At 43.3% G+C, this 57,671-nt stretch carries 49 protein-coding genes and 3 tRNA genes (2 of these 52 cut by a window edge); 41 read left to right on the top strand and 11 right to left on the bottom strand.

What is annotated here, in order from left to right:
• From HCZ91_RS06090 to modB, 10 genes are all read left to right on the top strand, one after another.
• Positions 1–1,260, top strand: partial view of a lytic murein transglycosylase gene (locus tag HCZ91_RS06090; protein WP_179798680.1) — the 3' portion only. The gene continues 39 nt to the left of window position 1, outside the view; only the last 1,260 of its 1,299 coding nucleotides appear in the window; its start codon lies beyond the left edge, outside the window; the stop codon is at positions 1,258–1,260.
• Between the two features lie 421 nt (positions 1,261–1,681).
• Complete coding sequence (gene glp / locus HCZ91_RS06095; RefSeq protein ID WP_179798681.1) at positions 1,682–2,977, top strand: gephyrin-like molybdotransferase Glp; 1,296 nt, start codon at positions 1,682–1,684, stop codon at positions 2,975–2,977.
• 122 nt (positions 2,978–3,099) lie between these two features.
• Complete coding sequence (gene moaA, locus HCZ91_RS06100; protein WP_179798682.1) at positions 3,100–4,212, top strand: GTP 3',8-cyclase MoaA; 1,113 nt, start codon at positions 3,100–3,102, stop codon at positions 4,210–4,212.
• A gap of 127 nt (positions 4,213–4,339) precedes the next feature.
• On the top strand, positions 4,340–4,870 hold the full coding sequence (gene moaB / locus HCZ91_RS06105) for a molybdenum cofactor biosynthesis protein B (protein ID WP_179798683.1): 531 nt from the start codon (positions 4,340–4,342) through the stop codon (positions 4,868–4,870).
• Between the two features lie 57 nt (positions 4,871–4,927).
• Positions 4,928–5,641 carry a molybdenum cofactor guanylyltransferase gene (locus HCZ91_RS06110; RefSeq protein WP_179798684.1) on the top strand — a complete coding sequence of 238 codons (714 nt, stop codon included), beginning with the start codon at positions 4,928–4,930 and terminating at the stop codon, positions 5,639–5,641.
• Positions 5,642–5,671: 30 nt separating this feature from the next.
• Positions 5,672–6,178, top strand: coding sequence for a cyclic pyranopterin monophosphate synthase MoaC (moaC, locus tag HCZ91_RS06115; protein ID WP_179798685.1), 507 nt, complete (start codon positions 5,672–5,674; stop codon positions 6,176–6,178).
• 97 nt (positions 6,179–6,275) lie between these two features.
• Positions 6,276–6,557, top strand: coding sequence for a MoaD/ThiS family protein (locus tag HCZ91_RS06120; protein WP_179798686.1), 282 nt, complete (start codon positions 6,276–6,278; stop codon positions 6,555–6,557).
• Positions 6,558–6,634: 77 nt separating this feature from the next.
• Positions 6,635–7,126: a molybdenum cofactor biosynthesis protein MoaE gene (locus HCZ91_RS06125; protein ID WP_179798687.1), complete on the top strand. Its 492-nt coding sequence runs from the start codon at positions 6,635–6,637 to the stop codon at positions 7,124–7,126.
• Entirely contained in the window at positions 7,119–7,988 is an 870-nt protein-coding gene (gene modA / locus HCZ91_RS06130) for a molybdate ABC transporter substrate-binding protein (RefSeq protein ID WP_179798688.1), read from the top strand. The genes HCZ91_RS06125 and modA overlap by 8 nt, the downstream gene beginning before the upstream one ends.
• A 46-nt stretch (positions 7,989–8,034) precedes the next feature.
• Positions 8,035–8,736, top strand: a complete 702-nt coding sequence (gene modB, locus HCZ91_RS06135) for a molybdate ABC transporter permease subunit (protein ID WP_179798689.1) — start codon at positions 8,035–8,037, stop codon at positions 8,734–8,736.
• A gap of 157 nt (positions 8,737–8,893) precedes the next feature.
• On the opposite strand, the gene HCZ91_RS06140 is transcribed toward modB, so the two are convergent.
• Both HCZ91_RS06140 and HCZ91_RS06145 read right to left on the bottom strand, forming a co-directional pair.
• A tRNA-Asp gene (locus tag HCZ91_RS06140) sits at positions 8,894–8,970 on the bottom strand.
• A gap of 37 nt (positions 8,971–9,007) precedes the next feature.
• Positions 9,008–9,083 (bottom strand) — tRNA-Val (locus HCZ91_RS06145).
• Between the two features lie 301 nt (positions 9,084–9,384).
• On the opposite strand from HCZ91_RS06145, the gene HCZ91_RS06150 reads away from it, so the two are divergent.
• The 7 genes from HCZ91_RS06150 (at position 9,385) to HCZ91_RS06180 (ending at position 19,692) form a co-directional block, all read left to right on the top strand.
• Complete coding sequence (locus HCZ91_RS06150) at positions 9,385–11,022, top strand: cardiolipin synthase (protein WP_179798690.1); 1,638 nt, start codon at positions 9,385–9,387, stop codon at positions 11,020–11,022.
• Between the two features lie 119 nt (positions 11,023–11,141).
• A complete protein-coding gene (locus HCZ91_RS06155) occupies positions 11,142–12,584 on the top strand; it encodes a tetratricopeptide repeat protein (protein ID WP_179798691.1) in 1,443 nt (480 codons plus the stop codon).
• A gap of 132 nt (positions 12,585–12,716) precedes the next feature.
• Positions 12,717–14,273 (top strand): 3-deoxy-D-manno-octulosonic acid transferase, encoded by a 1,557-nt coding sequence (locus HCZ91_RS06160; protein ID WP_179798692.1) that lies wholly within the window; start codon positions 12,717–12,719, stop codon positions 14,271–14,273.
• Complete coding sequence (locus HCZ91_RS06165; RefSeq protein WP_179798693.1) at positions 14,270–14,992, top strand: 16S rRNA (uracil(1498)-N(3))-methyltransferase; 723 nt, start codon at positions 14,270–14,272, stop codon at positions 14,990–14,992. The genes HCZ91_RS06160 and HCZ91_RS06165 overlap by 4 nt, the downstream gene beginning before the upstream one ends.
• A 264-nt stretch (positions 14,993–15,256) precedes the next feature.
• The gene (locus HCZ91_RS06170) at positions 15,257–16,381 is read left to right on the top strand and encodes an extracellular solute-binding protein (protein ID WP_179798694.1); all 1,125 of its coding nucleotides are present in this window, start codon (positions 15,257–15,259) and stop codon (positions 16,379–16,381) included.
• Positions 16,382–16,565: 184 nt separating this feature from the next.
• Entirely contained in the window at positions 16,566–18,242 is a 1,677-nt protein-coding gene (locus HCZ91_RS06175) for an iron ABC transporter permease (RefSeq protein WP_179798695.1), read from the top strand.
• Between the two features lie 124 nt (positions 18,243–18,366).
• On the top strand, positions 18,367–19,692 hold the full coding sequence (locus HCZ91_RS06180) for an ABC transporter ATP-binding protein (RefSeq protein ID WP_218870070.1): 1,326 nt from the start codon (positions 18,367–18,369) through the stop codon (positions 19,690–19,692).
• 33 nt (positions 19,693–19,725) lie between these two features.
• Here the strand turns inward: HCZ91_RS06180 and HCZ91_RS06185 are convergent, their stop codons facing one another.
• Both HCZ91_RS06185 and HCZ91_RS06190 read right to left on the bottom strand, forming a co-directional pair.
• Positions 19,726–20,577: a methyltransferase domain-containing protein gene (locus tag HCZ91_RS06185; protein WP_179798696.1), complete on the bottom strand. Its 852-nt coding sequence runs from the start codon at positions 20,575–20,577 to the stop codon at positions 19,726–19,728.
• 55 nt (positions 20,578–20,632) lie between these two features.
• Entirely contained in the window at positions 20,633–20,914 is a 282-nt protein-coding gene (locus tag HCZ91_RS06190) for a hypothetical protein (RefSeq protein WP_102092006.1), read from the bottom strand.
• 469 nt (positions 20,915–21,383) lie between these two features.
• Between HCZ91_RS06190 and HCZ91_RS06195 the strand changes: the two genes are divergently transcribed.
• The 7 genes from HCZ91_RS06195 to HCZ91_RS06225 all read left to right on the top strand — a co-directional run bounded on the left by HCZ91_RS06195 (position 21,384) and on the right by HCZ91_RS06225 (position 29,725).
• Positions 21,384–21,563, top strand: coding sequence for a hypothetical protein (locus HCZ91_RS06195; RefSeq protein ID WP_160021614.1), 180 nt, complete (start codon positions 21,384–21,386; stop codon positions 21,561–21,563).
• Positions 21,564–21,867: 304 nt separating this feature from the next.
• Positions 21,868–24,660, top strand: coding sequence for a DNA gyrase subunit A (gene gyrA, locus HCZ91_RS06200; protein WP_179798697.1), 2,793 nt, complete (start codon positions 21,868–21,870; stop codon positions 24,658–24,660).
• 176 nt (positions 24,661–24,836) lie between these two features.
• The gene (gene rarD / locus HCZ91_RS06205; RefSeq protein WP_179798698.1) at positions 24,837–25,907 is read left to right on the top strand and encodes an EamA family transporter RarD; all 1,071 of its coding nucleotides are present in this window, start codon (positions 24,837–24,839) and stop codon (positions 25,905–25,907) included.
• Positions 25,908–26,147: 240 nt separating this feature from the next.
• Positions 26,148–27,218, top strand: coding sequence for an EamA family transporter RarD (gene rarD, locus HCZ91_RS06210; protein WP_179798699.1), 1,071 nt, complete (start codon positions 26,148–26,150; stop codon positions 27,216–27,218).
• Positions 27,219–27,412: 194 nt separating this feature from the next.
• A complete protein-coding gene (locus HCZ91_RS06215) occupies positions 27,413–28,081 on the top strand; it encodes a glutathione S-transferase (protein WP_102094352.1) in 669 nt (222 codons plus the stop codon).
• Between the two features lie 94 nt (positions 28,082–28,175).
• The gene (locus HCZ91_RS06220; protein ID WP_179798700.1) at positions 28,176–28,487 is read left to right on the top strand and encodes a hypothetical protein; all 312 of its coding nucleotides are present in this window, start codon (positions 28,176–28,178) and stop codon (positions 28,485–28,487) included.
• 101 nt (positions 28,488–28,588) lie between these two features.
• On the top strand, positions 28,589–29,725 hold the full coding sequence (locus HCZ91_RS06225) for a ribonuclease Z (RefSeq protein ID WP_179798701.1): 1,137 nt from the start codon (positions 28,589–28,591) through the stop codon (positions 29,723–29,725).
• A gap of 40 nt (positions 29,726–29,765) precedes the next feature.
• Here the strand turns inward: HCZ91_RS06225 and HCZ91_RS06230 are convergent, their stop codons facing one another.
• Positions 29,766–30,713 carry an ATP-binding protein gene (locus HCZ91_RS06230; protein ID WP_179798739.1) on the bottom strand — a complete coding sequence of 316 codons (948 nt, stop codon included), beginning with the start codon at positions 30,711–30,713 and terminating at the stop codon, positions 29,766–29,768.
• 216 nt (positions 30,714–30,929) lie between these two features.
• Between HCZ91_RS06230 and HCZ91_RS06235 the strand changes: the two genes are divergently transcribed.
• The 3 genes from HCZ91_RS06235 (at position 30,930) to HCZ91_RS06245 (ending at position 33,144) form a co-directional block, all read left to right on the top strand.
• Complete coding sequence (locus HCZ91_RS06235; RefSeq protein ID WP_179798702.1) at positions 30,930–31,955, top strand: protein kinase; 1,026 nt, start codon at positions 30,930–30,932, stop codon at positions 31,953–31,955.
• A 167-nt stretch (positions 31,956–32,122) separates the two neighbouring features.
• Positions 32,123–32,683, top strand: coding sequence for a DJ-1/PfpI family protein (locus tag HCZ91_RS06240; RefSeq protein ID WP_277350412.1), 561 nt, complete (start codon positions 32,123–32,125; stop codon positions 32,681–32,683).
• A 62-nt stretch (positions 32,684–32,745) separates the two neighbouring features.
• Positions 32,746–33,144, top strand: coding sequence for a ribbon-helix-helix domain-containing protein (locus HCZ91_RS06245; RefSeq protein WP_179798703.1), 399 nt, complete (start codon positions 32,746–32,748; stop codon positions 33,142–33,144).
• Positions 33,145–33,357: 213 nt separating this feature from the next.
• Here HCZ91_RS06245 and HCZ91_RS06250 read toward each other — a convergent pair.
• The 3 genes from HCZ91_RS06250 to HCZ91_RS06260 form a co-directional block, all read right to left on the bottom strand.
• A tRNA-Leu gene (locus HCZ91_RS06250) sits at positions 33,358–33,442 on the bottom strand.
• A 217-nt stretch (positions 33,443–33,659) separates the two neighbouring features.
• A complete protein-coding gene (locus HCZ91_RS06255; RefSeq protein ID WP_179798704.1) occupies positions 33,660–35,441 on the bottom strand; it encodes a sigma 54-interacting transcriptional regulator in 1,782 nt (593 codons plus the stop codon).
• A 98-nt stretch (positions 35,442–35,539) separates the two neighbouring features.
• Complete coding sequence (locus tag HCZ91_RS06260) at positions 35,540–36,904, bottom strand: ATP-binding protein (RefSeq protein WP_179798705.1); 1,365 nt, start codon at positions 36,902–36,904, stop codon at positions 35,540–35,542.
• Positions 36,905–37,039: 135 nt separating this feature from the next.
• Between HCZ91_RS06260 and rimO the strand changes: the two genes are divergently transcribed.
• The 12 genes from rimO (at position 37,040) to HCZ91_RS06320 (ending at position 52,100) form a co-directional block, all read left to right on the top strand.
• Positions 37,040–38,626 carry a 30S ribosomal protein S12 methylthiotransferase RimO gene (gene rimO, locus HCZ91_RS06265; protein ID WP_179798706.1) on the top strand — a complete coding sequence of 529 codons (1,587 nt, stop codon included), beginning with the start codon at positions 37,040–37,042 and terminating at the stop codon, positions 38,624–38,626.
• Positions 38,627–38,798: 172 nt separating this feature from the next.
• Positions 38,799–39,524, top strand: a complete 726-nt coding sequence (gene pyrH, locus HCZ91_RS06270) for a UMP kinase (RefSeq protein WP_057759121.1) — start codon at positions 38,799–38,801, stop codon at positions 39,522–39,524.
• A gap of 112 nt (positions 39,525–39,636) precedes the next feature.
• The gene (gene frr, locus HCZ91_RS06275; RefSeq protein WP_057759123.1) at positions 39,637–40,191 is read left to right on the top strand and encodes a ribosome recycling factor; all 555 of its coding nucleotides are present in this window, start codon (positions 39,637–39,639) and stop codon (positions 40,189–40,191) included.
• 389 nt (positions 40,192–40,580) lie between these two features.
• On the top strand, positions 40,581–41,339 hold the full coding sequence (gene uppS, locus HCZ91_RS06280) for a polyprenyl diphosphate synthase (protein ID WP_179798707.1): 759 nt from the start codon (positions 40,581–40,583) through the stop codon (positions 41,337–41,339).
• Positions 41,340–41,528: 189 nt separating this feature from the next.
• Entirely contained in the window at positions 41,529–42,338 is an 810-nt protein-coding gene (locus tag HCZ91_RS06285; protein WP_179798708.1) for a phosphatidate cytidylyltransferase, read from the top strand.
• A gap of 58 nt (positions 42,339–42,396) precedes the next feature.
• Complete coding sequence (gene ispC / locus HCZ91_RS06290) at positions 42,397–43,605, top strand: 1-deoxy-D-xylulose-5-phosphate reductoisomerase (protein WP_179798709.1); 1,209 nt, start codon at positions 42,397–42,399, stop codon at positions 43,603–43,605.
• A 96-nt stretch (positions 43,606–43,701) separates the two neighbouring features.
• The gene (gene rseP, locus HCZ91_RS06295) at positions 43,702–45,078 is read left to right on the top strand and encodes an RIP metalloprotease RseP (RefSeq protein WP_057759128.1); all 1,377 of its coding nucleotides are present in this window, start codon (positions 43,702–43,704) and stop codon (positions 45,076–45,078) included.
• Positions 45,079–45,340: 262 nt separating this feature from the next.
• Positions 45,341–47,740 carry an outer membrane protein assembly factor BamA gene (bamA, locus tag HCZ91_RS06300; protein WP_101206173.1) on the top strand — a complete coding sequence of 800 codons (2,400 nt, stop codon included), beginning with the start codon at positions 45,341–45,343 and terminating at the stop codon, positions 47,738–47,740.
• A 146-nt stretch (positions 47,741–47,886) separates the two neighbouring features.
• Positions 47,887–48,903 carry a UDP-3-O-(3-hydroxymyristoyl)glucosamine N-acyltransferase gene (gene lpxD / locus HCZ91_RS06305; protein WP_179798710.1) on the top strand — a complete coding sequence of 339 codons (1,017 nt, stop codon included), beginning with the start codon at positions 47,887–47,889 and terminating at the stop codon, positions 48,901–48,903.
• A gap of 52 nt (positions 48,904–48,955) precedes the next feature.
• Positions 48,956–49,492: a 3-hydroxyacyl-ACP dehydratase FabZ gene (gene fabZ, locus HCZ91_RS06310; RefSeq protein ID WP_179798711.1), complete on the top strand. Its 537-nt coding sequence runs from the start codon at positions 48,956–48,958 to the stop codon at positions 49,490–49,492.
• Between the two features lie 173 nt (positions 49,493–49,665).
• Positions 49,666–50,445, top strand: a complete 780-nt coding sequence (gene lpxA, locus HCZ91_RS06315; RefSeq protein WP_101206170.1) for an acyl-ACP--UDP-N-acetylglucosamine O-acyltransferase — start codon at positions 49,666–49,668, stop codon at positions 50,443–50,445.
• A gap of 302 nt (positions 50,446–50,747) precedes the next feature.
• On the top strand, positions 50,748–52,100 hold the full coding sequence (locus HCZ91_RS06320; protein ID WP_102094408.1) for a sodium-dependent transporter: 1,353 nt from the start codon (positions 50,748–50,750) through the stop codon (positions 52,098–52,100).
• Between the two features lie 125 nt (positions 52,101–52,225).
• On the opposite strand, the gene tgt is transcribed toward HCZ91_RS06320, so the two are convergent.
• Positions 52,226–53,377 carry a tRNA guanosine(34) transglycosylase Tgt gene (tgt, locus tag HCZ91_RS06325; RefSeq protein ID WP_179798712.1) on the bottom strand — a complete coding sequence of 384 codons (1,152 nt, stop codon included), beginning with the start codon at positions 53,375–53,377 and terminating at the stop codon, positions 52,226–52,228.
• A gap of 321 nt (positions 53,378–53,698) precedes the next feature.
• Between tgt and HCZ91_RS06330 the strand changes: the two genes are divergently transcribed.
• Positions 53,699–54,292: a heme-binding protein gene (locus HCZ91_RS06330; RefSeq protein ID WP_257019989.1), complete on the top strand. Its 594-nt coding sequence runs from the start codon at positions 53,699–53,701 to the stop codon at positions 54,290–54,292.
• 64 nt (positions 54,293–54,356) lie between these two features.
• Here the strand turns inward: HCZ91_RS06330 and asd are convergent, their stop codons facing one another.
• Positions 54,357–55,490: an aspartate-semialdehyde dehydrogenase gene (gene asd / locus HCZ91_RS06335; RefSeq protein WP_179798714.1), complete on the bottom strand. Its 1,134-nt coding sequence runs from the start codon at positions 55,488–55,490 to the stop codon at positions 54,357–54,359.
• 439 nt (positions 55,491–55,929) lie between these two features.
• On the opposite strand from asd, the gene HCZ91_RS06340 reads away from it, so the two are divergent.
• Entirely contained in the window at positions 55,930–57,060 is a 1,131-nt protein-coding gene (locus HCZ91_RS06340; protein ID WP_179798715.1) for an endonuclease/exonuclease/phosphatase family protein, read from the top strand.
• A gap of 477 nt (positions 57,061–57,537) precedes the next feature.
• Here HCZ91_RS06340 and HCZ91_RS06345 read toward each other — a convergent pair whose 3' ends face one another.
• Positions 57,538–57,671, bottom strand: the 3' portion of a protein-coding gene (locus tag HCZ91_RS06345; protein ID WP_179798716.1) for a peptidylprolyl isomerase. 1,258 nt of this gene lie beyond the right edge of the window; only the last 134 of its 1,392 coding nucleotides appear in the window; the start codon falls outside the window, past its right edge; the stop codon is at positions 57,538–57,540.

The raw sequence follows: 57,671 nt of genomic DNA on the forward strand, positions 1-57,671 counted from the left end.
TTAGTGATGGTTGGGTGTACAAGCCAGCAGGCAATGCAAAGTAAGCCTGTTCGTCAAGGCGGCGTTGAGATTACTCAAACTCAAACCGTTCAGGTCAAACCAACACCTGCGCCAGTCGTAAAGCCGCAGCCTGCGCCCAAGCCTAGCTATAGTAGTTTTTCTGATTGGAAGTCAGACTTTTCTATGCGTGCTATCTCGTCAGGCTATGATGCCCAAGTGATTGGTCGATTGCTTGACTCTGCTTATCTAAATCAGCAAGTCATCTCATTAGATTCAGGTCAGCCTGAGTTTTCTAAGATGCCGTGGGAATACGTAGATTCTGCGGTATCAAGTGGACGCGTCAGTGTAGGTAAACGTAAATTTGCTGAGCAACGTGCTTATTTGTCTCAGCTAGAGTCTCAGTATGGGGTTAATGCAGAGATTATCGCTGCGATATGGGGTATGGAGTCATCGTATGGCGCTGTGACTGGCAATAGTGATTTGCCAAGTTCGCTTGCCAGCCTTGCCTATGATGGTCGTCGTCAAGAGTTTGCTGAAACACAGTTGCTATCGTTAGCGACACTGCTACAACGCGGTGACGTATCATGGTCACAACTCGATGGTTCTTGGGCAGGCGGCATGGGACAAACCCAGTTTATCCCTGAGACTTGGCTCAAACAAGGGGTCGATGGTGATGGCAATGGACATCGCAATCCTTGGGCGACTGGTGATGCACTAGCCTCGACGGCCAACTATCTTAGCAATTCAGGTTGGGTTCGTGGCTTAGCACCGTTTTATGAGGCAACGGTGCCAGCATCGTTTGATTACTCAGTGGTTGGTAGCAAACAACCTGCTGCTAGATGGGCTGCGATGGGTGTCGATACGATAGCGGACGTTTACCTAGATGCCAATACTCAGATGGAGCTATGGTTACCCGCTGGTAAGGATGGTCCAGTATTATTGCTAAGCCCAAACTTTGATGTGATTAAAGTCTATAACAACTCATCAAGTTATGCGTTGGGTGTCAGTCTGCTAGGCAACACGATTAATGGACAAAGCGGTTTGCAAAAGTCTTGGCCTCGTTATGAGCGTCCATTATCGACCACACAAGTGACTAACCTACAACGTCGTTTGACTAGCATGGGTTATGATACCAAAGGCGCTGATGGTATCGTGGGTACCAATACTCGTATGGCATTCCAGCGCTGGCAAGCAGATAATGGCCAAACGCCAGATGGATTCATTACTCAAAACAGTGCGTCTTCATTGGCTGGATGGTGAGGTAGGCTGAGGGTATTTATACATTGTATAAAAGCGGCTCTTTTTAATCGTATTTAGCCATTATTAATTAGCCACTAGTCATCAAATGATAATTTACTTTGTTCTACAAAAAGCACCTTGCCAAGGTGCTTTTTTTGTCTCAATCTATGTCTGATTTTGCTGACATCTTTAACACAATGGACAATGCAATAAATATCAAATATTAAGACCAGTGTAATCTGGCTTTATTCAAAACTTATCAGGACAAGGTTAATACAAGAAAGTTGATACTTTGAATGATAGACTCTAGATAATGTGTTTTTTAACGATGACTTTTACTCAGAGTTTTCAGTGACAGTCTTTAATGATCATCTTAAATAACAGTTTCGATTACGAATAATTAGAACGACAGTAATTAGAACGACAGAAAGAGCGTGACCTTATGATTACCATGGAAGAATTACAAGCTGCGATACAGCATCGGATAGATAATTATCATATTACTGACTTTCCGCTACAAAAAAGAGCCGTCTACACTCTAGAGTTGCTGGATAGCTTAAACCATATACTGGCTCAAGATATTGCTTCGCCTTTTGATGTGCCGCGACAAAATCTATCTGCTATGGATGGCTATGCGATTGCAAAGGGAAGTGAGTTATCAGAAAGCAGTACTATCGAAATCATTGGTGAGTCGCAAGCTGGCAGTGCTTATACTGGTGAGATAGCGGCAGGGCAAGGGGTACGTATTTTTACGGGTGCAGTCGTGCCAGATTGCTGTGATACGGTCATTATGCAAGAGAATACGAATTTTGCAGATATCAGAGCAACCATTGATAAATCTCGACCTTATAACATTACGCTCACGCAAACTGCCGAAGTTAACAATAATATCCGCTCACAAGGCGAAGAGATTGAGTCTGGCGAAGCCGTACTAAAAATTGGCAAACGCCTCAATTCTGCCGATATTAGCTTACTGGCTAACCTTGGTATTAGCCAAGTGTACGTGTTCCAGCCGCTTGTCGTAGGTGTGTTAGCAACAGGTGATGAGCTCGTAGCTATTGGCAATGAGCTGCAAAGCCTAGCCCAAATATATAACTCTAATACTCCGACGCTCAAAAGCTTGCTATCAGATCTGCCTATCACTATTCGTGATTATGGCATTATCCCTGATAACCTAGAGCAGACAACTATCGCAGTCAATGAGGCTATGCAGGACTGTGATGTACTGATATCGACTGCAGGTGTCTCTGTTGGTGACTATGATTTTTTGACCACTGTGATCGAAACATTAGGTCAGATTAACCATTATAAAGTGGCGATGAAGCCTGGTAAGCCTTTCGTATTTGGTGAATTGAATAAAAATCTCGATAAGCCGGTATTGTATTTTGGCCTACCGGGCAATCCGCTCTCTACGGTTGTAGGTACGCTACAGTTTGTGATACCTGCATTATGGCAAATGTCAGGTGCTAGCGTGTCAGAGCAGCCGATGCCGCTAACGATCAAAGCCAAACTCATCAGTGATATCAGAAAATCTCCCGGCCGCAAAGACTTTCAGCGTGGCGTACTGTCACGAGATGAGACAGGTCATTATCAAGTTGAGTGCTTTTCAAGACAGCAGTCACATAGAATCAAACAGCTGAGCCGCGCTAATTGCTTCATTGTGTTGGATAAAGATAGTGGGAACGTAGCAGCTGGTAATGACGTCGTTGTACAACCGTTTCCTTGGCTACATCGCTAATTCATCGTTTGCCAATTTATTGTAAGGTGGTCGCACAAAATCAGAGAGCAACCTTACACTGGTATGCTAAATACGAATAACAAAGTAGTGCTTATAGTAAGCAGTACTGATGGCAGTAACATATGATTGATGACAACATAGATGACAAACACAAAATAGACAGCCCGCAACTGTATTCACCGAGCTTGGCACCGGCATTATCTGATGGCTACATAGAGCCTTCCTTGGTCGTGCCCACTGAGCAGATGAGTGACTATCACCAACCGCTAACCGATGGGCTTGCACGGCGTCTGACTTACTTGCGTCTATCCATTACTGACTTTTGTAATTTTCGCTGTGAGTATTGCCTGCCAAATGGCTATCAAGGTAAGCGGCCTGATGATGAGCTGAGTATCTCTGAAATTGCAACTTTGGTGCGCGGCTTTGCTCAAGTAGGTACCAAAAAAGTTAGAATTACAGGTGGTGAGCCCTCTATTCGTCGTGATGTTGTCGAAATTATCGAAACGATTAAGCAAACTGACGGTATCGAGACGGTCGCGATGACCAGCAACGGTTATAAATTGGGTAAACATATAGCCAACTGGCAAGCTGCTGGACTTGATCAGCTCAATATCAGTATGGACAGTTTTGATGCCGCTACTTTTCATAAAATGACAGGCTTTGATACCTTGCCGCAGATATTGGCTGACATGGATACGTTGTTAGAAACGACTGATATCAAACTGAAAATAAATAGTGTCTTAATGGCAGAGACTGCTTTTGAGAACTTAGTCACGGCGATCGACTATGTCAAAGACAGACAAGTGACCTATCGCTTTATTGAATTTATGCAGACCAGTGACAATAGCGATTTGTTTTTTGCTCAGCATGCTCAGTCTGATATTATCACTGATTACTTGTTAGAAAATGGCTGGCAGCCGCACGAGCGCGGTAGTGCCGATGGTCCCGCAGTAGAGTATAGCCACCCTGAATATGTCGGTCGTATCGGTATGATTGCCCCATATGCGGCGCACTTCTGTGATACCTGTAACCGCTTGCGCGTAAGCAGCCAAGGCAAGGTGCATTTGTGTCTGTTTGACCAAGGCAACTACGATATCCGTCCATACCTACAGCAAGACGATATCCAAGGACTGGTGAACACTTTACATAGTTTTATGCCAATCAAGCCTGAGCATCATCATTTGCATGACTCTAACAGTGGCATCATGCACAATCTATCGATAATCGGCGGATAAAAAATCTTGAGTCTGCAATCATGACGCTGATAGAGACTGCTTTCCAATGCAATCATTTTTCAATATAGTTTTTTGATACAACCGTTTTTTAATACAATTATAAAATGACATCTATAAAGGATTATTTATGAGTAAGCCTGCTGCACAATTTACACCGCTTAATATTGCTGTATTGACCGTTTCTGATAGCCGTACGCTGGCAGAAGATACATCAGGTCAGTACTTAGTAGATAGCTTGACTGAAGCAGGGCATCATTTGGCAGATCGCCAACTAATCACCGACGATATTTACCAGATTCGCGCAGTCATCAGTGGTTGGATTGCTAGTCCAGACGTTCATGCGGTTATCACCACTGGCGGCACAGGGTTCTTCATCAGAGATAGCATGCCAGAAGCTGTGAGGGTGCTGTTTGATAAATCAATCGATGGTTTTGGTGAAATGTTCCGTTTAATCTCAAAAGATGAAATCGGTATGTCTACCGTACAATCGCGAGCAGTTGCTGGCATGGCCAATGGTACGGGTATATTCTGTCTACCAGGTTCTTCTGGTGCTTGCCGTACTGGTTGGGAAAATATCTTAAGAGATCAGTTTGATAGCCGTACTCGTCCGTGCAATTTTGTGCCGCATTTTTTGGCACAAAATCCTAGCCATGATTGAGTTGTAAATAATTGAGCCAAGATTGATATTAAATCAAAACTGATAGGTAATGGCACAATGACAGATCGCTCAAATAATCTGGATGGTTTGGCAGGTGTGGTTATCTTGGCAGGCGGAGCCTCTAGACGTATGGGAACGGCTAAGGCTATGCTGACACTACCGTCAGGTGAGCAGCTGTTAGATTATCATGTTCGCCATGCGAGTAAGTTACAAGTTCCTATATTGATTGCAGATAATGGTCGCGACTTTCAAACTGGTTTAGATGTCCATTTAGAAAGCCTCAATGTGCCTGTTATTCATATTGCTGATTATGGTGCTGATGTTGACTCTAGTGAGCATGATGAGCAGATTAAAACTGGCGGCGCTTTGGTCGCTATTGAATCAGCCTTACAAACATTGAACGGTTTGATCAGCTTGAATGATTCAGGCGTATCAAAAAACGTACAAGCTTCGTGGTTACTGGTTATTAGCTGTGATAGCTTAATACCAGCAACTGACTTGTGGCAGAAATTACAATGTGAAATAAGCCTTGCTGCTGATAAGAAAGTAATTTGCTTAAAAGATGACGGTCACTTATATCCACTATTAGGACTGTATCAGCTAAGTATCGAGCCTGATTTGAAAAACTATATAGATAGCGGACAGCGTAGGGTGATGCAGTTTATTCAGCCATTAGTGCAAGCTGTACCATTTAGCAAAGAGTGGCAAAATCTAACCAACTTTAATACGCCTAAAGATTTTAAGCAGGCATGTGCTGTTCTACCAAAATAATAAAAATATCACATAAGAAAGGTTATATAAATGAATGACAGCGTTCAGATAAATCAGCAATCTACTTTATCTCACTTGGATAGTGATGGTGATATTACCATGGTCGATGTCAGTGGCAAGACAGCAACGACGCGAGAAGCCAATGCCTCTGGGCAAGTTCGTTTTCCCAGTGAAATTTATACGCAGATTAAAGCGGCTGATGGGATGACCAAAAAAGGCAGCATCACACAAACGGCTCATATCGCTGGTATCATGGCGGCCAAACGTACTCATGATCTGATACCGCTTTGTCATCCACTACCGCTAGACAAGATAGGTTTGAGCTTTGAGTACAATGACGCGCTCAGCAGCCTCACGGTCAGTGCGGTGGTCAAGGTTACGCATAAGACAGGGGTGGAGATGGAGGCTCTAACAGCGGTTAGTGTTGCCTGCTTAACTATCTATGATATGACTAAAGCACTATCGCATGATATCGTTATAGACGATATTCATCTGGTCAAAAAGACAGGTGGTAAATCAGACTATAGTCATGCTTAAAGTGACAACATTGCAGAGTGTGTCGTCAATTAATTAATCAATCAATAAAAATATGCTAAGTGCCAAGCAAGGAAGCTTGCATAAGAGGGAGAGGTTTATGAGTGCTATCGATATGACAACTAATATCGAATCAACGATGAATATTAATGTCATGTATTTTGCCAGTTTGGCTGACGAGGCCAATTGTCAACAAGAGAGAGTAAGCTTACAGCAGGATACGTCATTGACTGAACTATACGAACAGCTTAGTCAAAAACATCGCTTTAGCCGTCCGCAGTCGGAGCTACGAGTCGCAGTGAATGACTACTTTGTTAAATGGACTGACCAGATAAATAATGGTGATAGCGTAGTTTTCATCACGCCAGTCGCTGGTGGTTAGACAAGCGTTTATTAGTGTCCATTTTGTCAGTAGCTATTCAGTGGTTACAAAGAGAAAATAATAAATAGAGAAGAAAAATGACCGACAACGTCCACGATCATTCAATGAGCATCAAACGTAGTGCTGACGAAGCTTACCTTATCGCTGAGCGTGATGGCTTTGCGCTACTAGATATTGCGATTGATGAAGATAGGCTAAAAAGTACGTTAGATAATGACAGCTGCGGCGCGTTTGTTTGTTTTGAAGGGCGAGTGCGCAACCATAATAATGCCGCGAGCGTTGATAGCCTTACCTATTATGGTTATGAGGATTTGGCTATCAATCAAGGCCGCACCATTATAGAAGAAGCCAAAAAGCGTTTTGAAATTACGCATGCTATTGCGATACATCGTATCGGTGCGTTAGAAATTGGCGATGTAGCTGTGTGGGTTGGGGTAGTGTCAGCGCATCGTTATCCAGCATTTGATGCTTGTCGCTGGATATTAGATACCATCAAAGCAGACATTCCTGTGTGGAAGCAAGAATACTACGAAGACGACTCGTCTAAATGGCTCAGCAATAATGGTTAAGTCATTAGTTACTGTCTGTGTATCTGCTTGTCTGCTATTATCACTAAATGCTTGTACGCAAGACAAAGACGCTAATACGACGCTTACTGATACTACTGAGCAATCTCATACATTGCGTATTGCTGCGGCTGCTAACTTATCTGATGTACTCCCTCATATCATTGATAGCTATCAGGCTGATAACAGCTCATCTGCCCAAAATATTTCAGGTATCTTAGATATTGAAGTTACTTATGCCTCTTCTGGTAAGTTATATGCGCAAATCAAAGCAGGGGCACCGTATGATATATTCTTGTCTGCCAATCAAGATTTTCCTGCTAAATTGGCTGATGAAAATTTAGTTAGTATTATTAACGAAGATAATAAGCTAACCAAGCCTTTTACGTATACCAGAGGTCAATTAGCACTCTATAGTGTCACCAAACCTTTAAGCGATTTTACGCCAACATCGCTGGGTGATGTGTTTACCAGTGCTGACTTTACTCAGGACAGCAAGGTAGCTATTGCGAACCCTGACCTTGCGCCTTATGGTGCGTCTGCCAAAGCCTATCTGCAATCACAAAATATGTACGATAAGTTAAATGCTCAAAAAAGCTTGATACAGTCAGAGAATATCGGTCAAGCGTTTCAATATGCGTATACGGGCAGTGTGGAGTATGGTTTTGTAGCACAGTCTCAGCTTGTTGCGATTAAAGCCAAGCCTGAGCAGTTTATTACCTTATTACCAACGTCTTATCCAACTATCTTACAAGATGGCATAATTATCAATAACACCGCCCCAGCAGCAGACTTCACCGACTACCTGCGCTCAAAAGCAGGACAGCAGCACTTCTTACAAGCAGGCTATCTGGCCGTCCAGTAATACGTTAGACTAACCCCTCTCATCATAGAACGAGCAGTGACATTATATGATCGACCAGTCTCTTATGTCAGATATGCTCAGTCCATTTTGGGTGAGCATCAAGCTCGCTTGTGTGACCACTTTATGTCTATTACTATTTGCAACGCCCATCGCTTATTGGTTGGCTAAGCCGAGCCGTATAAAAGCAATAGGACGTCTTAAGGTACTGCTCATGGGCATCATTGCGATGCCCCTAGTGCTACCACCTACCGTGATTGGTTTTTATCTACTGTTACTGCTCAGTCCTAGTGTGGGTATCGGTAAATGGTTGAGCGAACATAATATTAGCCCGCTGATTTTTACCTTTGAAGGTCTGGTCATTGGTTCTATTATTTACTCATTGCCTTTTTATATACAGCCTGTCTATGCACAGTTTTTGCGTATTCCGCAAAGTGTCACGGAAGTCGCTCATCTTTTAGAGCCCAATCGTATGCGACGGTTTATGAAAGTGGCTTTACCGCAAGCGCGGGTGGGTATTATTTTGGGTAGTTTAGTAAGCTTTGCTCATACCATTGGGGAGTTTGGGGTTGTACTGATGATAGGGGGTAGCATCTCAGGCGAAACTAAAGTGGTATCGATTGCTATATATGAGCAGGTAGAAGCGCTTAATTATGAGGCGGCGCATATGATGTCTGGTATTTTAATTATCATGGGTGTAGTGATGGTAGCGTTAATCGCTAGCGTAAGCCGAATAAGTCAACGTCCATAGCACTGGAACATTTGTATGCGGGTTAAGAAGTGTTAGGTAGCACAGTAGCTATATAAACAATGTCTAAGCAAAATACGCAGACACAAAAAAACCTCAAACAATCTAATGCTTGAGGCGAAACTTGCTTAAACTCGAAAGTTTAAATTCGTTTTAAATATGGCGCAGCGGACGGGACTCGAACCCGCGACCCCCGGCGTGACAGGCCGGTATTCTAACCAACTGAACTACCGCTGCTTAGGTCTCTTAGCTTGTTTAGCCACTTGCTAAGAAGTGGTGGGTGATGACGGATTCGAACCGCCGACATTCTGCGTGTAAGGCAGACGCTCTACCAACTGAGCTAATCACCCTTCGAACAATTGCTAGGCAATTTATTCAACATCAACTGAGCTCTTAAGTTTGTCACTAAGCTCCGTTGCTGTGGGTGTGTATTATATAGATTTACAGTTGGGTGTCAAATGTTATTTTAATATTTTTAGAAAATAATTATAAATCGCACTTGTAATCTATCAAAAATAGCACTCAAAGCCATGTATTATATAGCATTTCTAAAAGTACACTTATTATCATTACTTGTTGTTTAGAGGTGAAAAGCTACTATACTATGGATGCTTTGCTCGTTATGGATGCTTTATTCGTTGAACACGGTTGATGGAGGTCAATATAAACACTTTTGCTATTAAAGATACTTTTACTAGCTGGACCTGGGGAGACTTAGCGGGTCTAGGTCTGGTGCTGCATATTGTACTTATGATAGTAATGACGCTGCGAGTAGTTTCTGTGCAGCGCAATATTGGCGTGTCTATTGCGTGGGTTGCGGTGCTTTACACGTTGCCAGTATTTGGTTTTATTGCTTATATCCTGCTCGGTGAGCCGATGATTGGACGGCGCTATCGTGAACGCGTAGATCAAGCCAGCATCTTGATGAACGATATGGCAAGGCGTGAGCATCTGATTTTTGATAAAGGGCAAGACTTATTACCAACCAACTACCGCGGTGTTAGCCAAATAGGAACGCGTTGGACTGGGTTTGGTGTATTTCCCAATCATCAAATGCAGCTGTTGACGGATCCTGCTTCGATTTTTCAGCGTTTGATTGAAGATATCCATGCCGCCCAGCGTATTGTCCTCATGGAATTTTATATTGTCTATCCAAAAGGACAGGTGCTAGAAGTCATAGAGGCGCTGTCTGTAGCGGCTCAGCGCGGCGTAGAGTGTCATATATTGGCTGATAGTGTGGGCAGTTTTAGCTTTATTAATAGTAGCGTGCACCGCAAATTAGAAAAAGCAGGGGTTTATGTCCATCAGTCATTGCCAGTAGGGTTGTTTAAGACATTATTTAAACGTTCTGATTTGCGCAATCATCGTAAAATGGTGGTTATCGATGAACATATTGGCTATATCGGCAGCTTCAATCTGGTTGATCCAAGGTTTTTTAAGCAAAATAAAAACGTTGGTCAATGGATTGATGTGGCGCTACGAACGACTAGCCAGCACTCAATTAGTATCAATACAGCGATGGCCAAGGTAATTGTTACCGACATCGGTGCTGAAAGTAATGACAATCTTGCCGAGCTGCATCAACGGGTTAATAACTATACTCGTAAGTTATATGTGATGCATCCGACCATCAATGATCTAAATAGCCGCGTGAAGGTATTGGCGGATACGATTGATGATCATGAGCAGCCAGATATAGGCGCCACCTCGATTGTCGTACCAAAGATGCCTGTCGTGGACAAAGTCTTGGCGCAGCTAATACCTTCAGCACCGCAGCTAACGGCTCATGTGATTTACAATACGTTAGTTTCTGTGATTCATCGTGCCAATAAGCGCATTCGCATTACCACACCTTATTTTGTCCCTGATGAGTCCCTATCGGGTGCGCTGACGATAGCGGCTAAGCGCGGCGTTGATGTGACGATTATTGTTCCTGAAAAGGTGGATTCATTTTTGGTACAGCATGCTTCTCAGGCTTATTATCAAGAGTTGTTGGATGCTGGGGTAACGATTGCATTGTTTAGAGGTGGTTTGCTACACGCAAAAACAGTGGTTATCGATGATGATTACTGTTTATTTGGCACCGTCAATATTGATATGCGCAGCTTTTATCTAAATATGGAAGTCAGTTTGGCGATTTATACGCCAGAAATGGTTGCCCAAGTAGCGGACTGTCAGGAAGTCTATTTAGAAAACTGCCGAATCTTGGATAGTGATGAGTGGCAACAGCGTCATGGCTCAAAACGCTTGTTTGATAATGTCGTGCGCTTGTTCAGTCCTTTATTGTAGCACTCGGATTTTCAGGGTAAGGTAATCTACCAGTACCGTTCTATTATTTTAGTAGTATTAGCACTTTTATAGCCTATGCTTTTTTGGTTTATCTATCTGTAAAGAGGACTCGCCTGTCTATGTCTGCATCACCTTTAACGCCACTGGACTATATTGCAGAAGGCTATTGGCAAGATTTCTTAGCTGAGCGTCCTATTGCAGGTGGTATCGCCTACGAAACTGAGCTGCGCGCTTGTACGTTAGACGAGTCGCTTGAGAGTTTACAGCGTATCGATACGCTATTGTCCCAAGTGCGCCGAGATATGATCAAGAGTGGTATATGGGATGAGATGACGTTGCTGGTCGATGAACGCTATCGTAATTTTATGGTGTTTTTGGCGTTTTATGCAGGTCGTGTATTGGCACAGCAGTGGCAAAGCAAGTCACATTGGTATGGTCAGTTTGAGCTGCGTAAACGTTACCCTGAGCTAAAGTTGATCACTGATGATTTTTATCAGCATATGGCAGTCGGTTATGATAATGATAGCGTGGTTAAAGAGCACTTATTTTTTGCACTAGAGCCAATAGGGCTACGTCTGTTTGGTCATATTGATCGGCAGTTTGACGCAGTACAAGGCGGACAAGTAGAGAGTGGGTTGTATCAAGCGGTTAGCCTTAGACTACCAACTACTTTAAGCAACGATGTTCATTCAGTGCCTGAATTAACAGCGGATAAAGTAACAACGCATAAAGCAACCACTCATCAAGTCACTGAAAGCATCGTTCCGAGCGCAGATTTAAATACGCATATCGGTACTATCCAATTAAATGCTCCTCTTAACAAGCCAGAGGAAGTATCGATAGGAGCTGAGCATAACCAAGCAAACGTAGTGCCTCCTGAGTCTGAGAATTCAATAAAGCCTGAGCTGACTAAAGTAGCGCAACCAACGGCTAAGCCTGCGTCACCTGTAAAAAACACATCAACGCCAGAGATGTTTACGCAACTGCTCGTAGAGTTAGATGAGATAACGGTGCCACAACCAACTGGTGATGTGCAATATCAGCAAGCACGCAAAGTATTAGATCAGTTCGAGCAGCATATTGCCAAACAGAACAAATCTCGTCGCCAAGTTATATTTTCAGATGATCATATCGCAGCAAAAAACAAAGCGTTGCTATTACTACAAGCGGCTGCTGAAGATGGTAATACAGCGGCTATGTTACGTTTGGCCATGTATGAATTGTTAGGTGAAGGTTTGACAGCGGACAGTGACAATCAAAAAAAATCTGGCGTAGATTGGGTTAATCAAGCCGCCAGCAAAAACGACAGCCGTGCTCAGCGTCTACTCAGTAAAATGTATTATCAAGGAGTAGGGGTGTCTCAAGATATAGATAGCGGTAAATACTGGTTAGAGCAGGCAGCGGATAATGGTCATGCAGAAGCGGCCAATCTGGTCAAGCAATGGCAGCAAGCAGAAGTGCTGCTGACCACACAGAAGCAAGAGCAGCATAGCACCAAGCGTTATCAGCTGTTAATCGGCGCAATCATTGCAGTCGCTTTATTGATAATAGTCATTATCTAACCATCGTTATCTAATAACTATTTACTCAGTAACTTTTTAAAAGCTTATTGTTACAGCTTAAATTCAGGTAGAATTGGCGCGCTTTACCTTTACCCTTTTATTGTTTGATTCATAACTAATTTGGGCTGTTCCATGCCATCATCTAATACCCCGTCTGACCACTCTGCAAATCCAATTGGCCCTGTATCATCGCCTAATCGTGCGGTATATGAGACACCTTTATATTATCAGTCTCTTATTGGGCTGCTAAAGCCACTATATCGTCTGCAAGTATGGCGTCGATCTCATAAAAACGACAACTATCAGCAGGAAATTGATCAGCGTTTCGGTAAGCAGTATCCACCGCGTCCAGTGGTCAATGCTGATATCGATAAAGGGGTGATTTGGTGCCACGCAGTCTCATTAGGCGAAACCAATACGGTTGCGCCTTTACTGGATATGTTATTGGTTAATGGCTATCAGATATGGTTGACCAATACGACTCAGACAGGTTTTGCTCGTGGCGCTAGTCGTTTTGCAGAAAAGATAGCTCAGGGTCAGATGAGTCATAGTTATGTGCCAGTCGACAGCCCTGCTGTGATCGAGACTTTCTTAACGCATGTGCAGCCGATCGCTGCACTGTTTGTAGAAACAGAGCTATGGGCAAACATCTTGACCAAATTATCCCAGCACCGTATTCCAAGTATTCTAGTCAATGGTCGACTATCTGCTTCTTCTTTTCAGAGCTATCAAAAAATTGGTGCAGTCAGCGCCAGCATGATGAAAAATCTTTCTTTAATTATTGCGCAAGACAGTGACTCTGCTAAACGCTTTAGGCGACTAGGGGCTAGTAGCGCCCAAATTCGCGTAGCAGGCTCATTAAAGTGGGTAATCAATGCGTCCACAACTAATGACAAAGCGGTAGAAGATAACAGTATTCATAGTAAGAAAGCTGATCTGCGAGCAGAGTTTGGTATAGCAGATCGTCCTGTGTGGGTAGCTGCGAGTACTCATGATGGTGAAGAGGCAGCAGCGTTGTCATTGCAGCAGCAACTATTGTCTCAAACGACATTAGCAGATACGTTGCTTGTTATCGTTCCTAGGCATCCTGAGCGTTTTGATGCAGTAGCAGAACTCATTCAGAAAACTGGGTTAAATATGGCTCGGCGCAGTGATGGGGAGGCGATTGATGCAGATACGCAAGTCTATCTAGCAGATAGTATGGGTGAGATGATGACTTGGTATACAGTGGCAAATGTAGCGTTTGTGGGCGGCTCGCTGGTAGATATTGGTGGGCATAATCCAGTAGAGCCTGCAAGTGTGGCCACGCCTGTATTGATGGGGCGTCATACTCAGTCTTGCCAAAATGTGATAGATAAATTGGCTAGCGTAGGCGCTTTATATCAGCCAAATAATGACTTCTATCGTCCAATTGAGTCAAATAACTCAAGTAGTTCGGATGCACAGATAGTCATTGATGATCGGTTAAAGACTAATAAAAAATCCTCTCGTAAGAAAACAGTTTATAATCGTGAAGATGCTGTTAGCATTTATACGCAGCTGGAGACTTGGCTGTGCAATTTGCCATTGGCCGCGCAGGCTGGGCAAGCTGGCGAGCAAATGACGATACAGCAGCAAGCGGTATTGACCCGTCAATTTACTATGATTGAAGACGCAATCGAGCTGTCTTCTAACCAAGATAGCTTATGAACTGTATATTATTGCCCGCTAAAAACTTCTCAGTAGACACAGCGAACATCGATGCCTTGTCTCAAGTCAGCCATGTGACTAAAGTGCTGGGCGCAAAAGTCGGTGATACGCTTAAAATTGGCCAAATCGGCGGCAATCTTGGTACTGCTGTTATCGAAGATATTACCTCTAATAGCATTCAGTTAAGTAACGTTCAGCTCAATACTGTGCCGCCTGCCAAATTGGATCTGACTGTTATTTTGGCGTTACCACGTCCTAAGGTGCTACGGCGGTTGATCATGGATATGACGGCGCTTGGTGTACGCGATATCATTCTTATCAATAGCTACCGTACCCAAAAAAGCTATTGGCAAAGCCCAATGCTTGAGCGGATTGACGAGTTTGTATTAGAAGGTCTGCAACAAAGCATCGATACGATCGTTCCTAGTATTACGCTACAAAAACGTTTTAAGCCATTTGTCGAAGACTCACTTGGAAGCCTAATAAGCAGTCAAGCGATTGTCGCGCATCCTTATAGTCAGCAGTCCTTTTCTGAATTTTTACAACAGCAACCATCACGAGAGCTACCAAATCTAGTCTGTATAGGCGCTGAAGGTGGTTGGGTTGACTATGAGATAGAGCTGTTGTTAGCTCAAGGCTGCACGCCTGTACATATAGGTTCTCGTATCTTGCGCACGGAAGCTGCGGTCAATGCAATTCTAGGACAATGGCTGCTTTAGATGGATACTAAAACGCGTCGCTAGACCAAATTATTGAAAGAGCTGGTGAAAAATAGTTCTTAAAAATCAATGCTAAAGACTCATTAAAGGTATATTTACCAGTTAAACAAATGTATTGATAATTAATCTCACTTCCATTAGTATGTTGCTTTGACATATTATGGCCTGATTACTGCTAGCGTTTAGCCAGTCATCGTTATAATCACTGTTATTTTGTCTCACCATCCGTCTTACTTTTTTTACAGCATTACTATGGGGAAAACCATGTCATTGAACGCTATCAGCGCTAATCTAACCTCTACGAAGCTTATCCTACCTGCAGCCGTATTTGGCATGATGTTGGGTTTGGCAGGTTGTAGTAATTCTTCAACCACAGAAGAGAGCGTAGAAGTAGAGTCAACAGAAACAGGTGCTGAGCAGCAAGCAGCAACTGACGAAGCTACGACTGCTGATGGTCAGACAATTACTATCTACTCATCACGTAATGAGCAGCTGATTAAGCCATTGTTAGATCGCTATACTGAGCAAACAGGTGTAAAAGTTGAACTGGTTACAGACCAAACTGGGCCTTTGATGGCACGTCTAAAAGCTGAAGGTCAGAATACTCCTGCTGATATGCTATTGACCGTTGACGCTGGTAACTTATGGCAAGCTGCAGAGCAAGGCCTATTACAGCCAGTAACGTCTACTGTGTTAGAAGCCAACGTCCCTGCAAAATACCGTGATCCAAAAGGTCAATGGACAGGTCTGTCACTACGTGCACGTACTATCTTTTATGACCCAAGCAAAGTCACTGCTGACCAGCTATCTACTTATGCAGATTTAGCCGATCCAAAATGGAAAGGCAAATTATGCTTACGTACTTCTAAAAAGGTCTATAACCAATCGCTTGTCGCTAGCATGATGGAGCATTTGGGCGAAGAGAAGACCGAAGCAGTTATTAAAGGGTGGGTTGATAACCTAGCGACTGATGTGTTCAGTGACGACGTTGCGATGTTAGAAGCTATCGCTGCTGGTCAGTGTGAAGTAGGTATTGCCAATAGCTACTACTATGGTCGTCTATTGGACGAGAAACCAAACTTCCCTGTTAAAATATTCTGGGCAAACCAAGATACGACTGGTACGCACGTAAACATCTCAGGCGCTGGCGTGGTTGCAGGTTCAGACAATCCAGATGGTACGCTTAAACTGATAGAGTGGTTGTCATCTGATGAGGCACAAGGTCTTTATGCCAGCTCTGACAAAGAATTCCCAGTAAAAGTAGGTATCGATGAGTCAGACATGCTCAGATCATGGGGCGAGTTCAAAAAAGACGATATCAATGTACAGAAATTCGGTGAACTACAAACTCAAGCTATCCAAATGATGGATAAAGCGGGTTATAAATAAGGGGTCGCCAGTAATACTGATACCAATCTTAAAATCATAACTTTTAGGCAATAGCTTTTAAACAAAAGCTTTTACAGAATGTGTTCAAAGGTTAGCTATTACAGATGAGTTATTTGGGTAATGACGATTTTAAGGTTGGTATAAGCTTACAAGGTCTCTATACGTATGACACGGTAATGATAATATGATCACAACGCCAGATGCGTCTGTTAGTCAAAACGATACTGTCAATAACGGTGTTAATGACCAGCAGACTGTCAGCCAAGACCACGCTCTTCGTAAACGTATTATCTCGAAATCAGTCTTAGGGCTGATTTCGTTGTTTATGCTAGTACCGATTTTAATCGTGCTGCTGTCGTGGACTCAGCCAGTGGCAGAGATTTGGACACACATGGCAGACTATGTACTGCCGCAAGTGCTCAAAAACACGGCGATTTTATTGCTAATGGTGACTGTTGTTTCAGGCACTATTGGTACTGCTCTGGCTTGGGTTACTAGTATGTATCGTTTCCCTGGTCAGCGTTTCTTTTCGTGGGCGTTGATGTTGCCACTTGCCATCCCTGCTTATGTGTTGGCATTTGTCACTATCGGGATTGTTGATTTCAGTGGGCCGCTACAGACAGCTCTGCGCGATTCTGGCATTAGTACTGCCATACCGTCGATAAGGAATGTATGGGGTGCAGGCTTGGTATTATCGCTAGCGTTTTACCCTTACGTATATCTGCTCGCGCGTCAGGCATTTTTGTCGCAAGGTAGGCGAGCGATAGAAGCGGGGCAGATGCTAGGTTTGAGTCGTAGCCGTGTATTTTTTCGACTGGCGCTACCACAAGCACTACCGTGGATCATTGGCGGCTTGTTGCTAGCCAGTATGGAAACCTTAGCGGATTTTGGTGCAGTATCGGTATTTAATGTCGATACTTTTACTACTGCCATTTACAAGGCATGGTTTGGTTTTTTTAGTTTGACCACAGCGGCTCAGCTAGCAGCCTTGCTTATTGGTGTGATATTTATCGTGGTATTGTTTGAGCAGTATTGGCAAGCTAAGCGTGGTAGCTCACTTACCCAAGGTAGTAGCCAGCGCTTTGACGCTAGCAAACCTGCCAAACTAGCCATGACACTGCTGTGTACGCTCATTTTTTTAATCGCCTTCTTAATTCCTTTCTTACAGCTCATTTATTGGACAGCATTGAATTTTCGCCAAGATTTTGATGCGCGTTACATTGATTTTGTTACCAACAGCCTCATGATTGCTAGTATGACCACGCTGTTTATTGCCTTTTTGGCCATTATCATTGCGTGGATCAAACGGCAGTACCCTGATAAATCGACTAAGCTAATGACCACTTTAGCCAATTTAGGCTATGTCGTACCGGGGACTGTGTTGGCGGTAGGGATATTTATACCCATTGCGTGGCTTGATAATCAAATGATTGCCTTTGGTATCACCTCACAGCAAGTGCTCTCTGGCAGCGTCATTGTTATGCTACTGGCGTTATCGACGCGTTTTATGACGGTGAGTTTTCAGCCTGTTGACAGACAGTTGCAGCGATTGACTGTCAATCAAGAAGCTGCTGCAAAATTACTTAGCGACAGTCCTTATCAGCGCTGGCGTCATGTAATGCTACCTGTGCTTAGCCCTGGTGTATTGACTGCACTATTGATGGGCTTTGTCGAAGTGATGAAAGAGATGCCCATTACGCTAATGACACGGCGTCAAGGCTGGGATACGCTTGCAGTACGAGTGTTTGAAATGACGAGCGAAGGTATGTGGGGACGAGCCGCTTTGCCGAGCTTACTAATTGTGCTGGTTGGTTTGCTCCCTGTTTGGATATTACTGCGTCAAAGCGACAAACACAGCTAGTAACAACAAAGTTAATAGCAATAATTTGGTATAAGTTTAACAGCACACGCGTAGTGTCAGCTATATTATAATTTGCTCTGTTTTATCGATGGTTTTACTTACTAATAGCGAACTGGTACCGTTTATGTACACTGATTCAATGAACGACTCAACAAATTCTAAGTCAGAAAAGGCTCGGGCTAGCCATACGCCTGTAGCAAAATCACCACTGTCACAAAATAGAACCAATCCAGTTCAGCCGAATAAAACTGTAGAACAAAGCAATACCTCACAACAAAATACTGAGAAATATATCGCCACAGATCCTTATTTTAGTGTGCAAAATCTCATCGTAGGCTATGACGATACTATTGTTGTCAATGGTCTATCATTGATGCTGGAACAAGGCGAGATTGGTTGTTTCTTGGGTTATAGCGGCTGCGGGAAGACCACAGCACTTCGAGCAATCGCGGGACTGGAGCAAAGTCGCGGCGGCACTATCTATCTAAATAATCAACGCTTAACTGAAAAAACAGCTCGCCAATCATTCGCAGTTGCGCCAGCTAAGCGTGGCATGGGCATGGTGTTTCAGGATTATGCTCTTTTTGGTCATTTAAGCGTGGCAAAGAACATCGCCTTTGGTCTCAATAAATGGTCAGCTGCTGACAAAAAAGCCCGTGTAGCTGAGATGCTAAGCTTAGTTGAATTGACTGAGCATGCGGATAAACGTCCTAATAAGCTCTCTGGTGGTCAGCAGCAGCGTGTGGCTCTTGCAAGAGCGCTAGCACCCAAACCAAAACTACTATTACTTGATGAGCCGTTCTCTAATCTAGATGTAGTACTGCGTGAATCACTGGCAATGAATGTCCGTGATATTCTCAAACGTACCAATACCACAGCGATTTTGGTCACTCATGATCAAAATGAAGCGTTCGCGCTAGCGGATAAAGTAGGGGTAATGGATAAAGGACGATTGGTACAGTGGGCGCGACCAAGTGAGCTGTATCATGAGCCTGTCAGTTCTTTTGTCGCAGAATTCGTAGGCGAAGGCGCTATGATAGACGGTATTATCAAAGAAGGTCATGTTGAGACGGCGCTTGGCAATATCTATCGCCGCATGGAAGTCTATGATCAATCAGGACAACCACAGTACTGCGAATATGATTATCCAAATGGTACACCAATCAAAGTGCTCGTGCGTCCTGACGATATTATCCATGATGATGATAGTACGCAGACAGCCTTGGTGATTGGGCGAGTGTTCCGCGGTGCCAACTATTTGTACCGTCTACAGTTAGATGACGGACAGACCATATTATCACTGGTTGCTAGCCATCATAATCATGAAATTGGTTCACATATTGGTATCTTGCCGTTATTGGAGCATGTGGTCGTGTTTGACGAAAAAGAGGTCAATGCCACCACTTGGTCAGAATATGACAGATCATCGAGAGTTGATGAAGACGTTTAGCAGCCTTCACAGCTTTTGAGCGGTTGTCTAAGTTTACCGTTTAGCCAAAATATGCAAATACCGTCCAAGCCATTTGTATGGCTCTAATTGTGAGTAGCGCAGCTCCATCCTTATCACCGCATCTGGATCGTTATGACCGCCACGCTTGAGCGGTGCATAGTCATGAAATACCCGTAGACCACTGCTACGTACCGTCTGATAGTCATGCGCCTTCAACCAAGACTCCACTTCTTCTTTAGCAACGGGATGATTGGGTGTGAGGCTTTTCTTATTGTCCGCCTTGTAGTCTGTATTATCGAGTAAATTAAAATTTCCCATGATGAGGTTGCGATAATCAAAGCTTGCGGGATTATAAAAGCACAAAGATAGCGCGCCATCATCGGTTAGATATTGATCAAAGAAGTCCATGACGGCAGCAGGCTCTGCCAACCATTCAAGTAGCGCGTGCGATAGGATCAAATCAAACTTATCGTTTTCCTCTTTACCTAGCGTTTCTTCAAGCGCTTGGTATGGACAGACGTGCCATGTGATATCCAGCGCTTGATCGATTTGTTCAGCGTTTGCTTTTGCCTTCTCAAGCATATTTGCGGATATATCATTGATGACTACGCTATGACTTTGAGCAGCCAGCTCTATCGCAATTTGCGCAAGCCCTGCACCCACATCCAGGATACGTAAAGGTCGCCCAAGCGCCTCACTCATCTGTGAACTATATTCAAAAATATCACGGCGTAGCACAGCCAATCGAATCTCGCCTTTTAAACCACCATAGACTTTCTTTTCGAAATGATCGGCAATAGCATTGAAACTACGATCTGCTCGATCGTTTTCTGCTGGTATAGAAAGGTTTGAGTCAGGCTGGCTATCTTGATGTTTAATTGTCATAGGTATTTAGATCAATAAGTAAGAGGGTCAAATTAATAAAACTATTCAGTATTAACTAGCGTTTCAGGCGTCTGTTAATTACCCATTTAAAAACGACTTTCGCTAAAACAATAACGATAAATACCACGATAACAAACACCCACATACCATTGCCTTGTAGATTTTCTTGATAGGCTTTTGACAAGTATGCTGATAAAGCCATAGCGACTAAAAGTGCTCCCCAACGGACATAAGGGACAGCGCGATTGTTATGGTTAGGAAAGCTAGCAACATAATCGCTCGAAAAACTGTATAGCACCATTGCTAAAATCCAAACAATTGCAAGAATGATATCCATAATAAAAGTAGCCTGTTAGGTCGTTATTTAAGTGCTATAAAAGATGAGGTAGTGTAGCGTTTAGAATTTTTTTGTCCAGTATCACTAAAAAATAACCGCATTAAAGTCGTTTAAATCACCATGTACTCATTAAAATAATATGATTTTGAAAGCTATTAGCTCATGGCAAAGCATTATGGTTATGAAAACAATATGACCATAACAACAATCAGTTCACGTCAGAGACAGTTGTAGGTGTTGTTGTATTGGCTAAATATTCTAAGCATCCTAGTTGTTTGGTCAATAGAGCTTATATGCAAACCACGTATGAGTTCTATATTCAAGATTTTAGCGTTAAATTAAATGTTATGTTGAATTTTAGATAGAAATATAAGTATCCACTCAGTTAGTCAAAATAAATCTTGTCGAACTGTAGCTAATGAGTATAGTATTTTTCTATTTAATATCCATCAGATATGGAGAATAAACAATGAAATCAATCAGCACAGCGCTACTCGCCCTAGTATTTGCCTTTACATCTATGAGCCAAGCACAAGCTCGAAATACGCCTTGTTCAGGTAAAATGGGCGGGCTGTCTCATTGCTCAGCAGATGGTAAGTTCGTCTGTAAAAATGGCAAAATCAGCCAATCAAAAAAAACCTGTCATTAGAATTATTTTAGTGTGTGTCAATAATTCAAAATATCACTGCGAATGAACCGTCTAGCTTGATTTTAATGGTACTCAGAACCCCCTAAATCAGCAAATTTGTGCTAAAATAGCTTCTTTTATTAAACATTGTTTTTAACAAAAACCGTATCACTATTTTCCTATTGTTTTGCACGTGTAGCAGTGTTTTTTTATGGTGTCTATTTTGGTCATGACTGCCCATTTATGTGGCAGTATTTTTATATGATCTATGGGTGCCATAAGCGATGTGTCAACGTTAGAAAAAAATGTGAGTGAAGGAGTGTATATGAGCGAATCGGTCAGTCCTATTGGCATCGTAGATGAACTAAAGCAGTCGTATTTGGATTATGCGATGAGCGTGATCGTCTCGCGTGCGCTGCCTGATGTGCGTGATGGGTTCAAACCTGTACACCGCCGCGTGATGTATGCCATGCACGTGCTATCAAACGATTATAATAAACCGTATAAAAAATCAGCACGTGTGGTCGGTGATGTTATCGGTAAGTACCATCCACATGGCGATAGTGCCGTCTATGATGCCATCGTCCGTATGGCGCAGGATTTTAGCTTGCGCTATCCAATGGTTGATGGTCAAGGTAACTTTGGCTCGATCGATGATGATCCTCCGGCTGCGATGCGTTATACCGAAGTACGTATGACCAAACTGACCCACCAGATGCTCGCTGATTTGGACAAAGACACGGTCGATTGGGAAGACAACTACGACGGCTCTGAGCGCATGCCAAGCGTGATGCCAGCGCGTATTCCTAACCTATTGGTCAATGGCGCGACGGGTATCGCTGTTGGTATGGCGACCAATATGGCACCGCATAACCTGACCGAAGTGATCAATGCTTGTCTTGCTTATGCTGAAAACCCACAAGTTTCAGCTGAAGAGCTGATGTCGCATATCTCAGGTCCTGATTTTCCAACCGGCGGTATTATCTATGGTCGCGCTGGCATTTTAGATGCTTATCGTACGGGTAAAGGCCGTTTGCATATTCGTGGTCGTTATCATATCGAGCCGATGAGCAATTCTGGCGTCAACCGTGATCGTGAGCGCATCGTATTTACCGAAGTACCTTATCAGGCCAATAAAGCCAAACTGATCGAGCGTATCGCAGAGCTTGTCCGTGATAAAAAAATCGAAGGCATTAGCGAGATTCGTGATGAGTCTGATAAAGACGGTATGCGTATCGCTATTGATTTGCGTCGCGGTGAGACGGCTGAAGTTATTGTTAATAACCTATTTCTACAAACGCCGCTAGAGTCTAGCTTTAGTATCAATATGGTGGCGCTGGATAATGGTCAGCCAAAACTATTGACCTTGCGTCAGCTTATCGCTGCGTTTGTTCGTCATCGTCAAGAAGTGGTGACCCGCCGTACGATTTATGAATTGAACAAAGCCCGCGTTCGTGGGCATTTGCTAGAAGGTCTAACGGTCGCTCTAGCCAATATTGACGAAATTATTGCGACGATTAAAGCCTCTGCAAACCGTGGATTGGCGCGCGAAAGTCTATTAAATAATACATGGGGTTCAGGTAGTGTCGTTGCGATGCTTACAGCTGCTGGTAGTCAGTCAGTACGTCCTGAGTTTATCGATGGCGAAGATCCTAAAGCGCCGTTTGGTCTAATCGAAGGCGAAGAGCGTTATCGCTTATCACTTGAGCAGGTCAATGCGATTTTAGATATGCAATTGCATCGTTTGACTGGTCTTGAGCAAGATAAATTGACCGAAGAATACCAAGACTTACTGCGTGAAATCGCGCATTTAGAGTCTATCCTTGGCGATTTTGATAAGCTGATGGCGATTATCTCTAATGAGATGATCGAGATTCGCGATAATTTTGGTGATGAGCGCCGTACCGATATCATCGATTCACGTATGGACTTTAGTCGCGAAGACCTTATCCCTGAGCAAACGGTCGTTATGACGGTATCGCGTACTGGCTACGCCAAAACTCAGCCGATTGATGACTATGTTGCACAAAAACGTGGCGGTAAAGGTAAGTCTGCCACAGCAATGAAAGAAGACGATGTAATCGATCATTTAGTCGTGACATCAACGCATTCGACGGTACTGTGTTTCACTGATAGTGGACGTGTCTTTAGTCTACGTGGTTTTGAAGTGCCGATTGCTAGTCGCGGTGCTCGTGGTCGTCCATTGGTTAATCTAATTGGCCTAAATAGCGACGAAACCGTTACAACCATACTACCAATTCCAAAAATTGTGGAAGATACATCAATAGTAAGTGAAGTATCAGAAGTAAGCAATGATGACGATTCGGTAGAAGATACCAACCAAGCAGAGCCACCTTTTGTGTTCTTTGCCACTGCCAATGGTACAGTGAAGCGAGTAGAGCTGAAGCAGTTTGCCAATATCAGATCGAACGGTTTGATTGCAGTTGGATTAGAAGACGGTGATAAATTGGTCAGTGCTCGTATCACCAATGGTAGCCAAGAAGTGATGTTGTTTGCTTCAAGTGGTAAAGCCATTCGTTTCGATGAGAATGACGCGCGTGCGATGGGCCGTACTGCAAAAGGCGTCCGCGGTATGCGTCTGGCTACTGACGAATTTATCAAATCATTAGTCGTTATCGAAGATGATGTACGTGAAATCTTGATTGCTTGTGAAAACGGCTTTGGTAAACGTACCTTTATCGATGAGTTCAATACGCAAAATCGTGGCGGTGGCGGTGTGATCGCTATCAAGACCAGCGAACGTAATGGCGCACTAGTAAGAGCGACCAAGGTTGACTCTACCGATGATATTATCCTAATCTCTGATAAAGGCACATTGGTTCGTACCCCAGTTGAGCATGTTGCTAGCTCTGGTCGTAATACGCAAGGCGTAACATTGATTCGTCTGTCAAAAGATGAAAAACTGGTTGCTATGGCGCGTGTTGAGCACGAAGAGAGCGATGACGAGCTTATCGATGCCATGAGAGAAGACGGTACGTTTGAGGTAGAAGGTCAAGAGCAGATAGATATTGATGCGACAACTGACAATACTGCAACTACCGACGTCGATGATGCGATTGATATTGCAAACGACAATAAACCAAGTGACAATCTATAATAGACTAACTATGCATAAGACGATGACGAGTAATAGTCTTGGTAATTAGCTTTTGAGTCTAGTCTCTTAGCATTTTTCTAGAAAAAAGCCTCTGACGTTATCGTCGGAGGCTTTTGTTTTTTCATTCTCATTTTTTCAATACTGTAAATAAGGTTCTATTTTTTAAGGCTGTTGTTATGCTTACGACCAATCAAACTTTTCAGGGAACGGTTGCTTCGGTATCATCGAGCTTTTTATTCGCGATGATGTTTTTGTTTGGGTTGTTTATGCTGCCCTTAACCGGTACGCAGGTGGCATCATGGCGTGTGCTCATGATGTTGCTCAGTTTGGTGATACTGGTCAGTTTGACCAAGCAATGGCAACATGTTTTTGATTATATAAAGACGCTAAAGACACTAAAAGAATGGTTAATATTTATACTGCCAGCGCCAATCCTAGGCGGGCAGATTTGGTTGTTTATGTGGGCGCCGGTTAATGGGTTTGGTCTCGATGTCACGTTGGGTTATTTCTTATTGCCGCTAGTGATGATTGTGCTTGGTCGATTCTTTTATCATGAGTATATGAGCATCTTGCAGTGGGCTGCCGCGATATTTGCAGCGCTCGGCATCGGCTACGATATTGTTCAGTATGGCTCAGTCTCTTGGGTGACACTGTTTGTATGCTTGGGTTATCCGCCATATTATCTGCTACGGCGTACCCTTTCTGTACCGCCCATTACAGGATTATTGTTTGATTTGACGCTGTTGACACCAGTCGTGCTGATCGTGCTTTATATGACGGGTGGTTTTGATGTTGCGGCGCAAGATGTGAAGTTCTGGTATCTATTGCCGCTGCTTGGTGCTTTTAGTGCGCTTGCGATGTCGCTGACGATGATTGCCAGTAGCAAGTTGCCAGTATCACTGTTTGGGGCATTAAGTTATATCGAGCCGATGCTGTTATTTGTGTTGTCTATCACGGTTCTGAGTCAAAGCCTTGAAGAAGGTGGTTCGCTCTTTATGTATGGCATGATTACGCTTGCGCTACTGGTCATGATGGCCGATAGCATAAAAGGTTACCTCGTTCGTCAGCGTAATGACCGCTTGCATGGCTATAGAGAGCTTCAGATTGGCGGCTTTCCACCGCGTCGTCACTTTATCAATCAGCGTATCGATGGCGTGCTAAAAGCCCATCGTTTTCGTAAGATTCGTCGTTATCAAAAAAAGATGGATAAGATACAGCAAAAAATCGAACAACTTGATGCAAAATAAGCACTTACCTGCATTAAATTTACTCAATTTAAAAGTTTAGACACTAGATGAACAGTGGCATTGCTTATTCATTCTGACTTTGACATAATGCCGACCATGATGTAAGCCTAATACATCAAAAGCGTTCAACTTAGATTGCGCGACGACCTTATATGCAAAAGCCTCAGACGTTCTCGTCTGAGGCTTTTGTTTTTTTTAAAAATTGCCATGGATGTGCCCCAATCTTTAAAGGCTGTTGTGATGCTGACTACTAACCAAACCTCGCAGGGTACAATCACTGCTGTCGCTGCAAATTTTTTATACTCATTGCTGTTCTTATTTGGTCTACTGCTGCAACCATTATCAGGTACGCAAGTCGCTTCGTGGCGCGTGCTGACAATGTTTTTTAGTCTCGTGCTGCTGGTCAGCGTATTAAAGCAGTGGCAGCACATTTTCGATTATCTAAAAACACTAAAGAACGCGAAAGAGTGGTTTTTATTTATACTACCCACACCGATTTTGGGCGCGCAAATCTGGATATTTATGTGGGCGCCAGTCAATGGGTTGGGGCTTGAAGTAACGTTGGGTTATTTCCTATATCCGATGATTATGATTGTTGTCGGCAGGTTCTTTTACAACGAAGACATGAGCTTACTTCAGTGGGCTGCCATTGTGTGTGCAGGTCTTGGTATCGCTTACGATATTTTTGAGTATGGCGCTATTTCTTGGGCGACTTTATTTGTTTGCTTGGGTTATCCTCCTTATTATCTACTACGCCGCAAGTTGGCAGTACCGCCTATTACTGGTTTGATTTCAGACCTCGTATTGTTGTTACCAGTCGTACTGGTCGCGCTGTATATGAATGGCGGTTTTGAAGTAGCAATCACCAACCACAAGCTTTGGTACCTGTTGCCGTTATTAGGCATTATCAGTACCGCTGCAATGTCACTAACAATGGTGGCCAGTCAGAAGCTTCCTGTCTCACTTTTTGGCACTCTGTGCTACCTTGAGCCAATATTCTTGTTCATATTCTCAATCGCAATTTTAGATCGCAGCCTACATGATGGTGGCTCCATGCTGATGTATAGCATGATTTTTGTCGCATTGCTGATTATGATTGCTGATAGCGCGTTGGGCTATATGGCGCGTAAACGTGAAGACCGCTTACATGGCTACAATGAACCACAAGTAGGCAGTTTTCCACCACGTCGTCGCCTGAAAAATCGCCGTATCAAAGGCGTGCTAATCGCGCATCGATTCCGCCAAATCAAAAAATATCAGCAAAAAATAGATAAAATGACGCGCAAGATTGAAGCATTGCATTTAGATTGATGTTGAAGAGTACACCGTCTGAGATAGTATCGATTCGGTAGGCATTGTTTTCCAGTATGTCTACCAACTCATAGTATTAAACAATTAGAAATTACGCTATTATCGAGAGCAGTAGGGCCACGATCGAGTAAACGTATGGCGCTATATCTAAGATACTATGGCTGATTTACTACAATATATAACTAGGACGGTTTATGTTACATCTTCATCATTTAGCAAACTCGCGCTCGTTTCGTATTATCTGGCTGTTGGAAGAGCTCGGCGTTGATTATAAACTGACTTGCTATGAGCGCAATAAGGCATACCGTGCCCCTGATAGCTTAAAGCAAGTGCATCCGATTGGTAATGCACCGATACTAGAAGCGGACGATCGTGTGCTGATTGAGTCAGGGTTTATCATTGAATATTTGATTAAGCACTATGATAAAGAAAAGCAGTTCAAACCTGACGATAATAACGAAGCAGCGTGGGAAGCCTACACGTTTTGGCTACACTTTGCAGAGGCTTCATTGATGCCACTGTTGGTCATGCGTTTGGTATTCACAAAAGTAGTGTCTCAGTCGCCGATGCTAATCAAACCTATCAGCAAAAAAATCCAAGGTCAGATTGAAAAGAACATGATCAGTAGCGGTTTGGAGAAGATGTTAGATATGATGGAGCGTCATCTACATGAAAACCATTGGTTTGCAGGTAGTGAATTTAGCGCCGCTGATATTCAAATGCATCTTGCAGTCTTGGGTGCCAATGCTGGTGCAGGTTTAGATCAGAGTAAATATACCAATCTTTTGAACTGGCTCAAACGCTGCGAAGAACGAGATGCCTTTAAGCGAGCAGAAAAAAAGGGCGGCCGTCTGAATTTTTAGAGGATACTGGTATAATCATCTCTCAACGCTTAAGTAGCCATGTAGACCAAAGGCTTTGTTTATGAATAAACAAAGCCTTTTTTAGGATAATATCATGACAGATCTAAACACCTCGAATAAAGACCATCTGAAACAAGATAGCCTAGACAAAGATGACAATCAGTCAGCAACTCAAACATCACTTAATAAGCAAGATATCAGTATGCAAGAAAATAATAGACAGCAGATTAATAGCCAGCAAGTCTCTATCAAATCGTGGTCACAGAAAATTCTAGTGGTCATTCTGTGTGCAGCGAGCTTTTATGGTGGCTGGAAATCTTACGAATCGAATATGGTAAATGAGTGCACCGCCAATGGTGGACAAATGGTTGAAGGTCAAAAAACCATGATATGCCAACTGTCATAGCTAGGGCACACTCTTCGTTTATTCTACTTTTGTTATTTTTATAATGAAGAGACACACTTGTGCTTTTCAGCCAGTACTCCTGATAAATAAAAGGCATCATTATGCTAAAGCTAACCTTTTTGGGTACGTCCGCGGGTGTACCGACTAAACAGCGTAATGTGACTGCACTGGCGATAGAGTGTCTGAATCCGCATAGCTTTGGCGTACAGCAAAGAGGCCGTCAACAGAACAATCAGAGTAAGAAATCGCGTCCATGGGTGCTGATTGATTGCGGAGAGGGCACACAGCAGCAGTTGCTACATACTAAGCTCTCCTTACATCAATTGGCTGCTATCTGCATCACTCATGTGCATGGTGACCATTGCTACGGTCTACCAGGGCTATTAGCAAGCGCTGCTATGTCAGGACGCCGTGAACCATTAACTTTGATTGCCCCAAAAACGATTGCTACTTTGCTTGAAGCGATTACCGCCACTACAGAGCTGTATCTACCTTTTGCTCTCAATTTTGTAGAGATTGAAGAGGTGTTGGCTGAGCAAGGTGATACGAACAAAGTTAACATTAGCTTAAGCGGCCAACATCAGCTTGATATTGATATTACGCGGCTATCACATCGGGTTGCTTCTCATGCCTTTGGTATTACTCAGACTATTAGCCGCCGCATCCTTAATACAGATAAGCTTGTGGCAGATGGTGTTCCAGCAAGCGCACTATGGGGCAGATTGCAGCAAGGCGAAGATGTCACGACTGAGGGTAATAGACAATTGCACTCAGTAGACTATGTTGATGAGGAAATACAGCGGACGCGAGTGGTGGTGGCAGGAGACAATGATACGCCAGAGTGTTTGAGTGAAGCAGTTATGGACACAGATTTATTGGTGCATGAGGCCACTTATACGCATGAGGTCATGATGGCTATTCAAGCCAGAAACCCTGACTATGACCCGATGCATAGCAGTGCGCATGTGGTGGGCACATTCGCGCAAAAGATGAACCTGAAAAACATCATTTTGACCCACTTTAGCGCTCGCTATCAGAACTTTGATAATCCAGATAGCGAAACGCCAAATATGGCATATATTCGCTTAGATGCGCAAAGTGTCTATCAAGGCAATCTATGGCTGGCCGCAGATTTTGACCAATATATGGTTGATGGTGCAGTTGAGTCGGTAAGCAATCAAGAGGGCAGTCAAGAGGAGAACTGCGTGCAGTATATAGGCTCTGCACGCAATGATTAGACATGGTTAAGCTTAGATATGATTTAGCGTCAAATATGACCTAGCGCTTACTGTCTTCGATAGCCAATTGTGTTTCACCACTCCAAAAACGGCTAAATTGATAAGCAACTCGTCCTGAGCGACCACCACGCTCTGAGGCCCAACGTAGCGCATCCTTTCTGATCTTATCAGGCATAGACTGACTTTCCAAAATGTTCTTAGCCTCACTATCCACATCAGCTGAGATTTTTTGCTGCTCTAAATTCAGATAATGCTGAACGATTTGTAGATAAGTCTGCTGATCCATAGGATGGAAGGTGAGGGACAAACCGAATCGATCTGATAATGACACGGTTTCATCAATGGCCTCATAGGGATTGACTTCATCCGTCTGCCCATTATAAATATCGACATTGTCTTTCATCATCTGTGGTAGCAAGCGACGGCGATTACTGGTGGCGTAGACCAGTAGTTTGTCTTGCTCAGAGTCTAGCGAGCCATCAAGCACGCTCTTTAGTGCACGATAGCTTTCGTCTTGACCATTAAAAGCGAGGTCGTCACAGTATACGATATAGCGGCAATGACAATTTGGTGGTAGGGCATTAATAGCAGTACGAATCTTATCCAATACTTGCAGATCATCGCGGGCAACCTCAATAATACGCAAGCCTTCACTATGATGAGCTTGTAGCAAAGCGCGAATCAATGATGACTTACCGGCACCGCGTGTCCCTGACATCAATACATGGTTGGCAGGGTAACCTTTAATAAACTGACGGGTGTTTTGTACCAGTTTCGATTTTTGCGTATCGATACCATGCAAGTCATCTAAGCTCAAAAACAGGTTGACCGACAAAGGCTGCAGGTGACCAGTGCGTCCACCAACCCAGCGATAAGCAAGCTGGCTCGGGTCGATTTCAATAGTTGGTGTGACTCGCTCTTGTAAGTACTGACTGAGTAAGTTTAACAAAGGTGCGGGTAGGGCGTAAGTAGGTTGATCAGATGGCATAGTCGGGATAGTTGGTTGTGACATAGTGGCTCTAGCAATTAAGGTTGTCTTTAATACCATACCCAAAAATACAATTAACGCTGCTAACATTTCAGTGCCTACAATCTTAGTACCTATTGATCGTAGTACTTGTAATCATTATTCACGCTATTATTATCTTTGGAAATGATACGAATGGGAAGGCAATAATCTCGCTATATTATGAGAAACAATACCATGGAAAATAGTGCCAGTAATGCGTCTATTACGCAAGCTTTGCAAGCGCAGGCGATGCAGCTATTGCCCATTATCACCCAAGAACTGGACGCACAATATTTTAGGGAGATAGTGCATCAACGTATTGCTCAGCAAAGCACAGAACAAACGCAAGATGTCAAAACGCAACATATCGACAATACTTACTTCCAAGGTCTAACACGTGCCCAGCATCCGCAATTTGGTAGTGTGATGATTAAATGGCAGTTGAGTGATGGCGCTTATCCTATTGCTGCCGATTTAACTCATGAAGCGGATATTTTAGCTGCTGTAAATGCTTCATCGAAAATCAAAGATAATGCTATCGCACCGCCACTACTGGCTCATCATTGCGTGGACGTTCAAATACTAGGGCAGTTGCAACACTTAGTTATAGTAGTCACGCCTTATTATCCTAATGGTAGCTTGGCGAGTCAGCTGACCGCTTCAAAACATCTGTCATTGATAGCATCACAAAAGCATCATTTCATCATGAAGTCTGCATACTTGATAGCCAATTTGCATCAGGCTGGCTGGCTACATAATGATATCAAGCCCAGCAATATTATGCTTGAGGGTTCTGACGATGCATGGCCAGCAGATACCATGAGTAATAGTCTGACCCCTAGATTGTTACTTACTGATTTTGCTTTAGCACAACGTATGACGGTGGCTAATAGCCAACCAAATCCTGCTGGCACACCAGCGTATCTCGCACCTGAACGCTGGCAAGGTCAGCGTGCAACTATGCAAAGTGATATCTACGCGTTTGGCATCATGATGGTTGAGATACTAACAGGGAAACGCCCGTTTCAGGTAAATGCCGACAGCCATGAAAAATCAAAAGCGTGGGCGATTCAGCATTGCCAGCAACCCATTCCAACGTTGTCAGCAGAATATAGTCATTATCAATTTATTGTCGATAAAGCATTGGCGAAGCGGGTAGAGAGACGATATCAGAAGATGGATAAGATATTGATAGATTTGAAGTTATTAGAAAATAGCTGAATTTATTATTTTATTTTAAAAAGTGATTGTTTGTAGTATTCACATATTACCTAGTCGTTGTTTTTTATGTTTGAATGGATATTCAGGCTCATTTTAAGCGAAGTCGCTATAAACTAATTTGGGTTCCCATATTTCATTACAATGTTTTATTACAATACAGTGAGAATATCATGGCTAAAGTACTTATCATTACCGGTGATTTTGTTGAAGACTATGAAAACATGGTTCCGTTCCAAGCGCTACTAGCGATGGGGCATGAGGTTGATGCGGTCTGCCCAGATAAGGTTGCAGGTGATAGCATTGCTACCTCAATACACGATTTTGAAGGTGATCAAACTTATACCGAAAAACGCGGTCATAATTTTGTCCTTAATGCGTCTTTTGCTGATATCAATGTAGAAGATTACGATGCCTTGTATTTACCAGGTGGGCGTGCGCCAGAATACTTGCGCTTGAATGCTAAGGTCATTGCAATGATTCAGCATTTCGCAAATACTGATAAACCGATTGCCTCAGTTTGCCATGGGCCACAAATGCTGACGGCTGCTGGCGTATTGAAGGGTAAAAAAGTATCTGCTTATCCTGCGTGTCAGCCAGAAATAGAAATGGCTGGCGCTGAGTATGTCAAGTTGCCTATGGATGGCGCTATTACAGATGGCCAACTGGTAACGGCACCTGCATGGCCTGCCCACCCAGCGATGCTAAAGCAGTTTGTTGCTTTGCTATAAGCATTAATTCGGGTCTATTGAACGTTCAATAGACCCCAGTATCGAGAGAGGATATATTATATATGTGCCAACTTTTTATTAGTGCTGACGACAGCTTGTGGAGCTCTAAAACCAAATCACTTCGAATTCAGGGCGTTGTCACCTCAATTCGTTTAGAAGTGTTTTTTTGGGATATATTAGAAGAGTTGTCATTTCGTGATCAAATGACGGTTAATCAACTGATCACTAAGCTATACCTTGAATCTCTCGATGCTGATCATGATATTGGCAATTTCACCTCTTTTTTAAGAGTTTGTTGTTCTCGTTATTTATCTTTAATAGCCGATGGCGATCTTTCTCGCGAAACAAGATTGCCTTTAGAAAAAGTCGATGCAAAAAATATCATTCAACGTGAAACCCTCCGTAAAAATCAACGTAGTGCATTATTCAATGATAATGAGGGAAACCTTTCTATTAATTAGTTCTGTCTATGGCAAGTACATGAAAGCATTGGCAAAGCGGGTAGAGAGGTGCTATAAAAGTACGGATGAGGTGCTGAAGGATTTATAAAGGGTAGAAAAGTAGATTAATACTTTTAACAAGATACTTTATAGTTTTAACACCAAATTCCAGACACAAAAAAACCTGCTAAAAAGCAGGTTTTGATATTTGGTCTAAGATGTACTATCCGAAAATGGTGGGGCTGGAGAGACTCGAACTCTCACACCTTGCGGCGCCAGAACCTAAATCTGGTGCGTCTACCAATTCCGCCACAGCCCCATTTTCGTTACTCTATCATCAAAAGCGATTAAACTCAAACGCTATATAGATAGTTAACTGATTCGGTAGTGCGTCTCAGTGGTTGGCTATTATATAGAGTTTTAATTGTTTGGCAACCCCTATTTGCAATTATTTTTAATTATTTATCATTTATTTTAGATATTAATTTTAAGTGATTGATATCGATAATAATTTAATATCGTGTTTTATACATTTTTTATTCCTTAGTTGGTACTCTCGGGGCAGAGATATCTAATTGCTGCAATTTGCGTGTCAGAGTATTGCGTCCCCAACCAAGTAAACTCGCGGCTTCTATCTTTTTGCCTCCACTGTGATTGAGTGCTGCTGTTAATAAAACGCGCTCAAACTCAGGAGTTGCTGTTTGCAAAATATCAGTTTCACCCGTGCTTAGCGACTGCTCAGCCCAATCAGCCAATGCTTGCTGCCAACTTTGGTTTTTAGGTAACTGGCTACGTCGCTCATTTTGATGACTGTTTAATGAACTGCCATTTAACACATGGCCACTTTGTGCCAAATGCTCTTGAGCATCTTCCTTTGATGAGCCATGCTCTTCATAAAGCACCGTATTAGGTGAGATGTTTTCCAGTAGCTCTGGTGGTAAGTCTGTCGCCATCACCGTATCACCAGTGGCCATCACCGTGAGCCACAAGCAGACGTTTTCTAATTGACGCACATTACCGCGCCAGTCAAACGTCTGCATAATTTGCAATGCAGCAGGATGTAGATGCTTCGGGGTGGTATTCATTTGCTCTGCAGCAGACTGCATAAAGTAAAGGGCTAATGCAGGAATGTCCTCAGGGCGTGTACGTAGTGGTGGTAGGGGTAATCGAATGACATTAAGGCGATAAAACAAATCTTCGCGGAATCGGCTTTGTTTTACCAGCTCTTCTAAATTTTGATGAGTGGCTGCGATGATACGTACATCGACCTTTATCGGCTGCTGACCGCCAACACGATAAAACTCACCATTGGCTAGGACGCGTAATAGCCGTGTCTGAGTGCTAAAAGGCATGTCACCGATTTCGTCTAAGAATAAAGTACCACCGTCTGCCTGCTCAAAACGGCCTTGACGCATCGTTGTTGCACCAGTGAACGCGCCTTTTTCATGACCAAATAGCTCAGACTCGATCAAGTCATGTGGTATGGCTGCCATATTAAGCGCAATAAACGGTTGCTGCTTACGTGGGGAGTGTTGATGTAAAGCACTGGCAACCAACTCTTTACCCGTTCCAGACTCACCAGTGATTAAGACGGAAATGGGAGATTGTGCCAGCCTGCCAATAGCACGAAACACTGTTTGCATGGCTGGAGACTGTCCAATGATGCCGCTAGGGTTCCCATTATCTTTGGTTACGCTGGCACCTTTGTTCTTATTTTCTTTAGTTGTCTTACTAGAAGATGCTGCTTTAGGTTTTATCAGGTCTTCGGTAGACGTGTCAGACGTTGTATTGGTATTGGATTCATCTGAAAGGGAAACAGTCGTTGTTTCTAAATTGGGCTGATAGTTGATGGCTTTATAAATCGTTGCAACTGCATCATCTAAGTCAAAAGGCTTGGGCAAGTATTCAAAAGCACCAGTCTGATAGCTATTGATAGCAGAGGTTAGGTCTGAGTGTGCCGTCATAATTACGATTGGCATTTTAGGGAAATGCTGATGGACCCAGTCGCTAAAAGACAATCCATCCATCATTGGCATACGAATATCGGTCAGTATGACGTCTGGTAATTGCTCGGCTGACTCTTGCTGTTTTAACACATCATTAAGGCGAGTCCATGCTGCTTGTGCTTGAGTAAAACTGATAACGGTCAATCCAGCATCTTCAAACGTGTCGGCCAACACCATACGTAGGGCTGCATCGTCATCGATTAACCACAATGTTGCAGGGTGGTCGCTGGGTGCATTATTCACAGTTACTATTTGTGATTGTGTTGATTGATCATCGCTTTTAGGTTGGAGGTCGTCGCTATATTCAGTCATGTATTGGGCCTAATCAGCAATTATTGATGGTAAGTTGGGGATTGGGAGTTGGCGTTATGAAACTTAGCAGCCTTTAATTCATAAATTCATAATTTGGTTTATGTCTCAGTGATGGGTTGAGTAAATGGTAGATATAGCGTAAATCGGGTTTGCTTATCTTCTTGCTCTTTTGTCGAGCTCACATCAATCATACCATGATGATGACTGATAATATCTTGGACGATGGATAATCCAAGACCTGTACCGGCCGCACGGCTAGTGACCATTGGGAAAAATATTTGACCGATCAATGCTGGATCAATGCCTGAGCCATTATCAGTAATAGTAATTTGCATCACTTGCTTGTGCTGCTGCCCGACGATCGTATGCTGAAAGGCAACCCGAGTTTGGATATGCAATGTCGGTTGATAGTCAGAATTGCCCTCAGTTTGTACGGTAGCTTGTGGTGATTCTTGAGACTCTGAGATTTTATTCTGTTGTAGCGTTTGTTCGAACTCAGTCATCGACTCACAAGCATTGTTAATAAGGTTTAAAAACACTTGAATCAGCTGATCCTTATCTGCACACAACTCTGGCAATGATAAATCATAATCACGCTGTAACACTACCTGTGGATACTGATTGGTCACTAAGGTTAAGACATGCTCTAGAGGCTCATGGATATTAAGCGTTTGCCAGTTTGGCAGTTGATTGGAACCCAGAAGCTGCCCAATAAGATGGGTTAACCGATCAGTCTCTGAAATAATAATGTCCGTATAGTTGCGCAGTTTTTGATTCATTTTTTGCAAATCATGCTGCGCGTCAATGTTAGTAGTTGTCAAAGCATTATCAACACTAGGGGTGCTAGTGGTAGATGCGTCGCTGAATTTAATAAACTGCCGTTGCAACAGTTGGGCTGCCCCGCGAATACCAGCAAGAGGGTTCTTTATTTCGTGTGCTACCGAGCGTAGCATATGACGGGCAACTGTGTATTGCTGCTGTTGACGCTGCTCCTCAGAGATACGACTTTGACGATCTTTACCCCACATCTCGATAATAAAATAAGGCTGCTGTTCATAGATGACAGGCGTGACGCTATAGTCGACTGACAATGATAAATTACCATTTAGCGGTGTTTTTATGATGTGGTCATGATCGATAAAAGGTTGTTGATAGTTTTGCGCTTGCACAAAGCGCTCGGTCAACGAGTATGCTGGCTCGCTCGAAGCCTCGTTTTCATTTGTATCATTACTATCCTTATCTATAGATACAGTATCTTTAGTCTTTAACTCATCGGGTGCTAGCAGTGTCAAGATAGATTGATTGATTAGTCTTCCGCTACTAATGGCAAGTAGTTGCTCGGCTTGAGCATTCAACCGTGTGATTGATAGCTCATCGTTAACCCATAAAATAGCGGTGAATAAATGCTGAGATATAAATGCGAGGTCGGGGGTTGTTTTGGCGGTTATAAAATCAGCGTTCATCAATAGGGCCCAAAAAAGTCAGATGCTTGAGATAATATTTAACCACAAATCAAGACTATAGAGCGGCAAAACTGGTGATTTTTGTAAAAAAAACGTACAATGCGCTCAGCCAATTTATCTCTAGCAAGGTCAGCCATGTCCAAAACTTCTACCGAGTCAGTGAATACGACAGTAACAGCTCCTCTATCTGCCGCAAAAGACACTGCCACTATCTTCAATCCTGCCGCGCCTACCATAGTACAAGCGCAGAGTCAGGCAGATGCCAGTCAAACAGACACTAAACAACCTTACCATCATAAAGCCAACCACAATCAGAACCGTAGTGTAGCCCAAAGCAGCGATGTTACGACTGCCAATGCGACTGCTACGATGCCAGTTAGTTCAGCGCCAAAGATTGGTTTTGTGTCACTAGGTTGTCCAAAAGCATTGGTGGATAGTGAGCGTATTATCACTGAGCTAAGCCGTGACGGCTATCAAGTAGCCAGTGATTATGACGGTGCTGACTTAGTCGTGGTAAACACTTGCGGCTTTATTGAATCAGCGGTACAAGAGTCGCTTGATGCGATCGGCGAGGCCATTAGCAAAAACGGTAAAGTGATTGTTACTGGTTGCTTAGGTAAAGAAGCAGACAAAATCCGTGAGATGCATCCGGCCGTACTAGCAGTGACGGGCGCGCATGCCTATGACGAAGTAATTACGGCAGTAGCGCAGCATGTGCCTAAGCCAAATCGTAGTCAGGACGCTAACTATGATCCAAAAATAGATTTGATTAATGAAGCGGGTATCAAACTGACCCCAAGCCATTATGCTTATCTAAAAATATCAGAAGGCTGTAATCACCGTTGTACGTTCTGCATTATCCCAAGCTTGCGCGGTGATTTGGTATCGCGCCCGATTGATAATGTGATGAACGAAGCTCTGGCGCTCAAAAAAGCTGGCGTGAAAGAATTACTTATCATCTCGCAAGATACCTCGGCATATGGTCTTGACCTAAAGTACAAGACCAGCTTTTGGAATGGTATGCCGCTCAAGTCTAAGTTTTATGACTTATGCCAAGCATTGAACGATTTGGGCATTTGGGTACGCTTGCATTATGTCTATCCGTATCCACATGTAGACAAAGTCGTTGAGTTGATGGGTGAGAAGAAACTGCTGCCTTATCTGGACATTCCGTTCCAGCATGCCAGCCATCGTATTCTAAAGGCGATGAAACGTCCTGCGCATAGCGAAAACACCTTGGCTCGTATCAAAGCGTGGCGTGATATCTGCCCTGATATCGTGATTCGTTCGACCTTTGTGGTTGGCTTCCCTGGCGAGACAGAAGAAGATTTTCAGTGCTTGCTTGATTGGCTAGTTGAAGCACGCCTCGATCGCGTGGGTGCATTCACTTATTCAGAAGTAGAAGGCGCAGTGGCCAATGACTTGCCTGATCATGTGCCTGAAGACGTCAAACAGTCTCGCTATGAGCGTTTAATGGCGCTACAGCAAGATATTTCAGCGCAAAAGCTACAGGAAAAAGTCGGCAAGACCTTAACGGTATTGGTCGATGAAATTGATAGCGATGAAAATATTGCTATTTGCCGTAGCTATGCTGATGCACCTGAAATTGATGGTCATGTCTATGTTGATGACATCAACGCTCAAGTTAAAATAGGGCAGTTCTTAACCGTGACTATCGATGATGCTAGCGAATACGATCTATTCGCCAGTTATCAAGGCTAGATATCCAATAAGATATGCGAGTGAAAATTGCCCAATGGCGGGCAGTTTTTGCTACAATTAGCGCAATTTAGCCTTTTTAATACGCTTAGCTGTAAGTGTAGCGTTGTGGGCAAACTCGATTTGTATTTTACCGATAATTTTCTTTATAATTTCATGATAACAAGGTGACCTCATGTCTGACAAAAACCCGCGTTACGCTCGTATCTTGCTGAAACTCTCCGGTGAAGCCTTAGCTGGTAGTAAAGACATGGGTATTGATACCGAAGTGCTTGATAAAATGAGCTTGTCTATTGCTCACTTGCGTGGACTTGGTGTCCAAGTTGGTATCGTAGTTGGCGGTGGTAACTTATATCGCGGTGCGCAATTGCAAAAAGAAGGTCTCGTTGGCCGTGTTACTGGTGATCAGATGGGCATGCTAGCGACCGTTATGAACGGACTAGCAATGCGTGATGCGCTTGAGCGTCGCAACATAAAAACGCGCTTGATGTCAGCGTTACCGATTGGTGAAGTCACTGAAAGCTATAGCAGTCGTAATGCCATTCGTTATCTTAAAAACGGCGAAGTTTGTATCTTTGTCGCAGGTACGGGTAACCCATTCTTTACCACTGACACTGCTGCTTGTTTGCGCGGTATCGAGATCGAAGCTGGTTTGATTTTAAAAGCGACCAAGGTCGACGGCGTTTATGACAAAGACCCAAGTCTACATGACGATGCAGTCAAGTATGACGGTCTGACTTTTGATGAAGTACTAGAGCAAAAGCTAGGCGTCATGGATTTAACGGCTATCGCATTGTGCCGTGAGCATAACGTACCGCTACAAGTGTTTGATATGACTAAGCCTAATGCATTATTGAATGTCATTATGGGTGAAAATGAAGGCACACGAGTTTTTCATTAATTGATGCGATACGGGCAACTAACGTCAGTAAATAGCTAACGATTAGCAATAAATAATTAATATCCCAATAGCAAATAAAAAATTTGTCGGTAACGATAAATAAGGATACACAATGATTAAAGAGATTAAGCAAGACGGCGAAGCACGCATGCAAAAAACATTGGAAGCGCTTGAAAGCACTTTCAGTAAAGTTCGTACTGGCCGTGCGCATCCAGGTATGTTGTCAGGTGTGATGGTTAGCTACTATGGTTCTGATACACCATTGAACCAAGTGGCAAGCGTCAACGTTGAAGATTCACGTACCTTGCTGGTTCAACCATTTGACCGTACGATGGTACAAGCAGTAGATAAGGCCATTCGTGAAGCAGATTTGGGTCTAAACCCAATGTCTGCTGATGTGATTCGTGTGCCGATGCCAGCATTAACAGAAGATACTCGTCGCGATATGCAAAAACTTGCACGTGGTGAAGCTGAGAGCAGCCGAGTTTCTATCCGTAATATTCGCCGTGACATGATGAATGACATCAAAGATTTGGCAAAAGAAAAAGAAATCTCAGAAGACGATGAGCGCCGCGCTAGTGATGACATTCAAAAAATCACTGACAAATATATCGAAACGATCGATGCTCGCTTGAGTAAGAAAGAAAGCGATTTGATGGAAGTTTAATACTGATATATTTGGTGTTGAGAGCAAGAAACAGTTCGGTAGATTATCTGTAATTGAGCAGCCAATACTTTATAGCTATTGGCTGTTTATTATTGTGTAGACTGATATAGTCAATCCTTTCTAAAAGAGCTACAGCGTTAACCTCGCTTGAAGTATCACAGTTACATTTGCACTCGGTTGCCTTGTCTCTCTTTTAAAATGAATCAATCATATAGGGCTATATCTAAGGCATGTAAAATATGTGGTTGATTGAACTGGATTTATCGCATTCTGAGCACTAAAAACTAACGACGCAATTATGATAAGTTAGTGAATTATATAAATGGCGCTTTTTAATCGCTGTTGCACACGTTATTATTATTTTACCTCAACAATAAGCAAGTTCGCCTATGTCCACTTCAGCCGTTTTGGCGCCCGCTATTCTTCCTCGTCATATCGCCATCATTATGGATGGTAACAATCGCTATGGTAAGGCCAATGATTTGGGCCACGGTCAAGGACATGTGGCTGGCAAAGATGCGCTCGATCCTATCGTTGAGTATTGTGTCAATACAGGCATTGAAGTACTGACCGTATTTGCGTTTTCTAGCGAAAATTGGCAGAGACCGCCTAGTGAAGTGGCACTATTGATGCAGCTACTCACATCGACGATTCATGAGCAAATGCCGCGCATGAATGAGTATCGTATTCGCTTGCGTTTCATCGGTGACCGTAGTCAGCTTAGTGAGTCATTACAAACGCTAATGGCTGACGCGGAAGAAAAGACGGCGGATTTTGATGCGATGACGCTGGTGATTGCGATTAGCTACGGTGGACAATGGGATATCGCAAATGCAGCACAACAGCTGGCTCAGCAAGTGCAAGCTGGCGAATTAAAACCTGAAGATGTCAGCGAAGAGCTGTTAGGTAACTACGTACAATTAGCCGATACGCCAGCAGTAGATATGCTGGTACGTACGGGCGGCGAGTATCGTATTTCTAATTTTTTATTGTGGCAATCTGCTTATGCTGAGCTGTTTTTCACTCCCACATTATGGCCGAACTTTGCAGCAGAAGAGCTAGCTTCGATGATCGCAGAGTTTGCAAAACGTCAACGCCGCTTTGGCAAAACCAGCGAGCAAGTAGTGATAGAGCAGCAAGGTCACTGAGCAGCGAGTGGATAGATAAGTTTAGTTGGTTCAGTTCAGTTAGTATTGTATAACTGGTCAATAGGGTTGGTTTATGCAATGATAAACGGCTTGAATTAGTATTGAATGCTATCGCTCGGCCATCGTTAGTTAGCTGCTATAATGCATTTTTTGACCATCTGTTCTTCATTATTATAAGGCTCGATAAGTATGTGGCAACGAATTAAAACGGCAATTGTTCTCGTTATTATCGTTGGTATTGCAATGTTTGCGAGCCAAACGCCTATTTTATTTGCACCACTGTTGGCCATTGGGGTCATTATCGCCGCTCATGAGTGGGCTAAATTGATGCCTAAGTGGCGCCAGCCTGCTGTATTTGTTTTGTTAGTGTTGGCGATAACGCTCATATCACTAATGTTCAAAGTGACTTGGTTGTTTTGGTGGGTGGCATCACTCGTTATATGGCTGATGGCACTGTCTTGGGTCAGGGTCTTCCCGACACAAACGAGGTGGTACGGCAACCAGCTGGCAATGATGGGCGCGGTTATTTTGACGGCATCTATCACGGCGATGTTCTATCTCTGGCAACTGTCGGCATGGTGGCTGCTGTATGTGTTCTTATTAGTATGGTGTGCAGATAGTGGCGCATATTTCGTTGGACGCAAGCTTGGTCGCCGAAAAATGGCACCCAATGTCTCACCCAACAAGAGCATGGAAGGGTTGGCTGGTGGCCTCGTCACAGGGCTGTTAGTTGTGGTAGCCATTAGCGTCTTTAAATTACAGCTGACCGGTATACCATTAATCGCATTTGTAGCGTTATCGGCCATCACTATTCTTGCCTCTGTACTTGGAGACTTGTTCGAGTCGATGCTCAAGCGCCGTGCTGATGTAAAAGATTCAGGCACTATCTTGCCAGGTCACGGTGGTATCCTTGACCGTATCGATTCTCTGTTGTCTGCAACACCGATATTTGCCCTTGGTTTTTGGGTGATACAGCAGCTTGGTTTGATAGTGGTGTAAGGTTTATAGTTAACAGACGATATTCTATTTTTATTACTTTTAAGTATCATGGGCATTAATGGTTATGACGCAACGCATCGCCGTACTAGGCGCGACAGGCTCGATTGGCGATAGCACTTTAGCAATATTAGCGGCGCAACCGCACACTTATGAAGTCTATGCTTTGTCAGGCTATCATCGCTTAGATAAGCTATTTGCACTCTGTCAGCAGTTTTTGCCGAAACGCGTCAGTGTGCCGATGTCAGCCGTAGATGATTTTGCTCACAGGCTTAAAGCAGCAGGGATTGATAGTGATGTCGTAGGGGGCGAGGCAGGATTGGTAGATATTGCCACTGACTCACAGACTGATACGGTTGTAGCGGCGATTGTAGGGGCGGCAGGGTTGCCGTCTACATTGGCAGCAGCACGTGCAGGCAAACGTATCCTATTGGCCAACAAAGAAGCCTTAGTCATGGCAGGTAAGGTCATGATCGATGCAGTCAAAAAGCACAAAGCTACTTTGCTGCCGCTGGACTCTGAACACAATGCCATTTTTCAATGCTTGCCACTCGCTATTCAGCAAGACAATACTCAAATTCATCAGTCAAATCATGGTGTCCGTAAACTATGGTTAACAGCCTCTGGTGGGCCATTTTTGCAGCAGTCGTTCGAGCAAATGCAGCAGGCAAGCGTCGCAGAAGCGGTCAAACACCCGAATTGGTCAATGGGTCAAAAGATATCTGTCGATTCGGCCACGATGATGAATAAGGGGCTTGAGCTGATAGAAGCCTGTCACTTATTCGATTTGCCTGAAGATAAGATAAATGTGGTTATTCATCCACAAAGTATCATTCACTCAATGGTAGAATATAGCGATGGCAGCTTTTTGGCGCAGTTGGGTAGTCCAGACATGAAAACGCCCATTGCGCACGCGCTTAGCTACCCTGATCGGATGGATAGTGGCTCACAGCCGTTAGACTTATTTGCACTTAGTGGTTTGGAGTTTATTGAGCCAGATCTACAAAAATTTGCCTGTTTGCGTTTGGCCCGCCAAGCCATGCAAGCTGGAACGCAAGCCACTATTGTGCTCAATGCGGCAAACGAAATTGCAGTGGCGGCGTTCCTCGATGGGAAAATTCGTTTGACGGATATTGCTAATATTAACGAACAAGCCTTAAATGACATACAGCTGCCTCCATTGAACGAAACTGCTGACATAGAAGACATATTGGCAATCGATAAGATTGCACGCCATCTGACTGATAAGTTGGTAGCAAAGCTGACATAATCGTAGCAAGCGTCTCTTAGCTGATACGTGACATTGATAAACGATATTAGCGAAGATGTTGATGAAAATGCTGAGAGACAATACTGAGAAAAAATCATGACGTTTTTACTAACACTTCTTGCCGCTATATTTGTCTTAGGCCCGCTTATTGCCTTACACGAATGGGGACATTATATTGTGGCGCGGCTTTGCGGTGTCAAAGTGCTAACGTACTCTATCGGTTTTGGCCCTAAAGTTTTTGGTTGGACCAGTAAAAAAAGCGGCATCGACTATCGCATCTCAGCATTGCCACTCGGCGGTTACGTAAAAATGCTGGATGAGCGTGAAGGTAATGTCGCAAAAGATGAGCAGCATCTTGCATTTAATCGGCAGCATCCGCTAAAGAAAATTGCTATCGTTGCAGCTGGCCCTATCATGAATTTTGTCATCGCTATCGCGCTATTTTGGGTACTATTTATGACCCCATCTGAGCAGTTGGCGACTAAGATTGGACAAGTACTACCAGATACGCCTGCTGCGATGGCACAGCTGCCAGTCGGTGATAAGATTGTGGCGATTGATGGACATGATGTGCAGACATGGGAAGGTATTAACTATCGCCTTGCAGGACGTATGGGTGAGACGGATAATGTCAGCATTACCTTGCAGTCAGACGCCCAAACCGATCAGTCGACTAAAACCTATCAAGCACCAGTCACGCAGTTTATGCAAGGCGAGGCTCAAGGTAAAGACGCATTGACCAGCTTTGGCATGTTGCCATGGCAACCGCAGATTGCGCCGATTGTAGGCGGTTTGGCTCCCGATGGTGCCGCTAGCCGCCAAGGTCTAAAGGTTGGCGACCGCATTACTGCTATTAATAATGAGTCAATCGAAGATTGGATTACTGCCACACGTATCATCCGTGACAATCCTGAAACGCTATTGAACTTTACGGTGTTGCGTGATGATAAGTCTGTACAGTTGCAGATTATGCCTCAAGGTAAAAAAGACAACTTGGGTAATGATTACGGACAGATTGGTGCAATGGTGGATCAGACTGAGATTGTTATCCCTGATGATTACAAGACTACCGTGGTCTATGGTCCTAGTGAGTCGTTAGTTAAGTCGTTTGAAAAGACTGAGCAGCTCGCAGTAATGACCGTAAGCTCAATGGGAAAAATGCTGTCAGGTATGATTGGTTTAGACAATCTATCAGGGCCAATTACCATTGCCAAAGTCGCCAAACAAAGCTTTGATATCAGTTGGCAGATGGTATTGTCGACAGCGGCGCTAATTAGCTTGAGTCTTGCCGTCTTAAACCTTTTGCCGATTCCAGTATTAGATGGTGGTCATATTGTCTATCACTTTATTGAGTTGATTCGTGGTAAGCCACTGTCTGAAGGTGTGCAAATGGTCGGTCTAAATATCGGTTTACTCTTGCTGGCAGGTTTCATGGTGTTAGCAATTGGTAATGACATCAGCCGGCTATTTTGATCGGCTGATAAGCAATATGGCTGATAAAGCACGATATACTAATGGTTTTACGCCTATTATAGGCTGATTATTGTTATGATAGGCATGCTACTCTGTGTCTTAGCCTCTGTACTAATCGTAATTTTTAGTTTATTTTGTGATGCAATTTATATAAAGTGTTCTGAGTTACCCTTGCATGGGTTTATAACCTTGCGTGAATGGGTTAGACAATACGTGCCTTTTAACTTAACTTAAGCAATTTTTTTATTGACGGATAGTGTTTATGCGTACGCCTTTAATTATGAGCGCGGCTGGGTTGCCGTTAGTTGTAGCGATGATGAGTATGCCAGTACAGGCTGCAGAATTTGTAGTAACTGACATCGGTTTTAATGGCTTACAACGCCTAACCCCTGATAGCCTCTATCCGGTCTTACCTGTTACGGTAGGCGATACGGTGAATGATAGCAGCTTAGCTGCCAGTATTAAGGCGCTATATGCAACTGAAAACTTTGCTGATATTCAAAGCCGTGTCGAAGGTGGCAAGCTAAGATTTGACGTCATTGAGCGTCCAACGATCGCTGAAGTAACCTTTGAAGGTAACAAGCTTATTCCAAAAGAAGGACTTGAGCAGGGACTGAAGAATGCGGGACTGTCTGCTGGTGACGTACTCAAGCAGTCTACTTTGCAAGGCGTGGCCAATGAGCTACAACAGCAATATATTAGTCAAGGTTACTACAATAGTAATATCGAAGTAGATCAAACGGTACTTGATGGTAACCGCGTGAAACTTGACGTGCGCTTTGTAGAAGGCAAACCTGCAAAAGTTGTCGATATCAATATTATTGGTAACAAACACTTTAGTGATGAAGAGATTAAAGACGTTTTCGCGGTAAAAGAATCTTCATGGACACGTCTATTATCTAAATCTGATCGATACGCTCAAGAGAAACTGGCCGCCAGTCTAGAGAGTTTAAAGGCGCTATATCAGAACGATGGTTATGTGCGTTTTTCAGTTGATAATGCCGTATTGAACATCAGTGAAGACAAAAGTAGTGTGTTTATCGAAGTCAGCCTAAGCGAAGGCGAACAATACCAGTTTGGCGAAGTGAACTTTTTAGGTAAACCTACCTTTGAGAATAGTGAGCTAAAAGAGCTGGTTAGCTTTGCATCTAATGAAAAATACTCGCAAGCAAAACTAGACGAAACCACTGCTTCTCTTAAAAGACGCTATGGTAACGAAGGCTATTATCTAGCTCAAATCAGACCAGTACCACGTATCAATGACGATACGAAAATGGTCGATGTCGATTACTATATCGACCCTGCACGTCCTATCTACGTTCGCCGTATCAACTTTACGGGTAATATCAAAACGCAAGACGAAGTATTACGTCGTGAAATGCGTCAGTTAGAAGGTACGCTGTCGTCCAATGACAAAATTCAGCTGTCACGCACGCGTTTGATGCGTACTGGCTTCTTTAAAAATGTCACTGTAGATGTTAAGCCAGTACCTAACCAGCCAGATCAAGTCGATGTAAACTATGTGGTTGAAGAGCAGCCTTCTGGTAGCTCAACGATTGCAGCCGGTTACTCACAAAGTGGTGGTGTGACTTTCCAATTGGATTTGACCCAAAACAACTTCATGGGTACCGGTAACCGCGTAAAGGCTGCGCTTTCTCGTTCAGAGACACGTGACTCTTATAGCCTAGGTTATACCGATCCGTACTTTACAGAAAACGGTGTTTCTCAAGGTATCAGCGGTTATTATCGCAAAACCAAATATGATGACGACAACGTTAGTAACTATGTGACAGATTCATATGGTGCGACGCTGAACTATAGTTATCCTATTGACGAAACCAAACGCCTGAGTGCTGGTCTAAATGTAGACAACACAAAGGTTCGTGGTGGTCGTTACCTAGGTATATCTAATGTTCAGGAAATTCTAGACGAAGGCGGTACAAAAACGCCGGAAGTTGAGACTGATGGTGTTGCTACCTTCAAGAATGATTATCAGACTTACAATCTATTGTTTGGTTGGGACTACAGCACTTTAGACCGTCCCGTATTCCCTACCAAAGGTATGAGCCATGCAATTGATGCAACCATCGGTCTTGGTGATGCCAATTACCAAAAGCTAACTTATAGCGGCAATATATATTACCCTATTTATAAAGACGTGATCGCGCGTGGTTATACTAAGCTTGGTTATGGTAATGATTTACCGTTCTATGAAAACTTCTATGCTGGTGGTTATGGCTCAGTACGTGGCTATGAATCATCTACTCTGGGACCTAAATCACAAGTCTATTATGATGCGGTCAATGATCCAGACAACCAAACCTTTACCGCAGAAGAGGTTGGTGGTAATGCACTAGCAACGTTTGGTGCTGAACTAATTTTACCAATGCCGTTTAAAGGCGATTGGGCAGATCAAGTACGCCCAGTATTGTTTGCTGAAGGTGGTCAGGTATTTGACACCTCTGATAAAGAAGATCGCACTTTTAATGATTCAGATGTTCCATTACTGACCCAAGATAATGACTTCCGCTACAGTGCTGGTGCTGGTATCACTTGGTATACGCCAATTGGTCCAATCTCACTTAGCTACGCGGTACCATTTGGTGACAAAGAGGGCGATGAGACTGAAAAAGTCCAGTTCCAGATTGGTAATACATTCTAAATTAATGACACCATTCTCATCTATTTGAGTAATTGTAAAGATTTTCTCAAATAGACGGAAATATCATTAGAGCTTAGTAGGTCGTCAAAACGCATTGTTATTTTGGCGACCGTTTCATTTATAACCATATTTTATTAATAGTCATTATGATAACGATTGAGCAACTCATTACTCGAATTGAGCAGCGTCAGCCTATTATTAATAAGGCTGAGATTGATACTGAGCAATTGTGTCAACCATTCAGTAGCGTCGGTAGTTTGACGACAGCCAGTCAGCAGCAGTTAAGCTTTTTGGCAGATCCTCACTATATTTCTAGCTTGGCGAGCAGTGCCGCAGGGGCAGTGTTGGTAACGGAAGCATATCGTGATCAAGTGCCTACCTCAGCGATAGCGCTAGTCGTCTCAAATCCATATCTGGCTTATGCCAGTGCCAGTCAGCTGTTTGCACGTCATTCTTTATCTAACGGAATTCATCCTAGTGCTGTGATTGCAGACAGTGCTGTTATTGGCGAGCAAGTCAATATCGGTCCTTTTTGTGTGATTGGTGACAATGTACAAATAGGGGCGCGTAGCTCACTTGATGCTCATGTCGTGGTTGAGGCCAATACCAGTATCGGTACCGATTGTGTCATTAAGTCGCAAGTCGTTGTTGGGCCTGAGTGTGTCATTGGCAATCACGTTAGATTGCATGCAGGAGTAAGCATCGGATCTGAAGGGTTCGGTTTTGCGCCTACTAAAGATCCTAGTAACACAGGTTGGGAGCGCATTGCCCAGTTAGGCCGTGTCATTATTGGTGATTATGTACGAGTTGGTAGCCAGACATGTATCGATCGTGGCGCTATCGATGATACCGTTATTGGTAATCACGTGATTATTGATAATTTGGTACAAGTTGCCCATAACGTCCGTATCGGTGACGGCACTGCTATTGCTGCTCAAACCGGTATTGCGGGTAGTACTACGATAGGTAAGCGCTGTATAATAGGCGGCGCTGTCGGTATCACAGGGCATATCGAGATTACAGACGATGTTGTTTTATCTGGCATGACCATGGTAACCAAATCCATTAAAACCGCTGGCTCATATTCATCTGGTACTGCTGCAATGCCAACTGCTAATTGGCGACGTGCTGCTGTACGTTTTCGTCAGCTAGGCAATAACTAATGCAAACACAAACAAATAATAGATATTCAAAACACAGCAAGGAAGCGTCATTATGAGCAATAGCAATATAGATATCCCAACTGATGAAGACGTTAAAAGCTTGGCTGAGCAAGGTCTTACGCTACCATTGACGTATCATACGATTAAGCATTATTTACCGCATCGTTATCCTTTTATGCTGGTAGATCGTATTGTAGCTTGTACGCCAGGCGAGTGTATTACTGGTATCAAGAACGTGACTATTAATGAAGAGTTCTTTAACGGTCACTTTCCTGATGAGCCGATTATGCCAGGGGTATTGATGGTGGAGTCAATGGCACAGGTGTCAGGTGTGCTTGGTTTTATCAGTGCAGGGCTAACGGCAGAAGACGGTTACCTCTATCTGTTTGCAGGTGTAGATAAAGTCCGTTTTAAACGCCGTGTGATTCCTGGTGATCAGCTTATCATTCGCGCAAAGACCGTGATGCAAAGACACGGTATCTATAAATTTGATTGTACTGTTCATGTCGAAGATGAACTGGCTGCTAGTGCTCAAATCATGATTGCACGTCAAGAGCAGCAAAAACCTGCTAACACGAAGGGTGCTTAAGTTTTCAATAAGCCATACTGTACAAAGAGCGATATTGAAATCGCTCACTATCACTGCAATAAACAGCTATATGTAAACTCAACAACATAACTGGTATTAGCTTCGTTAGTAACACTGAAATAGTGATACTTTTTTATTATTTACTCGCATCAAATGATACAAGGGCCCATCTTATGAGTCAGATTCATCCTACAGCACTCATCTCACCGTCCGCGCAGATTGACGAGACTGCTATCATCGGGCCCTATTGTATCGTTGGTGATGAAGTATCAATTGGTGCGCATACGGTTTTGCATAGACATGTCGTTGTGACTAAACTGACTCGTATTGGCCAACACAATGAGTTTTATCAATTTGCGAGTATTGGTGAAGATCCTCAAGACTTGAAATATGCAGGTGAGCGCACTTGGCTTGAAATCGGCGATCACAATACGATTCGTGAAGCCTGTAGCCTACACCGTGGTACAGCGCAAGACGGCGAGCTGACTAAAATCGGCAGTCATAATCTACTGATGGTAAACACCCATGTCGCACATGATTGTGTCATTGGCGATCATAACGTACTGGCTAACAATGTCGGTGTAGCGGGGCATGTGACTATTGGCGACCATACCATCATCGGTGGTAACTCAGGCATACATCAGTTTTGTACAGTAGATGACTATAGCTTGATTGGCGGAGCCAGCCTCATTCTAAAAGATGTGGCTGCATTTACGATGGTATCTGGCAATCCAGCAAAGGCTCATGGACTCAATATCGAAGGCATGCGCCGTAAAGGTTGGTCAAAAGAAACCATTAATGTATTGCGTCAAGCGTACCGTACGATTTTCAGATCAGGTTTGACCACGGTACAAGCGTTGGAAGTCTTACATAATGAGCTATTAGCTAAAGAGCCAAAAATTCAGCTACTTATTGATTCATTACAAAATAGCAGCCGCGGTGTTGTACGCTAAAGAAAGCATAACTCGATTAATGATGAGTTTGATACTTTTAATCAGCTAAATTCTTATGGAATGAAGGCGAATTAGATAAAAGCCATAACTATTTGTTATGGCTTTTTATATTTATGAGCACTTGACTTTTTTGGTCGCTTAGCAGAAACTGAGCGTTTACGATATTGTAATCAATTCTTTCTTAATGTTGCTGGGCGTTTCACATCGAAGCGTTTACTAAATAGTTCAACGGTAAGGCCGACTATTTATGTTGATCAAGGAAGATTATCAGTAACGTTAATTGAAGCACGAGGACGGAAAAAATGGCTATCAATAAACAAGAACATGCCCAATGGAGCTCAAGCTTTGGCTTCGTATTGGCAGCAGTAGGCTCAGCAGTTGGTTTAGGAAACATATGGAAATTTCCATACATGGTTGGCGAAAGCGGTGGTTCAGCTTTCGTTATTGCTTATTTGTTCTGTATCGCGCTGGTCGGTTTTCCAATATTAGTTGCTGAATGGTTAATTGGTCGACGTGGTCAAAAAAACCCAGTCAATACTTTTTCAGACGTAGCAGCGACTGAAGGTAAGTCACGTAGCTGGGGCATCGTTGGGGCTACTGGTATCTTAGGTGGCTTCTTAATTCTATCGTTCTATAGTGTGATCGGTGGTTGGGCGCTTAATTATATCACTAAAGTTGCAACAGGTAGCTTTGCTGGTCAAGACAGTGATTCTGTTGCTGCAACCTTTGATGCTATGCTTGCATCAGCTGGTACATTGACGATCTGGCATACGGTATTTATGATTTTAACCGCTGTCATCGTTGGTATTGGTGTGACAAGTGGTATCGAAAAAACAGCTAAGATTTTGATGCCATTATTGGGTGTGATTCTGTTTGTTATCGTTGGTTATAACGTGATGAACGGTGGATTTGGTGAAGCAGTTGCTTACCTATTTACGCCAGATCTTAGCAAACTAACGGCTGATGTTATGCTTGCAGCATTAGGTCATGCATTCTTCACCCTATCAATTGGTATGGGTATTATGGTCGCTTATGGTTCGTATTTGGGCCGTGAAGTCAACTTGCTAAAGACAGCACGTACCGTTGTTATTTTGGATACGGTTATTGCGTTGGCTGCTGGTCTTGCCATCTTCCCAATCATCTTTAGCAACGGTCTAGATCCTGCATCTGGTCCTGGTCTTATCTTTGTAAGCTTGCCAATTGCTTTCGGTAGTATGGGTGCGGGTACTATCATTGGCGCATTGTTCTTCTTACTTATTACCTTTGCCGCTATTACCTCATCTATCTCGTTACTTGAGCCAACCGTTGAGTTGTTAGAAGAGCGTACATCGATGAGTCGTACTGTATCGACTATCGTGGCAAGTACAGTAATCTGGTTGCTAGGTATTGCAGCATTGCTATCGTTCAACCTATGGTCTGACTTCACTATTATGGGTAATGGTATCTTTGATGCATTAGATAAGCTTACTAGTAAGTTCCTATTACCTCTAACCGGTCTGGCTGCAATTGTATTTGTTGGTTGGAAAATGGATCAACGCAACATCCAGCAAGAGCTTGGTTTATCTAATGGTACATGGCAGCTGTGGCAAATCGTTGCGAAATTCATCGCACCAATCGCTGTTATTGTAGTATTTGTGACGTCATTGATGGGATAGTAGTCAAAGGACACTATTCGAATCATTAAATGATAAAAGCATCATAGAAAAAGGGCTTAAGATTATTCTTAAGCCCTTTTTTATTTCAACAGATTTAGATAACAAGTAGTAAATATTAAACAGGATTAACGCAAGTTCAACTCAGGAACTGTTTGACCGCGTTTGGCATAAAACTCGCTGACAAACTCATCAAATTTATCTTGCTCGATAGCATCTCTAATACCCTGCATCAAACGTTGGTAATAGCGTAAATTATGAATAGTGGCTAACTGAGCACCTAGCATCTCTTTACACTTATTAAGATGGTACAGATAAGCACGGCTAAAGTTTTGGCAAGTATAGCAGTCGCATTCAGGATCTAATGGGCCTTCATCGTTGCGATATTGGCTATTACGAATACGTACCACACCAGCATTGTCTGCATCGCCCGTCACAAAGTAATGACCGTTACGCGCGTTACGTGTTGGCATCACACAGTCGAACATATCCACGCCGCGGCGTACACCTTCAACTAAATCCTCAGGCTTACCAACACCCATAAGATAGCGTGGCTTATCTGCTGGCATATCGTCAGGCAGGTAGTCTAGGACGTCTATCATCTCTTCTTTAGGCTCGCCAACTGATAGACCGCCAATAGCATAACCATCAAAGCCGATCTTTAACAGACCTTCAAGTGATTGCTGACGCAAATCAGGGTACATACTGCCTTGCACGATACCGAACAATGCGTTGGTACTGCCCAGTCTGTTGTGCTCATCGATACAGCGCTGTCCCCAACGTAATGATAGCTCTAACGACTTTTTTGCTTCATCATGAGTGGCTGGATACGGTGTACACTCATCGAACTGCATGACGATGTCTGAGTTCAAGCTGTACTGAATCTGCATAGATTTTTCTGGTGAGAGAAATACCTTTGCGCCATCGATAGGAGATTTAAAATTTACGCCTTCTTCGGTAATTTTACGCATTGCGCCGAGGCTGAATACTTGGAAACCGCCCGAATCGGTCAAGATAGGCTTGTCCCAATGCATAAACTTATGTAAGCCACCGAATTTATCAATGACTTCAGTACCCGGACGTAACCAGAGATGGAAGGTATTGCCCAAAATAATATCAGCACCGATGGCTTCGATATCACGTGGCAGCATGCCTTTGACCGTACCATAAGTACCAACAGGCATAAAAGCAGGCGTTTGCACGTCGCCATGATTGAGATGAACCGTACCACGGCGTGCACGCGTTGCACCGCTGGCCGTTTTATGTAAGACAAATTGCATATGATAACCGCTATTTAAGCTATGAAAATGGCGCTAATTATAGCATTGTTAGCGGTTTTTTTGGACATGGATATTTAGTGGTATCGATACATAGTTAATATGTTCTTTAGGGATTTTATTTGACATCCCTTTTTCATAACCAAAAAATACAGATAGCACGCCAAAAGACACAGACAGTGCTAGAGGTCTATTGATACAGTAGAAGTTATACAGGTGAGGTAATAATCATTGCCACACCATGCTTTTAGATGCTGGAGACATGACATGAAAAAGACAGCTTACTTATTATTGAGTGGTTTATTATTGATATCAGGAGGGGCTATGGCTACTGAAGAGCCGAAATATACGGTGTTGACCCAAGTAGATGACTTTGAGCTGCGTCGTTATGATGAGCAGCTAGTAGCGCAAACGTGGGTGAGTGGTGACCAAGACTCAGCAAGTCGTGAAGGATTTAAGGTTTTAGCGGACTATATTTTTGGTAATAACACCGCACCAAGTGGCGACAGTAGTAAAATCAGTATGACGGCACCTGTCACGATGCAAGCTGATAACAAAAAAAGTGATAATAAGTCACAGAAAATTGCCATGACAGCACCAGTCAGTATGCAACAAGACGATGGTAAGTGGCGCGTGCAATTTACGATGCCTAGTAAATATACGCTGCAAACACTGCCTAAGCCGAACAATCCAAACGTTGAGATTATAGAAGTACCGGCACAGACGTACGGTGTGATTAAGTTTTCGGGATTGGTAGGTAGTAAAAAGGTCGCGAATAAAACGGAAGCGCTGCAAACATGGATGCAAGACCAGAGTTTGACGCCTATAGGCGAGCCTGAATTGGCACGTTATAACCCACCTTGGACGCTACCATTCTTACGTCGTAATGAGGTGATGATTGCGTATCAATCTAAATAGTAATCGATCCATAAAAAAAGACAGCAATCGCTGTCTTTTTTGTGCTTCATCTAAAGTATCTGAGTTAGACGTTTTGCTCACGGATGATATTAAGCATACGACGTAATGGTTCTGCTGCGCCCCATAACAACTGATCACCAACGGTAAAAGCACCTAGATACTCAGGGCCCATATTAAGCTTACGTAAGCGACCTAGGGCAACAGTTAAGGTGCCAGTCACTGCCACTGGAGTTAGGCGATTCATAGTAGCTTCTTTGTCATCTTCGACCAAGTCCAACCACTCGTTGCCACTGTTTTTAAGTGCAGCTTCGATTTCTTCTAGCGGAATGTCTTTTTTTAGTTTGATCGTTAAACCTTGCGCATGACAACGCATGGCACCGACGCGTACACACATGCCATCGATAGGAATCGTACTGGCTTCATCATTACCTAAGATCTTATTGGTCTCGACGCCGCCTTTCCATTCCTCTTTTGACTGTTTGTTTTCTAGCTGTGCGTCGATATAAGGAATCAAGCTACCTGCCAGTGGTACACCGAAGTATTGTGTAGGGAAGTCTGCTGAACGCTGAGTCTGAGCGATTTTTTTATCAATCTCAAGAATAGCACTAGCAGGGTCAGCCAATTCGTCTTGGACGGCATCACGTAACACACCCATGCCATTGATGAGCTCGCGCATGTTGTTTGCGCCAGAGCCACTAGCGGCTTGGTAAGTCATGGCGCTGACCCATTCGATCCAGCCTTTGTTAAACAGCTCACCGATAGCCATCAGCATCAATGATACGGTACAGTTACCACCGATGAAGTCTTTTTTGCCGTTGGCTAAGGCACTATCAATAACGTTACGGTTGACTGGATCAAGAATGATAATGCTGTCATCTTTCATACGTAAGGTACTTGCCGCATCAACCCAGTAGCCGTTCCAACCACTATCACGCAATGGTTGATGGACTTTTGACGTATAGTCACCACCTTGGCAAGTAATAACGACATCACAAGCAGCAAGTGCTTCAATATCATGAGCGTCTTTTAGTTGGCCGGTTTCAATACCATCGAATTTTGGTGCATCACCACCAGCATTACTGGTAGAAAAAAACACGGGTGTGATACCGTTGAAGTCATTTTCTTCCTGCATACGTTGTATCAATACTGACCCTACCATACCGCGCCAGCCTACCAAACCTACTGTTAAATCACTCATGAAGTTCAATCCTATTTACAATTATTTGTTGCATCGCCAACCGATAACAATGCCGTGAATGGCGCGAAAAAGCAAGGCGTTTTGGCTATTATTTGGTCGTTTTCCATACACTATTAACTATGTCGACTATAACTTTAAGTTATTACTATTGAAGAGATACTTAGCTATCTAACGACCTCAAAAATATAATGTCTAATAAAGCACTCATTACATTGAGTGAGCCAATATTGTAACGTTTTATGATAGTTGTCGCATAATTGAGACTCACCAGTAGGCGAGAATCTTCTGAAATGCTAAAGTAAGTCTCAAACACAATTACTCGACGTTAGTTATTTGATGTCAGGCGGGTTACAAACACGATATTTCTTATCAAACAAAAGCTTAACCAATATACATCATCAGCTCTATCAACACTTTAATCAACGGTTAGTACCTACTTATGGATCTCTCACTATTATATTACGCCTTACAAGGTCTAGCAGGATTCATCGCCTTTGTCACAATCTGGGGCTGGTTGCCACTGGATAACTGGTGGGTGCGCGGTGTTGAGTTTCCACGTATTCAAATAATGGTGCTTGGTATTATTGCTTGGTTTGGCATGTTAGTGTTTTCCTCAGAATGGGAATTAGGGCAGTGGATATTGTTTGTTGTATTGAGCGGTACGTTAGCATTTCAGCTGAGAATGGTACTGCCATATACTAAGCTATGGAAAAAAGAAGTTCAAAAGGCAAAAGATAAGCCAGAAGGGCAAGCGCATCAAATAAAAATCATGGTATCAAACGTATTGACGCCCAATGACGAAACGCAAAAGCTGGTCGATTTAGTTAAGCAAAAGCAGCCTGATATCTTAATTACGTTAGAGAGTGATAAGAAATGGGAGCAAGCCTTACAGCAAGTCGAGTCTGACTATCCCTATACCGTGAAAGTGCCACTAGATAATTTATATGGTATGCACTTGTATTCTAAGCTTGAGCTGATTGATCCTGAAGTTAAGTATTTGATGATAGATGATATACCGTCTATCCATACACAATTGCGTTTGCAAGGAGGCCGCGTCATTTGGTTATATTGCTTGCATCCCATGCCGCCTAGCCCAACTGAAGCTGATAAGTCCACCACACGTGATGCTGAGCTACTCATGGTAGGTAAACATATAAAAGAAAACGACCAAACGGCGATACTGGCAGGTGACCTCAATGATGTCGCATGGTCAAAAACTACTCGACGTTTCCAACGTATCTCTGGCCTGCTAGATCCTCGTATTGGTCGACATTTCATTAATACCTTCCATGTTAAATATCCATTTCTGCGTTGGGCTCTAGACCATATCTTTCATAGTGCCTGCTTTACGGTAGTTGATATTCAGCGTATGCCATCCGTAGGATCTGATCATTTCCCTGTGATGACTACCTTGCAATATGAGCCAGAAGAGGCAAGCAAGCAAGAAGGCAATGCGCCTACTGCACAAGCAGAAGATATCCAAGAGACTGATAACAAAATCGAAGAAGGCAAGAAAGAAGGCGAAAAAGTGTCAGAAGAGCACAGACAAGAACAGCGCAGTTTTGGTTGATAAAAGAGGCCGTTTATTAGCTGTAATGTATAGAGATAATGTAAGCATATGCTTACGCAAAATAGAGTCTTTAGCTTCTATCGGCACCAAATTCATTGGCCTATAATACATCCATCAACACAAGGATACGCATGGATGTAGTGTTGAGACAGTATCAATAAAAGCACAGGTCAGCCCGCTGTCTTATATAATACTGTTAAATGACTTAGGATGAGTCAGCACGGAAGAGAGATAATAACAATAACACGAAGTATTGAAACCCTGAACCAATCGCCCTAGGTTCGGGGTTTTTCTTTGTGTGGATTTTGGTTTATCAAGATGTAAACTATTTAACTTTGAGATTTTCTCATCAAAGCTTTCTGTTAAATATTTGACTGCGCAAAATAAAGAAGGGTATATGCCATTGCATATACCCTTCTTTATTTAAATCGATTCAATATTCTAGCTAACTTAATACTATTAGCTTATTGCAACATATCAGCCAAGTATCTGAATATAAGCGCCAGCACGTAGCTCTTGTAACCAGTCTTCTTGAGCTTGTGGTGCTAGGCGTTGATACAATGCTTGACGCGCCATATTGCGACGATATTGCTCGCTAATATCTTGATCGC

The organism is Psychrobacter sp. BI730, from assembly GCF_013414195.1.
Lineage (GTDB): Bacteria > Pseudomonadota > Gammaproteobacteria > Pseudomonadales > Moraxellaceae > Psychrobacter.

Coding starts and splice junctions, on each gene's coding strand:
- glp (WP_179798681.1), top strand. CDS start 1,682: ATGATTACCATGGAAGAATTACAAGCTGCGATACAGCATCGGATAGAT.
- moaA (WP_179798682.1), top strand. CDS start 3,100: ATGATTGATGACAACATAGATGACAAACACAAAATAGACAGCCCGCAA.
- moaB (WP_179798683.1), top strand. CDS start 4,340: ATGAGTAAGCCTGCTGCACAATTTACACCGCTTAATATTGCTGTATTG.
- HCZ91_RS06110 (WP_179798684.1), top strand. CDS start 4,928: ATGACAGATCGCTCAAATAATCTGGATGGTTTGGCAGGTGTGGTTATC.
- moaC (WP_179798685.1), top strand. CDS start 5,672: ATGAATGACAGCGTTCAGATAAATCAGCAATCTACTTTATCTCACTTG.
- HCZ91_RS06120 (WP_179798686.1), top strand. CDS start 6,276: ATGAGTGCTATCGATATGACAACTAATATCGAATCAACGATGAATATT.
- HCZ91_RS06125 (WP_179798687.1), top strand. CDS start 6,635: ATGACCGACAACGTCCACGATCATTCAATGAGCATCAAACGTAGTGCT.
- modA (WP_179798688.1), top strand. CDS start 7,119: ATGGTTAAGTCATTAGTTACTGTCTGTGTATCTGCTTGTCTGCTATTA.
- modB (WP_179798689.1), top strand. CDS start 8,035: ATGATCGACCAGTCTCTTATGTCAGATATGCTCAGTCCATTTTGGGTG.
- HCZ91_RS06150 (WP_179798690.1), top strand. CDS start 9,385: ATGGAGGTCAATATAAACACTTTTGCTATTAAAGATACTTTTACTAGC.
- HCZ91_RS06155 (WP_179798691.1), top strand. CDS start 11,142: ATGTCTGCATCACCTTTAACGCCACTGGACTATATTGCAGAAGGCTAT.
- HCZ91_RS06160 (WP_179798692.1), top strand. CDS start 12,717: ATGCCATCATCTAATACCCCGTCTGACCACTCTGCAAATCCAATTGGC.
- HCZ91_RS06165 (WP_179798693.1), top strand. CDS start 14,270: ATGAACTGTATATTATTGCCCGCTAAAAACTTCTCAGTAGACACAGCG.
- HCZ91_RS06170 (WP_179798694.1), top strand. CDS start 15,257: ATGTCATTGAACGCTATCAGCGCTAATCTAACCTCTACGAAGCTTATC.
- HCZ91_RS06175 (WP_179798695.1), top strand. CDS start 16,566: ATGATCACAACGCCAGATGCGTCTGTTAGTCAAAACGATACTGTCAAT.
- HCZ91_RS06180 (WP_218870070.1), top strand. CDS start 18,367: ATGTACACTGATTCAATGAACGACTCAACAAATTCTAAGTCAGAAAAG.
- HCZ91_RS06185 (WP_179798696.1), bottom strand. CDS start 20,577: ATGACAATTAAACATCAAGATAGCCAGCCTGACTCAAACCTTTCTATA.
- HCZ91_RS06190 (WP_102092006.1), bottom strand. CDS start 20,914: ATGGATATCATTCTTGCAATTGTTTGGATTTTAGCAATGGTGCTATAC.
- HCZ91_RS06195 (WP_160021614.1), top strand. CDS start 21,384: ATGAAATCAATCAGCACAGCGCTACTCGCCCTAGTATTTGCCTTTACA.
- gyrA (WP_179798697.1), top strand. CDS start 21,868: ATGAGCGAATCGGTCAGTCCTATTGGCATCGTAGATGAACTAAAGCAG.
- rarD (WP_179798698.1), top strand. CDS start 24,837: ATGCTTACGACCAATCAAACTTTTCAGGGAACGGTTGCTTCGGTATCA.
- rarD (WP_179798699.1), top strand. CDS start 26,148: ATGCTGACTACTAACCAAACCTCGCAGGGTACAATCACTGCTGTCGCT.
- HCZ91_RS06215 (WP_102094352.1), top strand. CDS start 27,413: ATGTTACATCTTCATCATTTAGCAAACTCGCGCTCGTTTCGTATTATC.
- HCZ91_RS06220 (WP_179798700.1), top strand. CDS start 28,176: ATGACAGATCTAAACACCTCGAATAAAGACCATCTGAAACAAGATAGC.
- HCZ91_RS06225 (WP_179798701.1), top strand. CDS start 28,589: ATGCTAAAGCTAACCTTTTTGGGTACGTCCGCGGGTGTACCGACTAAA.
- HCZ91_RS06230 (WP_179798739.1), bottom strand. CDS start 30,713: ATGCCATCTGATCAACCTACTTACGCCCTACCCGCACCTTTGTTAAAC.
- HCZ91_RS06235 (WP_179798702.1), top strand. CDS start 30,930: ATGGAAAATAGTGCCAGTAATGCGTCTATTACGCAAGCTTTGCAAGCG.
- HCZ91_RS06245 (WP_179798703.1), top strand. CDS start 32,746: ATGTGCCAACTTTTTATTAGTGCTGACGACAGCTTGTGGAGCTCTAAA.
- HCZ91_RS06255 (WP_179798704.1), bottom strand. CDS start 35,441: ATGACTGAATATAGCGACGACCTCCAACCTAAAAGCGATGATCAATCA.
- HCZ91_RS06260 (WP_179798705.1), bottom strand. CDS start 36,904: ATGAACGCTGATTTTATAACCGCCAAAACAACCCCCGACCTCGCATTT.
- rimO (WP_179798706.1), top strand. CDS start 37,040: ATGTCCAAAACTTCTACCGAGTCAGTGAATACGACAGTAACAGCTCCT.
- pyrH (WP_057759121.1), top strand. CDS start 38,799: ATGTCTGACAAAAACCCGCGTTACGCTCGTATCTTGCTGAAACTCTCC.
- frr (WP_057759123.1), top strand. CDS start 39,637: ATGATTAAAGAGATTAAGCAAGACGGCGAAGCACGCATGCAAAAAACA.
- uppS (WP_179798707.1), top strand. CDS start 40,581: ATGTCCACTTCAGCCGTTTTGGCGCCCGCTATTCTTCCTCGTCATATC.
- HCZ91_RS06285 (WP_179798708.1), top strand. CDS start 41,529: ATGTGGCAACGAATTAAAACGGCAATTGTTCTCGTTATTATCGTTGGT.
- ispC (WP_179798709.1), top strand. CDS start 42,397: ATGGTTATGACGCAACGCATCGCCGTACTAGGCGCGACAGGCTCGATT.
- rseP (WP_057759128.1), top strand. CDS start 43,702: ATGACGTTTTTACTAACACTTCTTGCCGCTATATTTGTCTTAGGCCCG.
- bamA (WP_101206173.1), top strand. CDS start 45,341: ATGCGTACGCCTTTAATTATGAGCGCGGCTGGGTTGCCGTTAGTTGTA.
- lpxD (WP_179798710.1), top strand. CDS start 47,887: ATGATAACGATTGAGCAACTCATTACTCGAATTGAGCAGCGTCAGCCT.
- fabZ (WP_179798711.1), top strand. CDS start 48,956: ATGAGCAATAGCAATATAGATATCCCAACTGATGAAGACGTTAAAAGC.
- lpxA (WP_101206170.1), top strand. CDS start 49,666: ATGAGTCAGATTCATCCTACAGCACTCATCTCACCGTCCGCGCAGATT.
- HCZ91_RS06320 (WP_102094408.1), top strand. CDS start 50,748: ATGGCTATCAATAAACAAGAACATGCCCAATGGAGCTCAAGCTTTGGC.
- tgt (WP_179798712.1), bottom strand. CDS start 53,377: ATGCAATTTGTCTTACATAAAACGGCCAGCGGTGCAACGCGTGCACGC.
- HCZ91_RS06330 (WP_257019989.1), top strand. CDS start 53,699: ATGGCTACTGAAGAGCCGAAATATACGGTGTTGACCCAAGTAGATGAC.
- asd (WP_179798714.1), bottom strand. CDS start 55,490: ATGAGTGATTTAACAGTAGGTTTGGTAGGCTGGCGCGGTATGGTAGGG.
- HCZ91_RS06340 (WP_179798715.1), top strand. CDS start 55,930: ATGGATCTCTCACTATTATATTACGCCTTACAAGGTCTAGCAGGATTC.